Annotated in this window: 35 protein-coding genes and 1 pseudogene (1 of these 36 only partly in view); 25 read left to right on the forward strand and 11 right to left on the reverse strand. The window is 66.4% G+C overall.

What is annotated here, in order from left to right:
* The 20 genes in view from J8I82_RS21310 to J8I82_RS21405 are tightly spaced (at most 54 nt apart) and all read left to right on the forward strand, a layout consistent with a single transcriptional unit that may run on beyond the window.
* Window positions 1-1,260, forward strand: the 3' portion of a protein-coding gene (locus J8I82_RS21310; RefSeq protein ID WP_245179964.1) for a phage tail sheath subtilisin-like domain-containing protein. The gene continues 921 nt to the left of window position 1, outside the view; the window shows 1,260 of its 2,181 coding nt (coding positions 922-2,181); the start codon falls outside the window, past its left edge; it ends in the stop codon at window positions 1,258-1,260.
* 17 nt (window positions 1,261-1,277) lie between these two features.
* A complete protein-coding gene (locus J8I82_RS21315) occupies window positions 1,278-1,736 on the forward strand; it encodes a phage tail protein (RefSeq protein ID WP_209760872.1) in 459 nt (152 codons plus the stop codon).
* A gap of 4 nt (window positions 1,737-1,740) precedes the next feature.
* Window positions 1,741-3,348 (forward strand): hypothetical protein, encoded by a 1,608-nt coding sequence (locus J8I82_RS21320; protein ID WP_209760874.1) that lies wholly within the window; start codon window positions 1,741-1,743, stop codon window positions 3,346-3,348.
* Window positions 3,341-3,814, forward strand: a complete 474-nt coding sequence (locus J8I82_RS21325; protein ID WP_209760877.1) for a phage tail protein — start codon at window positions 3,341-3,343, stop codon at window positions 3,812-3,814. Before J8I82_RS21320 ends, J8I82_RS21325 begins: the two co-directional genes overlap by 8 nt.
* Before the next feature lie 11 nt (window positions 3,815-3,825).
* Complete coding sequence (locus tag J8I82_RS21330; protein WP_209760879.1) at window positions 3,826-4,548, forward strand: CIS tube protein; 723 nt, start codon at window positions 3,826-3,828, stop codon at window positions 4,546-4,548.
* Entirely contained in the window at window positions 4,545-4,709 is a 165-nt protein-coding gene (locus tag J8I82_RS21335) for a hypothetical protein (RefSeq protein WP_209760881.1), read from the forward strand. The genes J8I82_RS21330 and J8I82_RS21335 overlap by 4 nt, the downstream gene beginning before the upstream one ends.
* Window positions 4,696-5,751 carry a phage late control D family protein gene (locus J8I82_RS21340; protein WP_209760883.1) on the forward strand — a complete coding sequence of 352 codons (1,056 nt, stop codon included), beginning with the start codon at window positions 4,696-4,698 and terminating at the stop codon, window positions 5,749-5,751. Before J8I82_RS21335 ends, J8I82_RS21340 begins: the two co-directional genes overlap by 14 nt.
* Window positions 5,748-6,389, forward strand: coding sequence for a phage baseplate assembly protein V (locus tag J8I82_RS21345; protein WP_209760885.1), 642 nt, complete (start codon window positions 5,748-5,750; stop codon window positions 6,387-6,389). Before J8I82_RS21340 ends, J8I82_RS21345 begins: the two co-directional genes overlap by 4 nt.
* Complete coding sequence (locus J8I82_RS21350; protein ID WP_209760887.1) at window positions 6,383-8,044, forward strand: hypothetical protein; 1,662 nt, start codon at window positions 6,383-6,385, stop codon at window positions 8,042-8,044. Before J8I82_RS21345 ends, J8I82_RS21350 begins: the two co-directional genes overlap by 7 nt.
* A 3-nt stretch (window positions 8,045-8,047) precedes the next feature.
* Entirely contained in the window at window positions 8,048-8,437 is a 390-nt protein-coding gene (locus J8I82_RS21355) for a GPW/gp25 family protein (protein WP_209760889.1), read from the forward strand.
* A gap of 13 nt (window positions 8,438-8,450) precedes the next feature.
* Window positions 8,451-10,658, forward strand: a complete 2,208-nt coding sequence (locus J8I82_RS21360) for a putative baseplate assembly protein (protein ID WP_209760891.1) — start codon at window positions 8,451-8,453, stop codon at window positions 10,656-10,658.
* An 11-nt stretch (window positions 10,659-10,669) separates the two neighbouring features.
* Complete coding sequence (locus J8I82_RS21365) at window positions 10,670-13,120, forward strand: hypothetical protein (RefSeq protein WP_209760893.1); 2,451 nt, start codon at window positions 10,670-10,672, stop codon at window positions 13,118-13,120.
* Between the two features lie 32 nt (window positions 13,121-13,152).
* Window positions 13,153-14,091, forward strand: coding sequence for a hypothetical protein (locus J8I82_RS21370; RefSeq protein WP_209760896.1), 939 nt, complete (start codon window positions 13,153-13,155; stop codon window positions 14,089-14,091).
* A gap of 9 nt (window positions 14,092-14,100) precedes the next feature.
* On the forward strand, window positions 14,101-16,647 hold the full coding sequence (locus J8I82_RS21375; RefSeq protein ID WP_209760898.1) for a coiled-coil domain-containing protein: 2,547 nt from the start codon (window positions 14,101-14,103) through the stop codon (window positions 16,645-16,647).
* Window positions 16,648-16,665: 18 nt separating this feature from the next.
* Window positions 16,666-18,366 (forward strand): hypothetical protein, encoded by a 1,701-nt coding sequence (locus tag J8I82_RS21380; protein WP_209760900.1) that lies wholly within the window; start codon window positions 16,666-16,668, stop codon window positions 18,364-18,366.
* Entirely contained in the window at window positions 18,363-20,243 is a 1,881-nt protein-coding gene (locus J8I82_RS21385) for a hypothetical protein (RefSeq protein ID WP_209760902.1), read from the forward strand. The genes J8I82_RS21380 and J8I82_RS21385 overlap by 4 nt, the downstream gene beginning before the upstream one ends.
* Before the next feature lie 54 nt (window positions 20,244-20,297).
* Window positions 20,298-21,908, forward strand: coding sequence for a serine/threonine-protein kinase (locus J8I82_RS21390; RefSeq protein ID WP_209760904.1), 1,611 nt, complete (start codon window positions 20,298-20,300; stop codon window positions 21,906-21,908).
* Window positions 21,905-23,962 (forward strand): ATP-binding protein, encoded by a 2,058-nt coding sequence (locus J8I82_RS21395; protein ID WP_209760906.1) that lies wholly within the window; start codon window positions 21,905-21,907, stop codon window positions 23,960-23,962. Before J8I82_RS21390 ends, J8I82_RS21395 begins: the two co-directional genes overlap by 4 nt.
* Window positions 23,959-26,253: an eCIS core domain-containing protein gene (locus J8I82_RS21400; protein ID WP_209760908.1), complete on the forward strand. Its 2,295-nt coding sequence runs from the start codon at window positions 23,959-23,961 to the stop codon at window positions 26,251-26,253. The genes J8I82_RS21395 and J8I82_RS21400 overlap by 4 nt, the downstream gene beginning before the upstream one ends.
* Window positions 26,234-29,641 (forward strand): eCIS core domain-containing protein, encoded by a 3,408-nt coding sequence (locus tag J8I82_RS21405; protein ID WP_209760911.1) that lies wholly within the window; start codon window positions 26,234-26,236, stop codon window positions 29,639-29,641. The genes J8I82_RS21400 and J8I82_RS21405 overlap by 20 nt, the downstream gene beginning before the upstream one ends.
* Before the next feature lie 120 nt (window positions 29,642-29,761).
* Here J8I82_RS21405 and J8I82_RS21410 read toward each other — a convergent pair whose 3' ends face one another.
* On the reverse strand, window positions 29,762-29,971 hold the full coding sequence (locus J8I82_RS21410; protein WP_209760913.1) for a DUF2188 domain-containing protein: 210 nt from the start codon (window positions 29,969-29,971) through the stop codon (window positions 29,762-29,764).
* 223 nt (window positions 29,972-30,194) lie between these two features.
* Between J8I82_RS21410 and J8I82_RS21415 the strand changes: the two genes are divergently transcribed.
* Window positions 30,195-30,569 carry a hypothetical protein gene (locus J8I82_RS21415; protein WP_209760915.1) on the forward strand — a complete coding sequence of 125 codons (375 nt, stop codon included), beginning with the start codon at window positions 30,195-30,197 and terminating at the stop codon, window positions 30,567-30,569.
* A gap of 222 nt (window positions 30,570-30,791) precedes the next feature.
* On the opposite strand, the gene J8I82_RS21420 is transcribed toward J8I82_RS21415, so the two are convergent.
* From J8I82_RS21420 to J8I82_RS21430, 3 genes are read right to left on the reverse strand one after another with little or no spacing between them, the layout of a single operon-like run.
* Window positions 30,792-32,240 carry a short-chain fatty acid transporter gene (locus J8I82_RS21420; protein ID WP_209760948.1) on the reverse strand — a complete coding sequence of 483 codons (1,449 nt, stop codon included), beginning with the start codon at window positions 32,238-32,240 and terminating at the stop codon, window positions 30,792-30,794.
* A 23-nt stretch (window positions 32,241-32,263) separates the two neighbouring features.
* Entirely contained in the window at window positions 32,264-33,208 is a 945-nt protein-coding gene (gene lhpI, locus J8I82_RS21425) for a bifunctional Delta(1)-pyrroline-2-carboxylate/Delta(1)-piperideine-2-carboxylate reductase (RefSeq protein WP_209760918.1), read from the reverse strand.
* Window positions 33,202-36,669 (reverse strand): molybdopterin-dependent oxidoreductase, encoded by a 3,468-nt coding sequence (locus tag J8I82_RS21430; RefSeq protein WP_336620906.1) that lies wholly within the window; start codon window positions 36,667-36,669, stop codon window positions 33,202-33,204. The genes lhpI and J8I82_RS21430 overlap by 7 nt, the downstream gene beginning before the upstream one ends.
* 97 nt (window positions 36,670-36,766) lie before the next feature.
* Here J8I82_RS21430 and J8I82_RS21435 point away from each other — a divergent pair, with 97 nt between their 5' ends.
* Window positions 36,767-37,675 (forward strand): LysR family transcriptional regulator, encoded by a 909-nt coding sequence (locus J8I82_RS21435; protein ID WP_209760920.1) that lies wholly within the window; start codon window positions 36,767-36,769, stop codon window positions 37,673-37,675.
* A gap of 965 nt (window positions 37,676-38,640) precedes the next feature.
* Here J8I82_RS21435 and J8I82_RS21440 read toward each other — a convergent pair.
* Both J8I82_RS21440 and J8I82_RS21445 read right to left on the reverse strand, forming a co-directional pair.
* Window positions 38,641-39,207 (reverse strand): hypothetical protein, encoded by a 567-nt coding sequence (locus J8I82_RS21440; protein ID WP_209760922.1) that lies wholly within the window; start codon window positions 39,205-39,207, stop codon window positions 38,641-38,643.
* A 142-nt stretch (window positions 39,208-39,349) separates the two neighbouring features.
* Window positions 39,350-39,871 (reverse strand): annotated as a pseudogene (locus J8I82_RS21445) (zinc-binding metallopeptidase family protein); the annotation flags it as partial.
* A 33-nt stretch (window positions 39,872-39,904) separates the two neighbouring features.
* On the opposite strand from J8I82_RS21445, the gene J8I82_RS21450 reads away from it, so the two are divergent.
* Entirely contained in the window at window positions 39,905-40,126 is a 222-nt protein-coding gene (locus tag J8I82_RS21450) for an SDR family oxidoreductase (RefSeq protein WP_245179965.1), read from the forward strand.
* Between the two features lie 59 nt (window positions 40,127-40,185).
* Here J8I82_RS21450 and J8I82_RS21455 read toward each other — a convergent pair whose 3' ends face one another.
* A complete protein-coding gene (locus J8I82_RS21455) occupies window positions 40,186-41,127 on the reverse strand; it encodes a LysR family transcriptional regulator (protein WP_209760924.1) in 942 nt (313 codons plus the stop codon).
* A 154-nt stretch (window positions 41,128-41,281) separates the two neighbouring features.
* On the opposite strand from J8I82_RS21455, the gene J8I82_RS21460 reads away from it, so the two are divergent.
* Window positions 41,282-42,802, forward strand: coding sequence for a CoA-acylating methylmalonate-semialdehyde dehydrogenase (locus J8I82_RS21460; RefSeq protein WP_209760927.1), 1,521 nt, complete (start codon window positions 41,282-41,284; stop codon window positions 42,800-42,802).
* A 393-nt stretch (window positions 42,803-43,195) separates the two neighbouring features.
* Here the strand turns inward: J8I82_RS21460 and J8I82_RS21465 are convergent, their stop codons facing one another.
* The 3 genes from J8I82_RS21465 to J8I82_RS21475 all read right to left on the reverse strand — a co-directional run bounded on the left by J8I82_RS21465 (window position 43,196) and on the right by J8I82_RS21475 (window position 46,200).
* Window positions 43,196-43,444, reverse strand: coding sequence for a hypothetical protein (locus J8I82_RS21465; RefSeq protein WP_209760929.1), 249 nt, complete (start codon window positions 43,442-43,444; stop codon window positions 43,196-43,198).
* Between the two features lie 856 nt (window positions 43,445-44,300).
* Window positions 44,301-44,477, reverse strand: coding sequence for a hypothetical protein (locus tag J8I82_RS21470; RefSeq protein WP_209760930.1), 177 nt, complete (start codon window positions 44,475-44,477; stop codon window positions 44,301-44,303).
* Window positions 44,478-44,535: 58 nt separating this feature from the next.
* Window positions 44,536-46,200, reverse strand: a complete 1,665-nt coding sequence (locus J8I82_RS21475) for an ABC-F family ATP-binding cassette domain-containing protein (RefSeq protein WP_209760931.1) — start codon at window positions 46,198-46,200, stop codon at window positions 44,536-44,538.
* 357 nt (window positions 46,201-46,557) lie between these two features.
* Here J8I82_RS21475 and J8I82_RS21480 point away from each other — a divergent pair, with 357 nt between their 5' ends.
* Window positions 46,558-46,761 (forward strand): cold-shock protein, encoded by a 204-nt coding sequence (locus J8I82_RS21480; protein WP_115666647.1) that lies wholly within the window; start codon window positions 46,558-46,560, stop codon window positions 46,759-46,761.
* Window positions 46,762-46,869: 108 nt separating this feature from the next.
* Here J8I82_RS21480 and rpoD read toward each other — a convergent pair whose 3' ends face one another.
* Window positions 46,870-48,900, reverse strand: coding sequence for an RNA polymerase sigma factor RpoD (gene rpoD, locus J8I82_RS21485; RefSeq protein ID WP_209760932.1), 2,031 nt, complete (start codon window positions 48,898-48,900; stop codon window positions 46,870-46,872).
* Window positions 48,901-49,554 lie beyond the last annotated feature (654 nt).

The raw sequence follows: 49,554 nt of genomic DNA on the forward strand, positions 1-49,554 counted from the left end.
GTGGCCAATCCCATCACGCTGCCGCTCGCGGCATTGGCTGCCGAGCCCGGTGCGGCCCGCTCGATCATCGTGCTGCGCACTTTCGACATTGACGTGCGTAACGGCGGCAAGGACGGGGAGGTGATCCGGACCTACGCCGGTATCACGACGGCGCCGACCGGCACGTCGAGCCTTGCGGCCAACCTGCCGGCGAATCCCGACCGGCGCGCCGAGGCGCTGAGTTCGCCGATCGCCTGCGTCGTCGACGAGGATGCCACGGGCGACGAGATCCAGACCGCGCTGATCGCCATGTGCGATACGGCGGCGCTGAATCCGGGTGCAGCATCGCTCGACGAGCCGCGCTACCTGATAGCGCTGACGGGTGGCGCCGACGGCGCCGAACTCACCGCCGCCGACTATGCCGGCGAGACCGACGAGGTCAAGGGCAGCACAGGCCTGAAGGCGCTCGAAGGCGTCGAGGACGTGTCGATCGTGATAACGCCGGCCGCTGCTGAAGCCGACGAGGACGTGCACACTGCGGTCGTGCTGGAGGTGCAGAAGCATTGCCGGCGCATGCGCTACCGCGTTGGCGTCGTGGATTCGCGCCTGGGCCAGAGCATCGGCGAGCTGCGCGCCTTCGCCGGCCAGTTCGACGATTCGCGGCTCGCGCTGTACCACCCGTGGGTGGTGATTCCGGACCCGACCGGGGTGCGACGCCAGATTTCGGTGCCGCCGGCGGGCTTTATCGCCGGAGTGTATGCGCGCACCGACGTAGATCGTGGCGTGCACAAGGCGCCTGCTAACGAGATCGTGATGGGAGCGCTGCGCTTCGAGCAGCAGATCAATGCGTTCCAGCAAGAGCTGCTGAACCCCAATGGCATCAATTGCCTGCGCTCCTTCGCGGGTCGTGGTCATCGCGTGTGGGGCGGGCGGACGCTTTCGAGCGATCCGGAGTGGAAGTACGTGAATGTACGGCGCTACTTCCTGTACCTCGAGCGCTCGATCGAGAAGTCGACGCAGTGGGCGGTATTCGAGCCGAATGGCGAAGCGCTGTGGGCCAACATCCGCAGCTCAGTCGAGGACTTCCTGTTCAATGAATGGCGCAACCGGCGGCTGCTGGGCGGCACGCCGAAGGAAGCCTATTTCGTGCGCTGCGACCGCTCGACGATGACGCAGAACGACATCGACAACGGCCGGATGGTGTGCATTGTCGGTGTCGCGGCGCTGAAGCCCGCCGAATTCGTGATCTTCCGCATCGGCCAGAAGACCGCCGACGCCTGAGTCAAGGAGAGACAGTCATGGCCGTTTTTCGCGAAACTCCGTATTCGGCGTTCAACTTCCTGGTCGATCTTGAACCCGGGCAGGGCAGCGAGGTGCAGGCGGGCTTTTCCGAGGTGTCGGGGCTGAACGCCGAGGTCACGGTCGCCGAGTACCGCGCCGGCAACGACCGCGTGAACTATGTGCGCAAGGTGCCGGGCATCCACAAGGCGGGCGACGTGACACTGAAGCGCGGCGTGATCGGCGCGCAGAACCTCTACGAGTGGCTGGAGAAGGGCCGCACCGGCAAGATCTCGGAAGCCAAGCGTGACATCGTCGTGAAGCTGCAGTCGGAGGACCGCACCGATACTGTGGTGAGCTGGAAGTTGCGCGGCGCAATGCCGATCAAGTGGACAGGACCGACACTGACCGCGAAGGGCGGCGGCGACGTCGCGATCGAAGAGCTGGTGCTCTCGGTCGAGACGATTGAGCAGGAGTAGGCACGTGCTGATCGCCGACAAGCGCATCGAACTCGACGCTCGTCCCGCGCAGCGGCGGCGGGCGCCGGTCGAGGTCGTGATGATCGGCCATTGCCCGTCGGTGGACGGCAGTGCCGAGTGGAAGCGGCTTGCGCGCGATGTTGCGGCGCTCGCCGAGATTGCAGCACTCGGTTTCACCGCGGAAGCCGAGCGGCTGCGGACGCTCGACGAGGGCGAGAAAGAGTCCGAGCCGGGCGATGGCGCGTTGCTTGCGCTCTACCGCCTGCCGATCCCGATCCGCTCGCTGGGGTACTTCCAGGCGCTGTTCCCGCAGGCCTTCGACACCGACTGTGGCTACCGCAGCGCCCTGGCCGGCCGCGCCGCGTGGCTGCCGGGGGCGGTGCAGGATTTTTTCTCCGGCGCCGAGACCGATTCCCGCGAAACGCGCACGCTGTGGATCATCCGCGTGCCTGAATCCGGTGGCATGCGCGCCTTCCTGCCGGGACCCTACGCGGACCTCATCGACACGTCGGCGCTGGGTGCCTTCGAGCGCGCGCTCCTGATCGCCCGCGCCGGCATCATCGCGCTGCCGGATCTCGAACGGCTGCTGGTGCCAGCCGCGCTGCCCGACGTCCCGCGCGTGCGGCTGCCGAACCCGGAGCCGGTGTTCCTGCCCTGCGGCACCGAGATCGACGACACGCACCGTGAGCGGCCCCGTTCGAACGAAGTCCCGCCTGACGACGACAGGCTTGCGCCGGTCGATATCGTGCCCCCGATCGCGCGCACCCTCGCACGGTTGCGCCCGGACATGCAGTGCCTGCTGGCGCTGCCTTTCGACCTGCAGCCGAGGGACGAACTGCCCGCGCCCGCGCGCGACTTCCTCGACCACCTTGCCAGTATCGCAGGCGAAGCCGGCAGCGAGGCCGAGGGCGGCGCGGCCGTGACGCCGCATAGCGAACTCGCCGGCAAACTGCGACACCTGCAGTTCGTATGGCCTTACCTGCGTGGCGCGGAACAGACGCTCGCGTCGCCCTGCGGGCTCATCGCCGGCGTGCAAGCCCGCGTGTCGCAGCGCCACGGCACATGGCGCTCGATCGCCGGACGGCCCTTGCGGGGCGCGCAGTTGCCGTGGCCGCCGGTGACGCAGCAGCAGGCCACGAGCCTGCGTGAATCGCCGGGCGTCACGGTGCTGCTGGTGCGCGCCGGAAAGCTGCAGGTGGATGACGAGGCGCTCGCCGCTCCCTGCCTGCCGGCGGCGGACCTTCACCGCATGGGCGCCAGGAGCCGCGCGCAGGACCATTGGCGCTCGGCCGAGGTGATGCGCTTCATGGGCTGGATCCGGCGCGAGCTGCAGGCGTTGGGCGAGCAACTCGTCTTCGACGTCGATCCGGGCGATCCACGCCCGGAACTCGCGTTGCGTGCCTTTTTCGGGCGGCTGCACGACGCGGGGGCGCTGCGCGGGGCCCGTGCCGAGGAGGCGTACCGCATCCACAAGTTGCCACCGGGCGAATCGACGCTCGCCTTCGAGATCGAGATCGCGCCGGCCTATCCGATCGACCGGCTGCGCATCACATTCCTGCACGATCGCCACGCCGCCGTGGCGGACACCCGCATCGAGGCTGTCGATGGCTGATTACGCCGATTCCCCGCGCGAGTTCATCCCCTTCCGCTTCCGCGTCGCGCTGTACGACGGCGAAGGCGGTGGGTTGCTGTGCCGCGGCGCCTTCAGCGAAGTATCGGGGCTGGAGACGACAATGGCGCCGAAGGCCCTGAAGGAGGGTGGGCGCAACTGGGGTGAGGTGCAGTTGTCGGGGCCGGCGACCTTCGCGCCGATTATCCTGAAACGCGGCATCACGGAGCTCGCGGACCTGTGGAACTGGTTCGACATGTGCACGCGCCAGTCGAACTACGCACTGCGCGTGTCTGGCCTGATCGAGGTCTGCCACCCCGAAAAGCCCGATCAGCCGCTGCTGCGCTGGCGGATCACGAACGCGCTGCCAACCAAGTTCAAGGGACCGGACCTCTCGTCGACCGCGAGCCAGGTCGCGATCGAGGAGCTGCAGCTCGTGCATGAAGGGCTGGAACTGGAACGCGGCTAGGGAGACAGACGATGCCCGCCATGCAAATTGCCCGCGCGAAGTTGATCCCGATGAACGGCGACCAGGTCGAGACCGACGAGTCGAAGCACATCGATGTGCAGTTCAACCCCGCGACGCTGCGCGTGACGCTGTCGAACACGCTGAAGGCCGACAACCGCGGGGGGAGCGGGCAGAGTGGGGCGGCGGCGCAATATGTCGACAAGAGCGAATCAACGTTGGCGGTGGAGCTCGTCTTCGACACCAGTATCGCGGCGCAGCTGGGCTCCGATATCCGCACGGACCGCGAGACGATGGCCGCGAACACCGACGTGCGCACGCTCACGAAGCGCATCGCCGAAGGCTTCATGAAGCCGCAGGACGCCGAATCGAATCGCCCGAAGGCGCCCAAGCGCTGCCGCTTCCAGTGGGGCAGCTTCCAGTTCACGGGCATGCTGTCGAGCTACTCCGAAACGCTCGACTTCTTCGCGCCCGAAGGCATTCCGCTGCGCGCGACGCTCGCGCTGACCTTCAAGGAAGACCGCTACCAGTTTGCGCTGGACCCCTCGGTGCAGGCCGCCGAGCGCGCGCGCCCGAGCTTCGCGCCTGGCGGCGAAGGCCAGAGCGCGGCGACCGCGACCCAGGCGGTCGGCCAGGATCCGCGCCAATGGCGCACGGTGGCCGACCTTAACCGCCTCGACAATCCGCGCTTCACACCGGCCATCGGCGTGATGATCCGGATCGGAGACTTCCAATGACCATCCTGATCGACGAAATTGTCGCCGAAGTCCGGCCCGAGCCGAACCCCGCACAGACCGCCGGCGCCGAGCCGCGCCCGCCCGAAGGGAAGCCTGGTGAAACCCTGCTCGATCTGCTCTCCGTAACCCGTGAGCGGGAGGCGCGTCTTGCCATCGACTGACCTCAATCTCGTCAGCGTCCGTCCGCGCGTGCGGGTCGATGGCAGCGACAATGCGGCGCTCGGCGAGGCGGCTGCCGCGCTGTCCGTGCATCTGCCGGCCAATGGCATGGCGAGTGCGGAATTGCGTGTGATCAACTGGCATCCGGGTGAGGGCGGTGGCGGGCAGCCGGACTTCGCCTTTCAGGCCCTTCGCCTGGGGAGCCGGATCGAGATCCGCCTTGGCGAAAGCGCCGACAACGCGGTGTTCGCAGGCGACGTCACGGCCTTCGAGGAGCGCTATGGCGATGGCGCGCCACAGCTCGTCATCCTCGCCGAGGACGCGCTGCACAAGCTTGCCCGCAGCCGCGCGAGCCGCGTGTTCGCGGACAAGGGGCTCGCTGATGTGGTGCGTGACATTGCCGGCAGTGCAGGACTGCAGGCCGACGTGAACGTCGAGGCGGGGATGGCGACCTGGCTGCAGCACAACGAGAGCCATCTCGCCTTCCTGTTGCGCGTGTTGGGCCCGCACGCGATTCCGCTGCGCATGCAGGATGGACGGCTGCGTGCTCGCCCGGAGGAGACCGACGCGAACCCGGTGCGTCTCGACCCCGCCGCCAACGCCCTGCGCATCCGTATCGTCGCGGACCTGAACCGTCAGCCGCGCGAAGCGCTTTCCGCCGGCTACAACCTCGATGCGGACAGTTCAGCCAGCGGCAGCCACTCGGCGCTCGCGCCGTCGCCGGCCGGGCGCACTGCCGCCGCGACGCTCGCCGAGCTAGGCTGGGACGGCCGCTCGCCGCGCCCGCACCCCTTTGCGCGCACGCAGGCCGAGGCCGAATCGTTGGCGAGAGGGGCCTTCCAGCTCAATGCGCAGCGCTTCCTGCACGGTGAAATCGTCTGCACCGGCACGCCCAGGCTCGGCGCCGGGCGCGAGGTCGAGCTCGCCGGTGTGTCGCCGCGGCTCGCCGGGCGCTACCGCGTCGCCGATTGCTGGCATCACTTCGACAATGCGCAGGGGCTGCAAACGCGGCTGCGCGTGGAACGGCCGGACTGGAATCCATGAGCGGACGCCACAGCCCAGGCCCCCTCCAGGAATTGCATCTCGGCGTCGTGCTCGACAACGCCGATCCGGGCAATCGCGGCCGCGTGAAGCTGCGCCTGCCCGCGACCGGCCTTGAGACCTGGGCGGCGGTGATGGTGCCGAGCGCCGGCAGCGGTTACGGCGTGAGCCTGCTGCCGCGGCAAGGCGAACAGGTTGTCGTCGCCTTCATCAGCCCCGATTTGCCGATCGTGTTGGGCGCGGTATGGAGCGGCAGCGACAGCCAGCCGGCGGACGGGCGCCCCGTGGAGGAGCGCTACTTCGTGCAAAGCCCCGTCGGCATCAAGGTGCTGCTCGACGATAACGAACCGAAAGTAAAGCTCGAGACACCGGCGGGCAACAGCCTGACGATCACCGACCAGGGTGGCGGCAGGATTACGATCGAGGAGGGCGGGGAGAAAGTCGAGATGTCCCCGGGCAGCATCAAGGTGACGACCAGCGGCGAAGTGAAGATCGAGGCGTCGCAGGTATCGGTGTCCGCCGCGATGGTCAAGGTCGAGGCTGCGATGAGCAGGTTTTCCGGGGTCGTGCAGTGCGACACGCTGATCAGCAGCTCGGTCGTGTCGTCGAGCTATACGCCGGGGGTCGGGAACATATGGTGACGCTCCCGACCGCGCTGCTCGCCGAAACGCCGCAGCGCGCGCGGCTTTTGATCGACCCGGTCGGCACGAAGGGCGCCCACGTGCCGCGCCTCGTGGCGCCGTACTTCGCCGGCGACGGTGACGGCCTGACGCTGCACCAATACTTCGATGAGGACTTCGTCGCGCGCTTCCTGAACGACGCGCAGGCTGGACGCCTAGTCGGAACGGCCGCGCAGCCCTGGTACCGCGACGATCGCTTCGGCCGCTTCACGAACGAACCGGCGCTGCGTCTGCCGATGCACCGCAGCTTCTACCTCGCGTGCTGCGAAGTGCAGTGCGCCGTGCCAGGCGCTACGGCTTTCGATCCGAAGAAGATCCGCTCGGCGGGGCTTGTGGTGCGCCGCGTGCCTGCCGACGGAACGCCCCAGCGCTGGATGATTGCCGGCGGCCAGCCGATCGGCTGGTGCGAAGGGAACATTCCCGGGCACGACCCCGACGACGTGCGGCGTCTCACCGCGCGGGGGCTTTTGCCGCAGCGCTTTCCCGAGCCGCCGTATTCGGGCGAGGAAGTCGTGCCGATGCGCCCGCTGCTGGTTCGCGTGCGCGACGCGAGCGGGGCGGAGCGCAACCGCACGCTGCTGTGGGGCTATCTGCCGTTCGGTGGCAGCGCCCGGGAGGTGCCGGGCGCGCCCTTGCCGCAGGCGAACGGCGCCGAAGTGGCGGATTTCGGCCTTGAACACGCGTGGCCGCTGGGTAGCCGCGACGCGCGGGCGTGGGCAGACGCGGACGGCCTGGTTACAGCGAACGGGATCGCGACGGTGGGGTTCGTCGAGCTGCTGCAGACGCTGGTTGCGCAATTTCGCGTCAACGAGGCTGGCGACGCCGACAACACGGGCCTGCGCACGCTGCTCGGCCAGTTGCGCTTCCATACGCTCGAATGGCGCATCGTGGATGACGAAGCCCTGCCTCAGCTCGTGCCGGTGTTTGGCGAGACCGTGCTCGACTGGATCACGCACAGCACGCCGGCGCTGGTCGAGCTCTTTGCGCGCATCGTGCGGCGCGAAGCGGTCGCCGGCACGGTGGCCTTGCCTGACGGCAAAGGCGGTTCGCGCGTCGACCGCCTCTTCATCGGCGAGCAGCAGGCCGCGGACTTGCGCAGCCTTGTGGTGCTGCGCACGGCGCGCGCACAGGTGCGCTTCGATGACGGCCTGCCTCTGCCGCGCTACGGCCAGACCGATGGCGACCGCTTCGTGGCCATGCCTTTCGTGCGCTGGGAGGACGACTGTGGCTGCGAGCGCGTCACGTGGGGGCCGCCGAGCCGCGTGTTCCGCGTCGCCTCGCCGCTCGACCCGGACGCGCAGCGCCCGACCACCGTCGTGCTGCCTTCACTCGACGATTTCAAACGCGGCGCGGCACGCGGTGTGGCGATGCTTGCACCGAAGTCGCTTGCCGACGTGCTGCGCAAGATCGCACCCGGCATCGATATGAAGGGCGACGGTCCCGGCAACCGCTCGGGCGCGTGCTGGAGCTTCAGCTTCAGCCTGCCGGCGATCACGTTGTGCGCGATGTTGATGCTGATGGTCGTGATCAACATGCTGAACCTCTTTCTCGGCTGGCTGCCGTGGGTCTTTCTCGCGCTGCCGCGGCTGTGCCTGAAGGCGCTGAAAGGGAAATAGACCATGGCAATACCGGAATCGCTGCTGACGAGCTTCCCGCTGCTGCCCGGCCTCGGCGGGGACGGGCGCCCCGCGTGGCGGCGCGGCAATTCGAGCGTGCGCGAGGTGATGCTCAACATCCTGCTGACGCGCCCCGGCGAGCGCTTGATGCGCCCCGAGTTCGGCGCCGGCATCCGCAATTTCATCCACCACCCCAACAACGAGACGACGCGCGCATTGATTGCCGACGCGGCACTGCGGGCGCTGACGCGATGGGAGCCGCGCGTGACGATCGAGGAGGTGCGCGTCGTGGCCGACCGCGAACGGCTGTCCCACGTGAACCTGTCGGTGCGCTACCGGCTGCTCGCCGACGGCCGGCAGGACTCGATCGAACTGGCACTGGACCTTGGCTGAGGGAGTCTGAAAGATGTCGCTGCCCGATACGCTTTTCAGCCAGTTTCCCGTTCCGGACCTCGATGACCGTCGTTTCGACGAACTCGTCAACGAACTGCAGGCGCGCCTCGCACGGCACGTGCCGGAGATGGCACCGCTCGCCCCCGGAGACCCGGTGCACGCGCTGGTCGATCTCTTCGCGTGGCTCACCGAGACCATCATCTACCGCGCGAACCAGATCCCGGACCGCCAGCGTCTCGCCTTCCTGAACCTGCTGCAGATTCCGCTGCGCCCGGCACGGCCCGCCTCGGGTATTGTCAGCATCGACGCAACGGGCCGTGCGTTGCCGCCGCTGATCGCGACCGAATCGCTGCTGAAGGCTGGCACGACAAGCTTCACCACGGCCGGCGAGGTCCAGCCGACGCCGCTTTCACTGCGCATCGTCGTGAAGCGCACGATGGACGAGGCCGCGCTGGCCGCGGAGGGCATCACGCTCGCGCAGTTGCAAGCGCAGTACGGCGTCGAGCCGGCAGCGTTCCGGCCGGTGACGCTGGTGCCCGGCCATGACGCGCTGACCACCGCTGCCGCGCTCGACGGGGCCTTCCACCTCGCACTGTGCCTTGCGAAGCCCGCGTTCGTCGCCCAGGCCGATCTCGTGCGCCGCGACCTTGCTGGCGTCGTGCTGAACGTGGGCGTGGCACCGCTGACCGAGCTCGAAGGCCTGCTAGCGACCGGCCTGCGGCCGCGCAAGCTCGACTGGGAGCTCGCGTGGTGGCCCGAGCCCGACACGGCGCCACAAGACGTGCGGTACCTGCCGCTCGAAGTGGTTGCCGACAGCTCGGCGGGCGGGCGCCGCACCGGTGTCGTACGCCTGCGCCTGCCGCGCGACCCGCGGATGCTGCGCGCCGCCACCGCGCTCGACCCGCAGTTCGCGGGCATGGGGGAGACGCCACCGGAAGCGCCCGCGGATCTTCGCCCCGGCCAACTGCTGTTCTGGCTGCGCCTGTCCTGCGCCGACGAGCCGGCGCTGACCCTGGGCTACCTCGGCATCAACGCCGTCGACGTGACCGGGCAGGGCATCGCGCGCGACATCGTGCTCGGCGCCGGCACCGGCCGTCCTGACCAGAGCTTTCCGCTCGCACATGCGGACGTCGACGCGGCGAGCGTCGCAGTCGATATCGAGCATCTAAGCCAGTTTCAGCCTTGGACGCAGGTCGCGCATTTCGCCGGCAGCGGGCCGGACGACACCGTTTTCGTGGTCGACGCGGCGAGCGGCAGCGTGCGTTTTGGCGACGGCATCCGCGGCAAGCGCCCGCCTGCCAACGCCCGTATCCGTGCGGCCTTCTATCGGTATGGCGGAGGCTCGGCGGGCAACCTGCCGGCCGACAGTATCAAGGAGCTCCACGGCCGCAGCGACCGCCTCGCGCTGCGTCACGAATGGCCGACGCGCGGCGGTGTCGACGGCGAGACGCTCGAACAGGCCGCGCGCCGCATCCCGGCCTTCCTGAGCCACCGCGACCGCGCCGTCACCGCCGACGACTTCGCCGTGCTCGCACGCGACAACCCGATCAATCCGGTCGCACGCGCCGAGGCGGTCGCCGGCTTCTTCCCCGGGGCGAGCCTGACGGCCGTGCGCCGCAACGTGCCAGGTGTTGTCGCCGTGTTCGTGATGCCGCCCGCGCCGCAAATGCTCGCCGCAGCGCCGCGCCCGAACGCGGGGCTCCTGGCCGATGTGTATGACTACCTGTCGGCCCGCTGCATGCTTGGCACGGAGCTCTATGTGCTGTCGCCGCAGTTCGTGCCGGTCGCTGTCGCGGTGTCGCTCGAAGTCGTCGATCCGGCGACCGAGCAGCAGGTGCATGCGGACGTCGAGCGTTCGCTGCTTCGCTACCTGTGGGCGCTGCCACCGGGCGGCCCGCGCGGTGCCGGCTGGCCGCGCGGTCGCGCCGTCGAGATCAACGAGCTGCGCACGCAGGCGGGTCGCGTCGAGGGCGTCGAGGCGGTCAACGCGTTGCGCCTTTTCTACCAGGACCAGCAGCAGAACCCGACCGTCTGGTTGGAACTCACCGGTGCGCAGGCACTGCCACTGCTGGACTACCAGTTGCCCGAGCTGATGGCGGTCGCCGTGCGGCCGGGCGAGGACCGGCCGCCGCCGCCGCGCGGCTTCGGGCCGGGCCGCCCGCCCGAAGACGACGCAGGCACCCGCGCCGTGCCCGTTCCGGTGATCCCGGATTTGTGCTGACGCCCCCGGCCATGAACAGCAACGGCACTCGCTTCCTGCTCCTCGACGGTGCGTCGGACTTCCGCAACGCGAGCCGGGAATGCAGCTGGGACGTCGAGCAGCGCGCCTTCACGCTGACCCGCCAGGATACGCCGCGCCTGCCGACGATGCCGCCCGCCCGCGCGCGCGAACTGCTCGCCGCGGCCACCCCCTTCGTACTCGACGACCACGGCCAGCTCGGACGCCTGTCAGACGACGGTACGCGTTTCGAATGCACCCTGACCTGGCCGCCGGCCGCCTGGCAGGCGGTGCTCGCCGCGCTCGACGACGCCGAGACCGGCGCGCCGGACCTCGAGGCGCTGGTGCTCGATCCGGTCGACGCGCCCGCGGGCCGCTTTACGGACCTGAATCTGGGCGGCAGCGGCCTGGTTGCGCTGCCCTGGACCGACGGCGGGGTGCAGAATGGCCTGACTGCCGTGCATCTGCGCCGCCGCTGGCAGACGCATTGCACGCTCACCTTCGCCGCCCAGCGCGCCTGGGTGGAGTCGACGACGGGCGCGGACCGCGTGTGGCTGCTGGGCGAAACGCGTCTGGGACTCGCCGTCGGCGCGCCGCTGCCCCAGCCCTACGTCGGTCGCCCCGAACGCTTCGAACCGCTGCAGGTGAACCCCGACCCGCTGCGCCTGCTGTGGGACATTGCACTGCCGCCGCACGGCGGGGTGATCGGCTTGGCTGCTGACGCCGAGCGTCTCGTCGTGCTCGCTGAACGGCCCGACAGTACGGCCGACGCGCCGCGCATGCAGGTCTTCAGCCGCCCGCTCGCCGCCGGCGCGGAGGAGGGGTTTCGGGTGCATCGCCTGCCGGACGGCCTGCCCCTCGCGACCGACATCGCCGCCACGGGCGATGGCCGTTACCTGCTGCTGATGCCCTTCGAAGAGGGGCAGTCGCGCGGCCTGCGGCGCGACTGCGCGCTGATCTCGTTACCGGAAAGGGCAGGGGACGCCGGCGCGGACGAAGATGCGGCCGAACTCGTCGCCGAACGCTGGCCGCGCCGCTCGGAAGCCGCCATTCCCGCTGCAGTACGCTTTGTCAGTCATCGCGACGGCCATCCCCGCACACTCACCGCCGACGGGCCGATTCGCCTGTATCGGCTCGCGCAGGCGCATTTCGCGACCGTCGGCACGGTCACGCTCACAGAGATCCTCGATTCGGCAATGCCCGATACGCTGTGGGACCGCATCTGCCTCGACGCCTGCATCCCGCCCGGCTGCCGCCTCGACATTGCCTTGCAGGCCGGCGACGACCATGACCATCTGCCCGACGAGTGGATCGCCCAGCCGCAGCCGGTACTCACGTTACGGGTCTCGGAACTCGCCTTTACGCCGGGACGCGCGCCGGCAGGCGAGGACCATGCGGGCCACGCGGGCCTGTACGAACTCCTGATCCAGCGCAGCAACGGCGCGGTGCGCGAGGTGCGCGGGCGTTACCTGCGACTGCGGATCACGATGCACGGCGACGGCCGCCACAGCCCGGCGATCTTTGCGTTGCGCGTGTGGTATCCGCGCTTCTCGTGGCAGACGCACTACCTGCCGGACCACTTCCAGCAGCAGGAACGCCCGCTGCCGCAGGAAGGTGCCGAGCCGATCTCCGCCAACGGCGCCGATTTCCGCGAACGCCTGCTCGCGAGTTTCGAGGGCCTGCTGACCCCGCTCGAAGACCGCATCGCCGTCTCCGAGATCCTGCTCGACCCGGCCGCGACGCCAGTCGAACGTCTGCCCTGGCTCGCCGGCATGCTCGGAACGACGCTGCCACGCCACTGGCCGGAGCCGCGCCGTCGTCGCTGGCTCGCCTCCCAAGGAGCGATGCAGCAGGCGCACGGCAGCTACCGCGGGTTCCTGCTCGCGCTCGACATCCTGACCGATGGCGCGGTCGCGCGCGGAGCGGTGATTCCGGTCGAACATTTCCGGCTTCGCCGCACGATGGCGACGATCCTCGGCATCGACATGGACGACCGCGACCATCCGCTGACGCTCGGCACGGGTCTCTCCGGCAACAGCATCGTCGGCGCCAGCCTGATCCTGTCTGACAGCCAGGCGCGCGAATTCCTTGCGCTCTTCGCGCCGGAAGTCGCCGAATCCACCGGAGAGACCGCCATCGTCGACCGCTTCTTTGACGAAGCCGCGCGGCGCATGACCGTGATCCTGCACGGCCCCGCGAAACACCTCGCCGCCGTCGTACGCGACGCGATGCCGTCCCTCGTACCGGCGACCGTGCAATGGGCGATCCGCACGAGCGACCACCCCTTCGTGCTGGGCCTGTCGCCACTGCTCGGCATCGACACCTGGCTGGAAACCCAGCCGCCGCCGGAACGCGTCGTGCTCGACCGCACCCGTCTCGGACGTGGCGACCTGCTGCACAACCCGGTCGCCCTCGATCCCGAGCACGCCGTGCCGATCGACGGGACCGCCAGTGACGCGCCGTAAGGGACAACCAAGGGACAACCAAGGAGAAGGGCATGAGCGAGCCCGACGACAACTGTGACGCAAGCCTCGCCGGTGACGGGCGGTTCGAGGAGGCGCTGAAACGCGTGAGCTACGAGCCCGGCATGTTGCTCGGGCTGGAGGCGACGCGCGCCGAGCAGGACTACCACCGCCGCCGCGCAACGCGCCACGGCTACTGGCTGCACGGCGCGGGCACCGTGGCGGGTCTTCGCGTGAGCCTGCGCGCGGAGGATCCCGGCAACGACACCGACGAAGTGCGCGTGCGCCTGGTCGTGAGTCCCGGCGTCGGCGTCGACGGCCTCGGCCGCGAGATCAGCGTCCCAGAACCCTACTGCGTCGATCTCGGCGCCTGGCTCACTGCGCAGCACGAGGACGAGGCATTGTGGGGCGCGCTGATTCGCGACGGCTATGCGGAACCTGACAACCTGCTGTGGCTCAAGGTCACGATGCGCTATCAGGACTGCAATAGCGGCCTGCAGCCTGTGCTCGCGAGCGAGGTCAACGCCGGCACCGACCCGGTCCAGCCCAGCCGTGTCGCGGACTGCGTGCTCTTCGAACTCGTCGCCGAACGCCCCGACGACGTCCCCGCCGAAGAGCACCTCTTCGCCGCCCATGCGCGGATAAGGCCTTACGCCGAGATCGAGGCGAGGCTCGGCGAGCGCGAACGCGCGCAGGTCGTGGCCGCGGCCGGCGCCGCACGCACCCAACTGGAACTCGGCGCACGGCTGCTGCATTCGCTCGGCGACGACAACCAGTCACTCGTCGCACGCCAGGCCTTCCTGACCGATCCCGCGCAGCTCGCACGCACGCTGCTCGCACGGATCGCGATCCGCCTGACGCCCCCGGCGCCCGAGCCAGGCCTCGTCGTCAATCCGCGCCGCATCGAGGTCGACAACCTCGCGCGCCCCTTCCTGTTCAATGCCGCCGCGCTCGCCCGGATGATCCGCGCGTAAGGAGCCGCCATGGCCAATATCCGCTTTACTCCACTCCGGCTGGGCACGACGAACGTGGCAGGCGAACGCATCTCCAGCATCGATCCGCTGCTGTCTCGCACGAACTACTTCGACGGGCAGCTCCTGAAGGCGGCCGATCTCAACCGCGACCAGATCTACCTCGACGAGCGCATGCTCGAACTCGGTCAGGTCTTCGGCGCCGGTATCGTGCGCGGACTCGACATCAGCCTGCAGGCCGCCCACATCCTGCAGGTCGAACCCGGCATCGCGATCGCGCCATCGGGCCGCGTGCTGCAGCTGAACGGCCAGCCGCTGACGATCGATCTCCTTAACCTCGGGCTCATCGCGACGCTCAACAACGGACGTGTCCGCAGCTACGCACGCGGCCTGTATGCGCTGGCGCTGAGCCATGCGACCGTTGTCGATGGCGTCGCCGAAGCCTTCCCCCAGGATCTGGCCACGCGACGCACACCGCACGTCGCCGCCTGGGCCGAAGGCGTCGAGCTGCGCCTGATGCCGCTGCCCCTGCCGCTGCCGCGCCAGGACGAGATTGCGGTGCGCGCCACACTCGCGCGGGAACTCCTCTCCGGTGGCGACCGACTCGCGCTGCCTTCGGATGACGCCGTCGCACTGGGCCTGATCGCGGTCGAACGCAGCCGCATCCTGTGGCTCGACCGCGGCCTCCTGCGCCGTCCGCAACGTGCGCTCAACACGCCGAACGCCGTTCAGCAGGACCTCGCCACGCACTACCATGAACTGATGCAGGCCGTGCTCGCCGCGCGCCAGAGCTCGGGCCTGCGCGGGGCCTTCGCCGCAAGCCAGTACTTCCGCGTGCTTCCGCCGTGGGGTGCGATCCCGCAAGACTCGATCGATCCGGTCGGCGGGCGACAGCAGTTCTTTCCGCAGGATTTCGAAGTCAGCATCGCGCCGGTGCGCCGCAATGAGCTCGCCGCGGTACTCGCGGACTCGGCCCACCTCGCGCCGATCGACCTCGAACGCGACGCCGACTGCGACATCATGGTGCTGGCGCCGATGAGCGACACCGCCTTCGCGCTGCGAGCGCGCCAGCTCGCAGCGCCAGCCGAGCTCGTGCCGCGAGGACTCGGGCGCCTCGCGCGTCTCGACCGCCTCGCGCTGCGCATCCGTCCGCTGCCCCCGATCCACCGCATTGACACCGATGCCGACGTGTGGCGCGCGATCTGGGCTGACCTCAATCCGGACGAGCTGATGTTCGTGCGCCGCCCGCCGCGCACCGCGGAGACCGGCGTCAGTGCCGTCGTGCTCGCGCTCGGCATGACGCTGCCGGCGCCAGGCGCCGCGCTGCCGCCCGATGCGGCGCAGCTGGAAGAACAGCTCGATGCCGCCCTCGAAGCCGCCGACGCTGCCGAGGAGGCGCGCGCCACGCTCGCTTCCGAAAGCGCGCGACAGAAAGTGCGCATCACCGAGCTCGAAAAGGCCGTCGCGCTGGGTGGCGACCAGCGTCTTGCCGATGCGCTGGCGGAGATCGAGCGGCTCAAGCTCGCCCTCGCCGCCGCGCAGGAGGAGGTCGAAAGCCTGCGCTCGGACGATCGCAACGCGAGCATACTCGCCAACGCGCTGGAGGCTTCGAGCAAGCGCATCGACGAACTGAAGGCCGACCTCGAAGCCGCCCGCGCCGAGATCGAACGGCTGCGCACCGCGAGCCCGGTGCTCGACGAAGACCTCAAGAAGCGTTTTGACGAACTGAGCGCGGCGCTGGACGCCGAGCGCGCGAAGTCGCTCGCTCTGGAGCAGGATATCGCGACGCGGACGACGCAACTCAACGAGGCGCAGTTGCGTATCACCAGGCTCGAAACCGAGCTGAAGGACGCGCAGGCAAAGCTCGATGCGGCGGGCGGCGCGCTCGGCACCAACGACACGGACCTGAGCGCCGCGCGCGAAGAACTTGCGAAACTTAAGGCCGAACTCGACGCGACACGCACGACGCTCGAGACGACCCGCACGGAAAGCGCCGAAGCCCGCACGAAGCTCGATGCGAGCCTCGCCCGCGAAGCCGCCGCGACGGGTTCGCTCGCCGACGCCCTTGGACGCATCGCGGCGCTGCAGGCCGCGGCCAACGCCAGCAGTGCCGAGATCACCGACCTGCGCAGCCGCGCCGACACCCTGGGCACCCAGCTCGACACCGCCAATACCACCATCGACCGACTCAGGACCGAAGCGGCCCAAAGCACCGACCTCGGTGCCGAGCTGACACTCGAACGGCTCGCCCGCGCGCGCGGTGCCGACGCGGCCGGCATCAAGGCGGCCGTCAACGCCGATGCATTGATCGGCGGCAACGAGGCGGCGCGCATCGCCGCGGTGCAGATCGTCGCGCTTGCCGACCGCCGTCTCGACCCCGCACTGTGGGCGAGCATGCTCGCGGTCGCGCGCGCCGATGTGACGGCATTCCGCAAGCTCCGCGACCGCCTCGCCGATCCCGCCGCGAACGTCGACCTGCCGAAGGTCTTCATCGAGGAGGGGCGGAATTTCGGGCTCACCGACCGCCACATCACGTTGTGGAAGCAGCTTGCCGGCTAAGCCGCACCGGAGCGCATCATGGCCCTAACATCCTTCCTGTCGCCGAGCCTGCTGGCCGCGCTGGCCCGGCGGCCGGCGCTGACGCTGTTGCCGCGCGTGCCGGTCGACATCCGACTGCATGAGCCCGAAAAGCACCCCAACGACCCCCGCCGCCTGAACCTTTTCGCCGGGCGCGCGCTGGGCGAGCGCGAATTCGAGCGCCTGCAGGCCTATGTCGATGACCGCGTCGCACCGCTCCTGGCAAGTCTCGCGCCCGGCATTGTCGAAGGGCTGCCCTGCGCCTTCTTTGGCAACGGCGCGGACACCCGCGTGCGTGTGCAGTCCGGCCTCGCGGTCGGTGGGGCAGGCCAGCTTGTGCGCCTCTTCTACCCGCTCGACCAGGCCTGGACCGATCTGGCTGCGCAGGCCGAGCGCGACCAGGACGCACCGCTGCGCGATGGCCTCTTTCTCGTGACGATCCGCAGCGCCGTCGAGCCGATCGACGACCCGACCGACATGGAGCCTTGCACACGCACCGAGCCCGACCCGCTGCGCGAGCGGCGCATCGAGACGGTGTGCCTGCTCGGCCTGCAGCGTATCTCCGGCAGTCCGCGGCTGATGGCAATGCCGCAGCCGCGCGCGGCCAACCGGATCGGCGCCCGCCTGCTGCGCGAGTCGCCGTTCCGCGCCGACAGTGGCGCCGTACCGCTGGGGCTCGTCAAGGTCGTCGGGAAACTGCCGGTGTGGTTCGACCCGCGCGCCGGGCGGCTCCTCGCCGAACCCGACGCCGCGGCGCACATGCTGCTCGCCCAAACCGTCGCCGCGCTCGAAGCCTGGCAGCACGACCACGCCGCGCCATTGCCGGATGTACCGACACAGACCCTGTCCGAGCTCCTTGGTCTCGACTACCTGCCCGCTGCCGGCCCGCTGCCCGCGGCACTTCTGCGCGACCCCGCCAGCAAGGCGCCTGGCCTCGCCTTCCTGCCGCGCGACCTCCAGGTCGAGCTCGCACCGGTCCCCGCCGACACGATCGAAGGCGTCGTTGCCGACGAACTCGCGCGTGGCAGCGTCGACCTGATTCACGGCCTCGGCGAACGCCTCCGCCTGCTTCTCGCGATCCCCGACCTCGACTACCGCCGCGACCTCTTCGACCTGCCGCAGCGCGACACCGCGCTTGAGGACGAACTCTTCCACCGCGGCCAGCGCGCCGCCCAGGCCTGGCAGGACTGGAAGCTGCAATGGCAGAAACTCTACAAGGACCTCACGCTGAAGGAGCTCGCCGCGTTGCGTGTTCCGTTGCCGCGCGTGATGGCGCCGCGCGACCCGGATCTCTACCGTGACGACCTCATCGCTGTCCGCCGCGCGGCGCTCGACCACCCTGACAGCCCGATGCCGGAACCCTACGCGAGCCACCTCGCGGACCGTCATCCGCCGCCGGCAGACTACGTGCCGGTTCAGGGCAGCGAGTTCCCCGACCTCGGTCTCTTCCGCCAGCGCGAAGACCTGCGCACCGGCATCCGCAGCCTCGAAGCCGCGCTCGACAAGAGTTTCCGCCTGCTCGACGAGGTCAATGACTACCTCGGCCTGCAGCGCCAGCAGCTCGATTCCCTGACGGTGTCTTTCAGCACGCTCGCGGGCGGCATCGCCGGCGACGGCCTCGGCGCAAAGCTCGTGCGCTGGACGACGAAAGCCAACTTCGCGCCCAAAGTCGCCACTGACAACCCGGAGAATCCGTCATGACCGACACCTTCGACCGGCTGGTGGCCGGCCAACGATTCGTCGAGGCGACACTCGTCGAGAACGCGCCGACAGAGCTCTCAGTCACCGTGAAGGACAACGCGACGATCTCTGCCGCGGCGCTGGCCGCGCTCGCCGGTTCGGCGCAGATCGCCGCCGAACCGAGCGAGCCGCTCACCGAGCCCGTCTTCAGCAAGGCCGCCGTCAGCGCGAAAGGCATGCTGTCGCACGTTGAAGTGATCCGCGACAGCTTCGTGAATGTGCGCCGCGACGTGCTCGACCTGCGTGCGCTCGCCAATTCGCGCCGCAACCAGGCGAAATCGCTGATCGACCGCGTGTGCGACTTCCTCGACGACTACCTGAAACCCGAGGAACTGCGCCGCATCGGCGCCATCGATGACGACAAGCAGGCTCCGGCCTTCCGCCTCTTCGTCGCGCCGGACCTGCACAATGCCGACGGCCTGCTGTTGCGCCCGAAGCTGGACCGCATGCTGGTGCGACCGGGCGACCCTGGCCCCGGTGGCGTCGCCCACAACGACGAATCGGCGCTCTTTTCCGCTGGCGCGGTGGTCGCCGACGACATCCGCCAGATCGAGGCACTGCGCGGCGCGCTGGTCACGCTGCGGCGCCGCCACCAGCAGGCGCTCGAAGACCTGCGTAGTCGCCTCGCGGCGCTCGAGGCTGATATCCCCCCCGAGATCGGGCAGCTCGGCGTGCGCGAGCGCGCCCGCGCCGAAACGCTCGACGACTACGCGGTCGCGCAGCGCCTGCTCGCGGAGCATTGGCGCGAGATCGAGGCCGCCTACGCCGAACGCCGTCGCGTCATTGAAAGCCACCGTGGGCTCTTCTACGTCAAGGTGCGCGAAACCCCGCTCGGCCGCACGCTGCCCGATCCGCTCGACCTGCGTCCGAGTTCGCCTGACGATCTCGTGCCCGGCTGCGCCAACCGCGACACCCCGCTGCCGGCCGCGCTCGCGCCCTTCATGCAGGCGGTATTCGACATTCCCGCCGGTGACTGGGCGAGCCTGCGCCCGCTGGGTCACTTGCTACCCGGTCGTGCGCTCCTCGCCGGCCTCGTCGACACGCGTCGCCAGATGCTCATGCAACGCGTGAACAAGATCGTCGCCGCCGACACCCCGGGGCTCTCCGGACTGCTGCAGCAGAACCATGCGCTGGTCCGCGAAGTCGCCGCGCGCCCCTTCAACGCCGCCGCACTCGGCGAGCTGCAGCGCCAGGGCAGTGCGATCCTCGCGCTCGGCGACCTGCTCGCGATCCCCGCGCCGCTGTTGCGCGACCCGGCGCGTGCGCTGCACCAGCGCCTGGACGCCGCAGCGGGCTGCCTGTTCGCGCGGCTGCGTACCATCGCGCCGTCGATCCGCCTCGGCTGGGCTGCCGACGCCGAAGCCGACCGCCTGCCGGTCGAAACCCCCGAACGCTGGCCCGGCCTCGCCCAGGCCGAGGAACGCGACTTCAACGGCGTGCGCACGCTCGTCGAACTCGTCGCGTGGTGGTTCCGCCAGATCGACACCGACGCGTCGGGTGTCGCGCGCACGGCCATGCGCAACCTCGTGCGCGCCTGCCTGCTGCTCGCCGCGAGCGACGACCCGCAGCAGCTCGTGCAAGGCCGCCTCAAGACCATCCCAGGCCGCTTCCGTATCGGCGAGGCGCTGCGGCTGACGCTCAATCGCGAAGCCGCTCCGGGCACGCTGCTGCAGCTCTTCGACGCCGGCCAGCGCGTCATCGCGACGCTGCGGGTCGACGACCACGACGAGCAGGGCACCATCGCCTCGGTCGCGAGCATCCTTGATCCGCAAGTCGAGCGCAATCCCGCCATCGTGCTCAACACCGCGCTGCTGATCACCGGACAAGACCGGGGCTGAGAAAATGGCGACTCGCGGCTTCGCCTCGCCTGAACCAACGGCCACGCTTACCCCATGAGCACCGGCGACATCCACGTCGGGCGGGTGGTGTTGCGTGGCGACGCCTCCGCCGTCGAACAGGCCCGCGCGACGTTTCCTGCGGCGCTGCCCCGCATGCATTGGCCCGATGTCGGCGACGAGATTGTCGTGGTCCGCTGCCTCGCGGTCGCGGGCGTTGCCGCCGAACTGCCGGGCCGCGCTGCCGTGGCCGCCGGCGAACTCGCCCGCAACGCCGCCGATCCCTGGAGTCCTGCGGCCGACCATGCCAATGTCGTGCGCTTTCGTAGCCGCCTCGACTACCGCGCCTGCCTCGTCCGCGACCTCCTCGCCGGCACCGCCGCAGGGCGCTGGCTGTGGCGCCACCGCGCGGCGCTTCTGGCGCAGCCGACCGCTGCCGCGTTGGCCGAACTCCTCGGCGAAGACACGCTCGCATTGGTGGCTCTCCTCGAACGGCCGGCGCTCGCAGCAGCGCTTCCGGCGCTTTGGCGCACGCTCGACGCCCCGGCCGCGCGCGAAGTGCTGCATGCGATCGCCGCCGCTACCGGCTGGGGCCGCGCGATCGCCATCGCGCTCGACCCGCTTGCCGATGGCGCAGAGCCGCTCCCGGACAGCGACGCGGCCGGGTGGCGCACCGCATCCGGCGCGCATCGTCCAGCCGCCCCGATTGCGCTGCGGCCGCCGCCGGGCCTGCCCAACGATCTGCCCCCGACCGAAGCGCGTGTCGTGCTGCAATCGGTGTTGGCGCTATGGATGAACTCGCCGGCCGCGCTTGGCCGCGACAGCGGCGGACGGTCGCTGCGCGAGGTCGCTCATGGCCTGGCCCGCACCACGCCCGACATCACGATGACAAGCGCCGACGCGAAGGAAGGGCAGGGGGGAGGCCCCGCGCTGGCTCGGCCCGCGCCGGACGTCGCGGCATCAAAGCCGATGCAAGGGCGCAGTGTCGGCTCAACGCCCCCCGCATCCGATCAAGGCGATGCTGCAGCCACGATCCCCGGCGCCACAAGACGTGCCGCGACCGGAACCACGCCGACCGGCGGCGCACCGGACGCGCTGCGGAGCCTCGCTCCCTCGCACCGCTCCGCGCCCCCGACTGTCTCCTGCAGCGCGGCTCCCGCCGTGCGATTCCCGGCAACGGGGGACCGTGATTTCCACACCCGCGGCGGCGGTCTTTTCTTCCTGCTCAACGTGCTGAACCTGCCGGACTTGTGCGACTGGCGCGCGATGCTCGATGAGCCCCAGGCTGGCTGGCGCGAACTCGTTCGCTTCGCCCGCAGCCTGGATTTTTCTCCCGACCCGCCGCTCGCGGGCTTCCTCGCGGATGCCTGCGCCCTCGCAGCGGATGACGACCCTGCCGCCGCGCTCGTCCTCCTGCCGGTGGATGCCGGCCAGGCTGCCATGCAGTGCGCGGCCTTGCGCCACTACGGCGAAGCCGCACTGCGCGCCGCGCTCGCCGAGCGCCCGGCGCGCGTTCTCGCGACATGCAGCCACGTCGACGTCCACTTGCGCCTCTCCGATGCGAATCTCGACATCCGCCGCACCGGCCTCGACCTGGACCCCGGCTGGCTGCCCTGGCTGGGGCGCGTGGTCCGATTCCATTACGACAGCGGAGGCTTCACGCCATGAACACGCACGCCACGCCCGCCACGCCCGCCACCACCGACGCCCGGCCAACTCCGCCCCTCGATGGCACGCGCTTGTCGCGCGCCTTTGTGCACGCCGGCATCGCGCATTTCGCGAAACTAAGCCTCGGCGCACCGTCGGCGGTGTTCGACGCCCTTGCGGCGAGCTACGTCGGCGATGATCTCGCCACGCTCCTCGACACCCCGCGCGACGACTGGCACGCCACCTGCCGCGCACTCGCCCGTGCCGCCCCCGAACTGCGTGGCCCGCTCGGGCGCCTGCTCGCCGACCTGCAACTACAGCTTCACGAATGGTTCGCGGTCGCACTCTGCGGCGAGAACGAGTCGAGCTACCTGCTGAATCTCGCGCTCGCGGAGTTGCAATCTCCCGGCGCGCTGCGCCCCGGCCTGCATCTCATCGCCGCGCTGAGCGAAGCGCTGTTCGGCACGCGGCTGGCGCCGCTCGAGCTGCCGAATCATCGCCTCGTGCGCGCCGGCATCCTCGACCTTGCCGGCGACGGCCCGATGCCCACGCGTAACCTCGCGATCGTGCCCGAGCTGTGGGCGCTGCTGTGCGGCGACACTAGCGCCTGGCGCGGCACCGCACCGCTGCCGGTTGGCGACGCGGTGCTGCCGACGGGCTTCTGCGACCAGCTCCCATCGCTTGCGGGTATGCTGCGCGGCGGGGTCACGCGCCACGTCGTGCTCCGCGGCGCCCGTGCCGCCGGTTTCGCCGCCGCCGCACGGCTCGCCGCCGCAGTCGGGCGTCCGCCGCTGCAGATGGAGGCCGGCACCTGGACGCACCGGCCGGCACTCGCCGCCGCCTGCCGCTACGCCGGTTGGCTGCCGGTGCTCGCGCTGGACCTCGGCCCCGGCGAGAGCCATGCACTGCCCACGCACCCGGCCCTCGCCGTCCCCCTCCTGATCGTCACCGGCCGCGACGGCGCGATCGAAGCCCCGGCGCTGATCGAGATTGACCTGCCGCCGCTCGCCCCACACGAACGCCGCAGCGCCTGGCGCGCCGCCATGGCAGCGAACGACGAGGCCCTGGGCGTTGGTGGGGCGTGCGATCCGGCATTGTGCGACGATTTCGCCGGCCACGCGCTCCTCGACGGCCCGACCGTGCATTCGCTCGCCGAGCGGGTGCGGCTCGATGCCCGCGTGCGCGGTGAGACGCCGGGCCTCGCTCACCTGCGCCGCGCGCGCGCCGGCTTCGGCAGCGAACGCCTGCGCCAGCTCGCCCAGCCCGTCGCCCGCGAGGTCGGCCCCGACGAACTCGTGCTGCCCGACGAGCTCCTCTCCCGCTTCGATGCGCTCGTCGCCCGTTGCCGCCAGCGCGAGCAACTATGCGATGGCCTCGGCGCGAGCCTCGCTGACCCCACGCCGGGCGTGCGGGCCTTGTTCTGCGGAGAAAGCGGCGCTGGCAAGACGCTCGCCGCCAGCCGGCTCGCGACACTGCTCGGTGCGCCGCTGTTTCGCGTTGACCTGTCGGCCGTGATGAACAAGTACATCGGCGAGTCCGAGAAGAACCTGGGCCGCCTCCTCGACGAGGCGGCAGCCCTCGACGTGATCCTCCTGCTCGACGAGGCCGACGCCCTCTTCGGACGCCGCGGGGAAGGCAAGGAAACCGGCGAACGCTACGCCAACATGCTCACGAACTTCCTGCTGACGCGTATCGAACAGCACCCAGGCATCGTTGTCCTGACGAGCAACAACCGTGGACGCATCGACAGTGCCTTCACGCGCCGCTTCGACGCGATCATCGAATTTCCGCCGCCGGGTGTCGCCGAGCGCCTGCGCATCTGGCAGTCTCACCTCGGCCAGCGTTCGCCCGACGCCGCCCTGTGCCGCCAGCTCGCGAGCTATTGCACGCTGCCCGGCGGGCATATACGCAATGCCGTGCTGCAGGCGGCAGCGCTCGACCCCGCAGCGGCCGACGACGGCCAGCCGACACGCCCCATCGCCGCCGAACCGCTGGTGGCCGCGCTGATCGAGGAATACCGCAAGATCGGACGCACGCCGCCGCCGCAACTGATGCACGCACGGGTGCCGCAATGAGCAGCCTCACCCCCGGCGCCACGCTGCGCCGCAAGGCCGCACCACCGCCCGCGGCAGCGCAGAAGGCCCCCGCCGCCATGCCGGAAAAGCCGGCTGGCCAAGAGCAAGCAGGCGACGCTGCGGGCGCGAACACCAGGCCCGAAGGAGCGGGGCCTGCAAAGCCGCCCGCTGGCACGCCGGGATACCTGCAGGCCAAGCTCGCCGTGAGTCATCCCCAGGACGCCGCCGAGCAGGAAGCCGATCAGGTCGCCGGCCAGGTGCGCCGCGCGATGCGTTCGCCGGCAGCCCCATCCACGCCTGCTGCGAAATGCCCCGCCTGCGCCGGCGCCGGGCCGCGCGGGAGTCTCGAACCCGCGATCACGCCGCCGAAGAAGGAGGTACTGTCGCCGAAGCTGATGCGCACCGCGGCCACCGAAGAAAAAACTCCGACGTCGTCCGGCACACCGTCGAAGGCCGGCGCCGAGAAGGCAGATGGTGGAGGGACCGGGGGCGCCGACGAACTCGCCGGCAAGGCGGCCCCCGCGAGGACCGAACAACGCATCGCCGCAACGCGAGGGCAGGGCGCTACGCTGCCGCCCGATCTGCGCGCACAACTCGAAGCCCAACTCGGCCGCGACCTCTCGGTGGTACGCATCCATACCGATGCAGAGGCCGACGCGATGTGCGTCGAGATGCATGCCCGCGCCTTCACGGTGGGCAACGATATCTATTTCTCCGCCGGCAGCTACGCCCCCGGCACCGACGCCGGCCTCGAACTTCTCGCCCACGAGCTTACCCACGTCGGCCAGCAGGCCGCAGGCGGCCCGCAGAGCGCGGCGCCCAAGCTGCAGCGCGACTTCTGGGACGACCTCTTCGGTGACGGCGGTGCCCCCGCCGATCCCATGGCCGGCTGCCGCAAGGAACTCGACGAATCCGAAAAATGGGCCGGGGCCGGCCCCTACCCAGCCGCACCGCAAGGCATCATCGGCGCGGCGGGATTTGGCGGCTTCGATGCCCAGTACCGCAGCGACCCGGCCGAAGGCGAGGGCGTGCTCGACCTCAAGCAGGGCGTCGCCGCCGAATTCAAGGACATGCTGGTGCAAAACGCCGGGGTCGTCGCCCCGCATCCGGACCTTCCGGCGACGCCGGAGATCACCGCGCTCGCCAACCGCATCAACGGGATCCCGGTCGCACTCGTACGCAACGCGCTGCTGTCGCGCTACCAATGGACGCCCGCGGAGCAGGGCCCCTGGCTCACCAACCTGAAGACGCTGATCGAATCCACATGGGGCGGCAAGCACAGCTTCTTCCTCAACAAGCCGCGCTGGACCTGGCTGGGCGCCGACGTGAAGGTGACGCTCGACATCGGACAACGCGCGAAAGCCGCCGGCGACCACATGACGGCGGAGATCTACAAGACGCCCCCCGGCGAGAGTCTGCGCAGCTTCGACATCTCGCACGAAGTCGGCCCGGGTAGCACCACCGACCCGCGCGACCAGACGATGCGGCTGGCGAGCACGACCACCGGGCCGAAGGAATACGACCTGCTGCGTGAATCGGTCGAGTTTGGCTTCAACTCGGATGCGCTGACGGGCACCTGGGTCGGGAAGCTCAACGCCTTCATCGCGCGCTTCAACGGCGCGGTCGGCAACGCCGCGCACCAGGAAGTGCGCGTCGAGATCGTCGGTCACACGAGCGCTTCCGGCGACGAAAAATACAACCTCGACCTTTCCGAGCGGCGCGCCAACGCCGTGCGCGACCATCTCGCCAGCAACGGCTTCGCGAACACCGCAACGCGTGTCACGATCACGCCGCGCGGCGAAACCGAGGCCGACCAGACGCAGCCGAGACTCGCCACCGACCAGCGCGCGGACCTTGTGGTTGACGGTCGCGAACGCATGATCACCGCCGCGCACGAATGGGGACATGCCTTCGGCGTCGATGACGAATACGTCACCGGCGGCACCAACATCGGCGATCCGGTCGACCACGACGCGATGACCAAGGCGATGACCGACGCCAACGGCGTCCATCTGCCCGGCGCGATCAAGGAACACAACGGCGGCATCATGTCCTTCGGCACCGAAGTCCGGCCGCAGCACTACTCGACCTTCCACTACGCGCTCACGACCATCACTGCCCAATCGCCATGGTCGCTGGGCCTGCACAAGCCGAAGTGGCAAGTTGCGATGGAATGCGGCGTCCCCTCGCCGAAAGGGGACTGGCCGACTCCGACCCCGAATCCGCCAACGCCCGGCACCCCGCCGACGAGCCCTGTGCCCGGCAGCGACAATGGAAGCGACGTCGCCTAAATTCGCGCGCCGGCCGAGCGAACGCCCGGCGCCCGAAACACCGCGTGCTGCCTCGCGCAACGCCGAAACGCGCGCACAAGGCAACTCGCCTGCCGCGACCCCCGCGCCGCCGCCGGCCTTGCCCGCCTATGCGCAACCGCCGGCACGCGTCAGTCAGCCCGGCGAAGGCATCGAGCGCGAAGCCGAACAGCACGCCAACGCCGTGGCTCCGCTCACCGTACCCGACCCCACGCCCACAAGCGCCCCGCGCACCGCGCCAGGCAGCGCCGCCGCGGGCGGGCCGTTACCTTCGTCAGCCACGTCGTCAGCCTCGTCGCTCGCTGCCGCCCCGGGTTCGCCTGCTGCCGCCGAAGCCGGCGCTTTCACATCGCCCGCGTCGCAACTACCTGCCTACGCCGCCGGCCGCGTCGACGCCCGCCGCGGCCGCGGCGAACCCATCCCCAAGGACGCCCGCGGTACCCTCGAAGGCCACTTCGGCCGCGATTTTGCGGACGTGCGCATCCATACCGATGCCGAAGCCGCCCGCCTGACCACCGGCCTCAATGCCCGCGCCTTCACCTCCGGCCGCGATGTTTACCTTGCTCCCGGCGCGTGGGCTCCCGACACCACCGCAGGCCTGCATCTGCTAGCCCACGAGCTCACGCATGTCGTGCAACAGGATGGCCAGGCCGCCGCGGTGCTCGCGCGCGCCGTCGACCCGAATCTCGACACCCGCTTCCACGAAACCGACCGCACGCCCGCGGCACTCACCGCCCTCGAACGCCTGGAGATCCCGGCCGTCAAGGCGCGCCACCTGCCGCTCTACAGCGGCCTCGCCTCGGCCGGCAACCTCAAACGCATCAAGGGCTACGGCCGCGACGGCGCCAACCAGCGCACCGTGTGGAACCAGCTCGAGGTCCCCGCCGACGCCGTCCGCACCAGGCTCGGCGAACGCAACATCCCGGTCCCCGCCGACGACAGCGGCCGCGTGCGCCTGAAGCCCCACCGCGGCGCACGCCTCACGTCCAAAAGGATTTCAGAGCTGCAGACGCTGCTCCGGATCCCCGCCTGGGACCGCAACGGCCGCGCGATTCCGCAGTTCCAGGTCGACCACATCGTCGAGCTGCAAGTCTCCGGCCAGATGGGCTCGGGCGTCGGCAACAGCGTGCAGAACATGGAGCTCCTCGACCAGCCGTCGAACAGCAGCTCCGGTGGCACGATCCGCAGCGGCATCTACAGAAAAGTCGACGCCTACCTCGACACCTTCGACCCCAAGCCCGACCGCGGCGCCGTGCTGCGCCAGCATGACGTTGTCTTCAGCAGTGCTGCCGCCACCGGCGCAGGCTCCGCCGCCGGTGCCTCCGCATGGTGGACAAAGACCGAGATCGAAGAAGCCGAACCGCTGCGTACCGCGAGCCCGCCAAATGCGACCGAAGATGGCGTCGCCCAGGGCACGGCCGGCGAATTCATCCTCACCTCCGGCCCTGGCGGCATCACCGTCGGTCGCTTTCGCCATAGCCCCGGCTCCGCACCCGCCATTGGCACGGCCCATGCGCGCGCGCTCGCCGGGCTGCGCATCACCGCGATCAACCTCAGCGACACCGCGGGCACCCCAAGCGGCCCTGTCGGCTCGCTTGCCGCCGAATGGGATCTCCCCGCCGACTGGCAGCCGGAGACCCCGGCCGTCACGATCTCGCTCTCCGGCGATGGCGAGTACCGTGGCTACCCCAGCGCGATGCCCGCGCTCAACGTCACCTACCGCCACCTGAGCCCGGTCAGCTTCACCAGCGTCTCCGCCGAGGACGGTGAAATCTCCGCCGATGGTGAACTCACCCCGTCGATCCCTATCCTGAATGCCCCGGTCACCGTGCGCCTGCGTGGCCGGGACCTCAGCTTCTCACTCGACTACGGGCCCGAGCAGATCAGCCTGCCGATCCCGCGCACGACCATCGACGACGCCTACGTCAGCGTCTTCTACTCGACCACCCGCGGGCTGGGCCTCGGCGGCCAAGTCTTTTTCTCGATCGAGGGTGCGGGCAGCGGCGAACTCGCCGCCTCCGTCTCGACTGCCGGCGGCGTCCAGTTCGAAGGCGGCTTCACCTTCGAGCGCTCCCTCTTTGATCGCGCCCGCGTCCGCGCATGGTGGCGCGGCGGCGCGCTCGGCGCCGAAGGCACGATCGGCATCGACACCCCCGACAAGATCCGCGGCATCAAGAGTGCCACCGCGACCGTCAGCGTCACCGAAGGCGCATGGAGCTTCACCGGCAGCGCGGAACTCTCGGTCCCCGGCGTCAAGGAAGCCGGCATTTCCATCAACCAGGGCGAGAACGGTCTCACGATCGCGGGCGACATCGCACTCGCCGCCAACCCCGCGATCCGCTCCGGCTCCATCCGTGTCGAATGCAAGAAAGACGAAGGCGACTGGAAAGTCTCTGCGACGGGCACCGCCCAACCCGCGATCCCGGGCGTCGACTCCGAACTCACCGTCACTTACGACGACGGCGCCTTCGACGCCCAGTTCAGCGGCGCCTTCGCTCGCGGCATGCTATCGGGCCAGGTCACCGTCGGCGCCACCAACCGCAGCATCGGCGAAGATGGCCGTCCCAGCGGCGACGCTGCCCCCGACGCGCCGATCATCGTCTACGGCAGCGGCTCCGCCACCATCCAGATCGCTCCCTGGCTGCAAGGCACCGCCGGCATCCGCCTCGACCCCAACGGCGAAATCACCGTCTCGGGCGAAATCGCGCTACCGAACCAGCTCGAGATCTTTTCCAGGCTCGAATACGACAAACGCCTCTTCGGACTCTCGACCCAGATCCCGATCATCCCCGGCATCGTTGCCGAAGTCGGTGGCAACCTCAGCGCCAACGCCAGCATCGGCCCCGGCGCCATCGACCAGCTCAGGATCGGCATCGAATACAACCCGTCGCACGAGGAAAATACCCATGTCACAGGGGACGCGCACCTCAACGTCCCCGCCCAGGCGGGCCTGCGCCTCGGCGCCCGCGCCGGCATCGGACTCGGCATCACCGGCGCCAGCGCCACTGGCGGGCTCGAAATCGGCGGCACCCTAGGGATCGCTGGCGCCGCCGAAGCCGGCATCCACATTGACTGGATGCCCTCCCAGGGTCTCGCCATCGACGCCGAAGCGGCCCTGCACGCCCAACCCACCTTCCGCTTCGACGTTTCCGGCTACGTAGCTGTCACCGCCCTCGGAGCCAGCCTGTACGATGAGCGCTTCGAACTCGCTGCCGTAGAGCTTGGCTCCGGCCTCGAGTTCGGCGTGCGATTCCCGATCACCTATCGCGAAGGAGAGCCTTTCGACGTGTCGCTGGACGATTTGGAATTCGAGGTGCCGGAGGTCGATCCGGCAGCGCTGGTTGACCAGCTTGGGGCTCAGATCTTTTGAACGCTGCTATCCCTCCCTCAGCGGAGAAGAAAGGCGCCGCCTGCCACTTGGTCAGCTGGGATTGGTCCAGATATCGGAGGTCGTAGATTGCATTCGAGGAGTTGGGCCGCCACGGGTGACTTACTCCGGCGCTATGTCTGCGCTACGTAGCCGGACATCGCCATCATGGCGATGAATATGCAAGTCGGCCTTTTCTCGTATAGCCAAGGACCAACCTGCAGCGATTGCCGCCTCCATCGTTCGAAATCTCTGGGGCGCCATGTTGAGGGTCGCAAGCTCCAGCGCCCAACCGTGTTCCGCAGGCAGAACGCGAATGATTCGCGCTTGCATAGTGATCCCCGAAAAAAAATGCCCGCTACGCGGAGCGGGCCACGCGAAAGCCGGATGGGTGAATGCACCCGGCAGAAGCGATATTGCCTACCTATGTTCTGACTGGCATATCCTCCTTCGTGGGGGCGTGGCATCAATGCATCATGTCTTGATGTTATCTCGTTGCTGGCTGCCCTGCGGGATGTGGTGGCTGCCTAGTGGCTCTCAGGGGCGAAACCACCCAGTGCCCAACGCCGACAATGATGCAAAAAGGATTGAAGCACCGTCCTGGTTATGGAGTTGTATCGTCGACCTTATCGGCATCCATGAACGCCAATATCTGGAAACTTGGCCGCATTGCCGCGCACATATCGGTGCGGTGATTGCGCCGTCTTCAGGTTACGGATTTCCGTTAATGCTTTGCGACGCTGGCAGGGCCGAACTGCGCGCCCGGCGATTTCATCACCTTTCTGTTCGGTCTTCACTTCAATTTACCCTGGCGTTAAACATCCGTAACACCCTAACTGCAATGCGACAAAATGCTCTTACATTGCTTTTTCCCGGAGTAGCGACGGCCTACCTCGACGAAACACTTTGTAGGGCTGTGCCGCTCCAATAAGCAAAATACGTTCCTCCGCGGTGACCGTGCTGAATCGGGCGGCCCCTGCGACTTTGGGGCAAGGTCAGTGCGCCCCCAGCGCGCGGGCGTCGCAAAAAACGGGGCGCTCTTCCTGACTTCGTTTTTGCGGCAACTAAGTCACCTGGAATGCGAGATGGCTTCCATCGATCTTGACCCACGATCTGACCTTGCTATGTACAACCTTCAAACGCTGGTGCCGCCTCAGGGCATTACCGGAGGATGGTAGGAAAGTGTCGCGGCGAAGGCCCATAACATGAACAGTACCAGCGGCGTATGCACCAGCAACTGGGTGAAGGTGAAGCCGACGACGTCCTTGGCCCGGATGCCGAGCACACCGAGCAACGGCAGCATCCAGAAAGGATTGATCAGGTTCGGCAGCGCTTCGGCGGCGTTGTAAACCTGTACCGCCCACCCAAGGTGGACTTTCAGCTCGTTGGCGGCCTGCATCACGTAAGGCGCCTCGATGATCCACTTGCCGCCGCCGGACGGCACGAAGAAGCCGAGCACAGCAGAATACACGCCCATGACCGCCGAGAACGACTCCGTGGTCGCCATCGAGACAAAGGCTGACGCCAGATGGTGCGACAGCGTGATGCCGTCGCCGCCGGTTGCCTTGGTCAGGATATAGGCGATGCCTCCGTACAGTGGAAACTGAATCAGGACGCCGGCTGTGGATGGCACTGACCTCGCGACGGCGCGCAGGAAGCGCTTCGGGCGCCAGTTCAGCAGCATGCCGAGCAGCAGGAACAGGAAGTTGTAGGTATTCAGATTCGAAATGGCGAGGATCGGGTCCTTTGCGGAAAACTCCTGGTAAAGCCAGCTCGCGCCCATCGCGACCAGAATCAACGTCAGGATCGGACTGTATTCCAACCATTCGCCCGGCCGGGATGGCCGCGCGACAACGTCATCGGCGTCGTTCAGGTCAACCCCCATATCAGCCGCGGTGCGGGCACGCGCTTCGGTCGGGGCCGAGAAGTACGCCACCGCCAGGGACACGACGATCAGCACGGCGGTCATCGCCATGGATTGCCAAAGAAAAATCGTATCGGAGAACGGGATAACCCCGGTTATATCCAATAGCGACTTGGGCAGGCTGGCGGGATTGGCCTGCAGTTGCGCGGCGGAGGAACTGAGACCGAGTGCCCAGGTTGCCCCCATGCCCAGGTAGGCTGCAGCGCTGGCTGCCCTGTAGTCGACACGGAACCCGCGCCGCCTGGCAATGGCGCGCACCAGCAAGCCACTAAAGATCAGGCTGATCGCCCAGTTGAGCAGCGACGTCGACAGGCTCACCATTGCCACGAAAGCGACGGCCCCGCGCGCAGTTCGCGGCAGGGCCGCCAGGCGTTCGATCAGCATGGCTGCCGGCGGCGACGCCGCTACCACGTAGCCGGCGATCGCGACCACGGCCATCTGCATGGTGAAAGGAATCAGGCTCCAGAACCCGTCGCCAAAGGCCTTCGCCACGGCTGGCGCTGGCGCGCCCACCATCATGGCGCCCAACGCCACCACCACCACGGCGATGGCCGCGAAAATGTACGAGTCGGGGAACCACCGCTCGGACCAGTCGGTCACCCGTATCGCCAGGCGTTCCAGCCCGCCTTGCTGCCGCTTTCCGGCATCCGCGAATGCCACGCTTGTCGTCTCTTTCATGCTGAACTCCTTGGCAGATCGTTCTAATGGTTCACCACAGCCTCGAAACACATGGCGGCCGCGGCCAGGTCTTCCAGCGCGGTCCCCACCGCCTTGAACACGGTGATCTCCTGCGCCGAGCGTCTGCCCGGATCCCGGGCCCGGCACAGGCCGGCCAGGTCGCTGCGGATGTCTTCGCGGGCCATCACGCCGTTGGCGATGGGCGACAGCAGGTCGCCGGCCTTGCCGATGGCCTCGTCCGTATCGACAAACACCGAGGTGCCGACAAAACACGTGTCATCGGCCTCCCGCATGGCAGGCGTAAAACCTCCGATCAGGTCGACGTGGGTGCCGGGACGGAGATATTCCCTCCGGATCAGCGGCTCGGTGGACAACGTTGCCGCGCTGACGATATCTACCGCACAGCTGTCGGCATCGAGCCGGTCGACCACATGGGAATCGAAGCCGTCGGCGCACAGGTGCGCGACCAGCCGATGGGCCTGGTCCGTATCGATATCCCATACGCCGACGCGCCGCATTTGGCGGACTGTGCGGTAGGCATACGGAAGCAGGCTGGCCACGCGGCCGGCGCCCAGCACCAGCATCGAACTGGCGTCTTTGCGGCTCAGGAACGAGGCAGCGAGCGCCGACGCCGCGGCTGTCCGCCGGGAAGTAATCTCATTGCCATCGATCAACGCCAGCGGCTTGCCTGTCTCCGCACGGTACAAGATGTAGGTAGAGTAAAGCCCCGGCAGTTTGCGCCGGTGGTTACCGGGATAGACGCACACGGTCTTGACGCCCATGTACCCGCTCGCCGCATTCCACGCCGGCATCAGCAACAGCGTGCCCGGCTCGTCCGGCGCAGCGGTGACCGTATGGTTGTGCCGCAACGGCACCTCGCAGCCAGATGCGAAGGCGTCCTTCAGGACTGTGACAAGGCGGTCGAACGGCAGGGACGCCCGCGTGGTGGGCGCATCGATGTTCAGCATGGCGATAGCTCTTCAAAGGAATGGAATGGCGATTCATGCGTCAATGACGAGGTCGCTTGTCGGCACCGCTGGCACGCCAGGCAAACGCCCGGGTCATCCGGCGCCTCGCCATGCAAGTGGTGTACGGACCCGGATACGATCCGCACAGCGCAGCTTTCGCACTGGCCGACGCGGCAGCCACTGGGCAGCCGAATGCCCCGCGCCTCGGCGAAGCCAAGCAGGGGGCCATGTTCGGAGCGCCACGCGAAAGTGGTGTCCGACTTGCGAAACCGGACCCGGAAGGCCTGCCCGTCCTCGATTTTCGGCGTCGCCGGCGAGCGGAAAATCTCCTTCTGGATATCGAAGCGCGGCAGACCCCTGGCGACCAGCCCGGCGGCAAACGCCATCATCATGGCCTCTGGCCCGCACATGTAGACCAGCGGACGCGAGGCCAGCAGCGCATGCGGCACGGCCGCCGCGGAGACGCGCCCTTGTACCTGGAAGTCGCTGCCGAGGATGTCGTCATCTGCGGGAGCGTCATAGAAATTGACGACCGTGAGCGCCGGGATCAGTCCTTCCAGTTCGCGTAGCCGGTCCCTGAAGGCGTGCGTGGTGCCGTTCTGGTTCGCATACAGCAGCAGTATTCGGGGCGCTTCCTGTTGATCGACAAGTGATTCCAGCAGGTTGATGAATGGCGTGATGCCGATCCCGCCGGCAAGAAGGACCAGCGGTCTTGCCGTACGCGTCGGCATGACGAATGTACCGGCGGGCGCGCGCAGTTCAATGGTGTCGCCGAGCGCCCGTTGCGTGTTGATGAAGGACGAGGCGACGCCGGACACCACCTCGCCGCTGGCGAGCCGGGTCCTCGCATGCCGCACGGCGATCGCATAGCTGCGGCGGTCCGTGACTGTCGCAGGTCCGGTCAGCGAATAGGAGCGGACCACCTCCTGCCGGCCGGTGCCAACAAAAAATCTGATGGTCGCGTGCTGGCCTGGCAGGTAGTCCGGCAGCCTGCCGCCGTCGACAGGCGCCATGTGCACCGCGGTCACATCGGTGGCTTCCTTGCGCAGCGCAACGATGCGAAACTGGCGATATCCCTCCCAGCGCCTGCAACGTATATCGAACGCAGGGTCGCGTTCCACGTTGCAGCGGCACGATCGCAGCGGTGAGGCGCCGCTGATCGGGTCCTGGCGGGTCGCATCGATCAGCGCGTTAAAGTTCGCGCTGTCCGTGCCAAGCGCGGCGGTCGGCTGCTGACCCATGGCATCGCACCCTTGCCACCAGCCATACTCGCCAACCAGCACGGCGGGATGTAGTCCCGGCTGGATGCGCGCGGTAAATCGCGCGCTGCCGTTCGGCGTCGACACTCTGACGGGATCTCCCGTGCGGATATCCCTGGCGGCGGCGATCTCGCCGGAAATGTCGAGCTGCGGCAGCATTGCCTTGCGACGCAAGGACGTCACGGTGCGTTGCTGGCTGTGGCAGTAGTAGCCGTTCTTTGCCGACGTCATCAGATAGGGAAACGATCCGCTCTCCTGTGCTGCGTCGCTCCATGCCGATGCCGGCAGGCCGGGCAGCGGTGCATAGTTATGTCGCAGCAGGCGCTCCGAGTAGAACTCGACCAGCCCGGTCGGCGTATTGAATGGCCGACCGTCTGTGCTGTTGGCGTACTTCATCTCCACATCCTCGACCGGAACGCGTACCCCTTCCGGAATCTGGCGCAGCCCAGCCACGGTCAGCCCCATCGGCGCCAGCATGTGGTTCCAGCCGGCTTCCAGGCTGCCGCCGAAGAAGGCTTCGCCGAGCCCGATGCGAGCCGCCAGTGCAAACACGATGTCGTTGTCCGAGCGCGCTTCGCCGCGCGGCGCGACCATGCGCTGGCGCAACTGCACGAGTTGCTCGGCAGCGGCGGACACTTCGAAGCCGATCCGCAGGCCCTCGCGTTCCCAGGGTGTGTTCACCGGCAGCAGGATGTCCGCGTACCTGGCGCTCGGGTTCTCGAACAGGTCGCAATGCACGTAGAACTCGAGTTCGCGCAGGGCAAGCTCTCCGTTGGCCACATCGGGCTGTGACAACAACGGATTGGTCCCGAACGCGATCAGCGATGTGACTGCATAAGGGGTCTTGCCCGTGATCGCGCGGTAGAGGTCCGGTGCGGTGATCCATCCTTGTGCAGGCGGACCGAGCGGGCGCGCATCCAGCCCAAGCGCCTTGCGCGCCTGCTCCGGCGCCAGCAGGTCGAACCGACTTACCGCGTTGAACGGCGGCTTGCGAAAAACACGGTTGCCGCCGCGGCGGTCAAAGCTGCCGGTCAGCGCATACAAACAGGCAATGGCGCGCTCCGTCTGCGTGGCGTTTTCATTCTGGCCGACGCCGGACCAGGCGTGATACGCGATGCGCCCGGCCGCGCCGATCAGGTTTGCCGCATGGCGGATATCGCCCTCCGCGATCCACGTCAACGCGGCAGCGCGCTCGACCGGATAGCGTGCGCATTCCGCCGCATACAAAGCGAAGGCCGGCTGGCACTGGAGGGGTTCCCCTTCGCCGTCGCCCATCAGTGGGATGGCAAAGGTACCGCGCAGCGCGATGTCCCTCGCGTCATCGAGGGTCTTGCCGGCCGGCACCGCCATGCGCTGGCGCGCGTCCCAGACCAGCAGGCTATCGGCATCCGCCAAGCCGATGTCGGCCCCGCGCAGGAAGGCCCCGTTGTCCTGGCGCACGAGCAACGGACCATTGGTCCAGCGCCTGACAAAATCGATATCGAAGGCGTTGGCTTCGATCAGCAGGTTGGCCAGCGCCATGGCCAGCGCGGCATCGCTGCCGGGCTTGACGCGCAGCCACTCGTCGGCGTCGTCGGCCAAGGCCGTCTGGCGCGGGTCTACCACGATGAGCTTGGCCCCAGCCGCCCGGCCAGCTCCGATCGCCTCTGCCTGCGCTAGCCAAGTATTGGTTGGGTTGTGGCCCCACAGCAGGATCAGTTCAGCATTGCGATAGTCCGCCGTCGGCATGCCGCAGCCGAAGGTGAATGCATGGGCGAAGTCCTTGTGCCAGTTACAGATCTCGGTGGCGTAGCAGATGTTCGGGCTGCCATAGAGGCGGACAAAGCGCTCGATCCAGTCGATGCTGTCCGACAGCGGTGTACCGCTGGGCGTCGTCACCGCGAACGCCACGGACTCGGCGCCGCTCGTGGCGCGGGTGCGCAGCAGGCGCGCGGCGATGTCGTCGAGCGCCTCGTCCCAGGAAATGCGCACCCAGCCCGGATCGTCTTCCCCTTTCGGGGTGGTCCTGCGCATGGGGTACAGGATCCGATCGGCGCTGTGCACCAGTTCCGGAGCGGCCTTTCCCTTCAGGCACATCGCCTTGCCGGTGGGGTGGTCGCTGTCGGGGCGGACCGCGACCAGCGTCTCACCGTCGACGACGTTGATGGTGCCGCAACGGGAACGGCACAACGTGCAAAACCCCTTCTTTTCAACTTCGCTCATCGCCAGATCCCAGCAACTTGTCTTCGAGCTGGATGCTAGCTAGCATGAAGCGTTATAGCTAATTCATAGTTTTGACATTGCAATATCGGAAAAATCGATGCTGCCAACACTCAAGCAGATACAACACTTCGTTGCCATCGCCGAGACCGGGCAGGTGTCGCGTGCCGCACAGCGCTGTCACGTTTCGCAGTCCTCGATGACGGCGTCCCTCAAGGCGCTGGAGGACGCAGTCGGCGCGCCGCTGTTCTCCCGGCACGCCGTGGGCGTGAAGCTGACAGCCGCGGGCATCCGTTTCCTGCGTCATGCGCAGCAGATCGACGTGGCCGTGCGCGAGGCAGTCACCGCGGCTGCGGTAACGCCCGCTACGCTGACCGGCGTCGTCCGCCTTGGGGTCACCGAGACGATTACGGCGTACGTCCTGCCTAAGCTATTGCCTGCGCTGGAACAAAAATTTCCCGGGCTGGAGCTGCAGATCCTGGAGCGACCGCGCGGCGATATCGAGGCGCATATCCAGGCCGGCAAGCTCGACTTGGCCTTGCTGCTGGTTTCCAACCTGCCCGAGATGGATCAGGTCGGATGCGAAACGCTGCTGCGCTCGGCGCGTCAGCTTTGGGGACATCCGGACCATCCGCTGATGCAGCAGGAAGAGATCAGCCTGTCCGACGTGGCGCGCCACGACTACATCCTGCTCGACATGGACGAGCATATCGCCACCGTGATCAAGTACTGGGGGCAGTACGGGCTCACGCCCTGCGTGCGGCTGCAAAGCTGTTCGATTGAGGCCGTGCGCAGCCTGGTGGCGTCGGGGCGCGGCGTGTCTATCCTGTCCGATCTCGTTTATCGGCCCTGGTCGCTGGAAGGGCAGCGCATCCTGCGTCGCAGCCTCTCTGACAGAGTGCCGTCCATGGATGTCGGATTGATCTGGCGGCTCGATGCTGGAGCGGACCCGCAGACGCAAAGTCTGAGGGAATTCTTGCGGGTTGCGTTGAGAGAGACGATCCGTTAGCGCCTTTACGGTCCTGCCCATCCACTGTGATGGTCAATAATCGCGATCAGATTCGCTTGCCCTCCGCCATCAAGCGCGCTTTCGGAACGAATACGCCAGGACCTCACTGGCCTGGCTCGCCGCCTCGGTTCTCCGCGGTGCAGGAGTTAAACACTGCCCGCACAACGGACAGGGGCGCAGCCCCGAGAAGTGCGTCGGCCTCCGCCTGGCAATCGCGCGTGGGGCCGACTGGCACGCCAGGCCGCTGGTCCGCGGCAGTCTTTCCGGGCTGGCTGCCGTCGGTCTTCGAGGCGCAAGCGCCCAGCACGGTCAGGGCCACAAGTACTTGCACGGATCTGAGACGCATCTTGCAAGGCACTCCATGAAGCTTCGAATAGCCCAGCGCGAGCGGGGCTTTCGGTTAGCACTATACGCCGGCAACTACCGATGTGACGCCCGCGCCCAGCGGGCCGAAGCGAACGACCTGAGTGGGCACCGTCAAAGTTGATGAGCAGGGACTCCACTCGACCAGGCATGAATTGCAAAGTGGTCGGCGGACAAAGCAAAGCGTCCCCGTCTTCGGGGGCCTACTTTAATAATGAGTTCGCGAGGTTATTCCGAACAAATATCGACATCAGGGACGCTCGGCAGGCTTGGAGTAGAAATGCCGGCGCTTTGCTGATGAATACCAGATCGACAGAAGAGGCTCCTTTACATGCACTACCATCCGAATGCAGATCCCGTGGCGCTTGCCGCTTGCCTTGCAGGAACGGCCCTAGTTGGATGGGCGCTTGCCGTTTTCGTACTGTGATACTTTGGGTTAGTAGGAAGTTCTTGAATGTATGTCGACTGGCGATGGGAGACTATCGCATCGGCAGCACCCACAGCAGCATCCTCTCCTCGCCGTTCGTCGAAGGCCACGGGTTTGCACCAGCATACAAAAACGGTGAGACTCTGCGATGCCGTCATCAACTGTCCCTGCAGGGTCAGCGTCCAATCCGCACATCGCCGCCCGCGATTTGATTCTCTGCATCGTTACTGGTTTCTCTGCGCTCCTCTGCATACTCCTGGCAGCCCTCAACGAAGGCCTGGGAGTCGCCGGTGCATTGGTCCGGATCAGAGATATCGTTGTCAGCTGCCCAGTAGTAGCCCGCTTCATGCCCTGAGCAGTCCTGGGTGCAGCGGGCGCCCAAAAATCGTTCATTGCTGACCTGGCCTTGCGTCGGGCGGGGAACCTGAGCTTCGAATCGGCGTTTCAACTCAACGACGGTGACGCCCTGGTCGGCCGCATTGGCGGGTAGAAACTGGTCCCGATATATTTCCCAGATAAGGACCTGTTCTTCTGGCGTGGCTTCATCAAAGCCAGCCTTGGCTTTGAATGCATTCCACTGGAGGAGGGTAGGAGAAGACGCCTCGGCGAATGACGCAAATGCCTGAGATGCCGCAGACGCGGCCGACGCTGGTACGTTCGAGCGTGCTTGATCAGCGGACCGCTGGTCACACGCCGCGAGGCAAAGCAGACTCGCGGCAATCAGCCCGCCCAAAAATGACATGATCAAGCAGCGAGAGAGGCACAAAGGCATTCGGCCGAAAAGGAATCGTGGGGGTACACCGATCAGGATACTTCCTCGAGAGATTGGAGTTGCTGCTAGCCGGTGCGCATCCCAGCACTTCAGCATTTCGGTGCCAAAATCCCCCTTGCGACACCATCTGCCAGGGATGGAAAAGCGTGCCGAGCGCATAGCACGCGACCCAGCACTGCGCGGTCGGCGTGATCCAGCTGACATCGCCGACGTCAGTGGAGCCGTAGAGCAGTTCGCTGTCGTTGGGGTCGAACGGCCGCAGGCCATCGAACAGCGCGGGCGGCTTGCCGCGCAATACGCTGGCCAGGGAGCGGCCGGCTTCGGCCACGCCGCAGTCGGGCAGCGTGGCATGGTGCTGCGACGCATCCTCCCGTTCACGGGCGCCGACCGGCAGGTTGCCGAGCTGCTGCATCTCGGCGTACATGACCCGGTTGAGCGCCGTGTTCTGCATCAGGTTGGAGCAGGCCTTGTCAAAGCGAATCTCGACTTCGCAGCCGGTCATCAGCGCGGCACCACGCGCGATATCGCACACGCGCGCGTAGAGTGCCGCGGCATCTTCGTTGCGTGCGGCGCGGATGAGGTAGAGGACCTCGGCGCGGGCCTGCACCACATTGGGCGACAGGCCGCCGCTATCGGCCTTGAGATCGTCCTTGAGCATGTAGATGCATTGGTTCAGGCAGGCGCCCGCGTAGCGGTCTGCGATGTCTCATCGGAGAGTCTGAAGTCGCTTGCCTCGCGGCATCCAAGCGTCCTTCTGGTGAAGGCCGATGTATCGGTCGAGGCTGAAGTGGAGACCCTCTTTAGCAAGATCGACGAGGAGTTCGAAGGGCTGGACGTCCTCGTCAACAATGCCGGTGTGGCAGGGCCAACAGGCGGTGCTGGTTGTTGACATTACCCAGGCTCTGAATTGACCGGATGAGCCGACTGGCTGGTGTCAGTCGGCAGCATTCAGGCACGGGGCGCAAAGCCCTTCGCGTACGCTTCCCGCAAGAACTCAACAAACACTTGGGACACCCGCGACGCGTGAGCTGCATAGGGCCGAATCGCGTACAGCCATTCTCCGAAAGCTCCCGTGGAGCGCCATTCGGGCAAGACCTCAATCAAGCGTCCGCTCTGAAGCGCAGATTGGGCGGTGAAATCCGGGAGCAGCGCAATGCCAAGGCCGGCAATCGCTGCGTCTCGTAGCGCCTCGCTGTTGTTCACGGCCAATTGCCCCGAGACGGGGACGGTTACAGGGTCCGAGCGTTTGGCATCGGCGGACACGAAGGTCCACGTAGGCGTGCCCTGTTTGCGCGGGTAATGCAGGCAGGCATGTTCGGTAAGTTCAAGTGGATTATTAGGCACTCGCTTCGAGCGCAGGTAGGAACGGCTTGCTGCGAGTACTGTTCGCGTGGACGCTAGCGTCCACGCAACATGCGTTTCCGGGGGAGCTGACGTATGACGAACAGCGAGGTCGAATCCCTCCTGCGCGAGTGGTCGGATTCTGTCAGACATATCCAGCTCAACCTGGATATCCGGATACTTCCGCAAAAAGAGAGGCAAGTGGGGAATCAACTGTTGCCGAGAGAACGCCACAGGCGCCGTAACACGCAGCAATCCCCGCGGTGCGCCCGCCAAGTCACGAACATTTGAAAAGCTCGTGGCGATTTGCTCGAACGCGCCCCGCGTCGACTCGACTAGCTCTCTCCCTGCTGCAGTAAGCGTCGCACTCCTCGTCGTACGCTGGACGAGCATGACGCCAGCAGACTTCTCCAAGTCCGAAATGTGTTGACTCATCGACGCCTTGCTCACACCCAACCGCGCGGCAGCTTTACTGAAGCTCCCTTGCTGGTCCAGCACTACAAGCCATCGCAAGTGCTGCCAAAGGTCCTCCACATTCCCTTGTTTCATAGTCGTCGCTCTCCAGCCTACATAGATTCATCTTTCGTATCTATAGCATGGTGGCAACTCAAAATCCTGAACAATATGTTTGGAAAAGGACGGCTACCCCGCCCGGTAGAGCGTTCATATACTGCCTTCACCGTAGACGCACAACGAACAGGAGATGCCAGTGACCGCGCCCTACAACGATTCTGCCGAAGTCATCCATTACGTTTCTGGTGAGCAGTACAGCGGCACCGGGACGCGCACCCAGGACGTGTTCAATCCTGCCACGGGCGCGGTGGCTCGCCAGGTCCGCCTTGGCACCGTGGAAGATGTGGATGCCGCTGTAGCTAGCGCGAAGGCTGCGTTTGCCAAGTGGGCCGACACCCCGCCGATTCGGCGCGCACGGGTCATGCTGAAGTTCCTCGAACTGATGAACCAGCACAAGGACGAGCTGGCAGCCATCATCACTGCCGAGCACGGCAAGGTTTTGAGCGACGCAGCTGGCGAAGTCAGCCGTGGCATCGACATTATTGAGTTCGCATGTGGGATTCCGCAACTGCTCAAGGGCGACTTCACCGACCAAGTCTCGACGGGCATGGACAACTGGACGCTGCGTCAGCCGCTAGGCGTAGTAGCAGGCATTACCCCGTTCAACTTCCCCTGCATGGTCCCGTGCTGGATGTTTCCGGTTGCCATCGCCGCCGGCAATTGCTTCATCCTGAAGCCCAGCGAGCGCGACCCTTCGGCTTCGCTGTTCATGGCGAAGCTGCTCAAGCAAGCAGGCCTGCCTGACGGCGTCTTCAACGTTATCCAAGGCGACAAGACGGTTGTGGACGCGCTGCTGCACCACAACGACGTCAAGGCGGTGAGCTTCGTTGGCTCGACCCCTATCGCCAACTACATCTACGAAACGGGCGCAAAGCTGGGTAAGCGCGTTCAAGCGCTCGGCGGTGCCAAGAACCACATGGTCGTGATGCCCGACGCGGATATCGACCAAGCTGTGGACGGCCTCATCGGCGCGGCCTATGGTTCGGCCGGTGAGCGTTGCATGGCAATCTCTGTCGCAGTGCTGGTCGGCGACGTGGCTGACAAGATTATCCCGAAGCTGCAAGCCCGTGCCCGCGAGCTCGTCATCAAGAATGGCATGGAAGCAGATGCCGAAATGGGTCCGGTTGTCACGAAGCAGGCCCTGGAACGCATCGAGAACTACATCGCTATCGGCGTCGAGGAAGGTGCGGAGCTGCTGGTCGACGGTCGGAACTACAAGGTCCCCGGCCATGAGCAAGGCTTCTTCACTGGCGGTACGTTGTTCGACAATGTGACCCCCGAAATGCGCATCTACAAGGAAGAAATCTTTGGTCCGGTGCTTGCCTGCGTGCGCGTCGACGATTTTGCTCAGGCCGTGAAGCTTGTCAATGACCATGAGTTCGGGAACGGCGTGGCGTGCTACACCCGCGATGGCCAGGTCGCACGCGAGTTCTCTCGTCGCATTGAAGTGGGTATGGTCGGCATCAATGTGCCTATTCCGGTTCCGATGGCATGGCATGGTTTCGGCGGCTGGAAGCGATCGCTGTTCGGCGACATGCACGCTTACGGTGAAGAGGGCGTCCGTTTCTACACCCGTCAGAAGAGCGTCATGCAACGCTGGCCGAATGACACGGCCCGCGGCGCGGAGTTCGCCATGCCCACCGCGAAGTAATAATCCAGTGCAGCTCGGTCAAAGGTAGTTAGCCGGCGCATCGAAGGGCTACCTCGATATTCAAAGCCCCAACCTGCATCCTTGCGGGTTGGGGCTTTCTGCATCATTTCGCCTGAGCCCGGCCGTCTTCAAAGCCGAGACCGTATCTATAGTCTCGCCCCTACTAAGGGTCGGACGACGGCCGGACTACCTGGTTTGTCCTGTGCTGTTGATGTTCACAAATCGACTGCAACGCTCGTGAGGTCGCTGACGAGGCTTTCCTTGGCAAGGCAGACGGCGCCGGAACTAGCTCGGCGTAACATAACGTCCGGACACCGAAAAATTGCCAGCGCGCTGGGGTGTTATGTTGGATGGCGAGGGACAGGGCAGAGGCCTGCCGTCGTCACTGGCACCTCAGTCGGCTTTCGACACGCAGGCGCTGGGAACCGGAGCGAGGTCGAAATGGGCCGCGGCATACATGGCATTGCACGCCCAGACCTCTTCTCCGTTCTTATGAAAGGTGACCCATTTTCCGTCGCTGACGCAGTGGGCGCCAGGGAACACTTCGTCATGGCCGTTTGGACCGTCCAGTGGGAAGGGTGCGTGCGGCGTGGCCCAGTAGTGGCCGCGCGGTAGGGGCGCGATCGTCTTTGGCATGCTCATCAGGCCCATTGTGGTGTTACGGAAGGCGCCGTCCGGCCTCGCTACGGCGAATCCAGTGCGGTGTCAATCCTGCAACGAGCGTAGCACAGTCGCGTAGCATCTTCGTGTAATCTCGCCACCAAATTACCTCCTGCTATCCGGTGCGATTTCCATGGCACGATACCTTCAATTTGTGGCCCGGGCCTTCTGCGTCGGCGCCATCATCGTGATCGTCGCCATTGTCTCCCGCCAAATATATCTGCGCAGTGCCGCAGAGACAGACGTAGCCGATGCGGATGAGGAACCTCCGACAATCATGTTGATCCACTGCGAGACAATGCACGATCGTCTGCAGCATGAGCACAGTTCGTCTGTGGAGGCCGACACGCGGCCGCGGGCGCGTTGTTGGGAGTCCTGAGTTCGATGCAGCCGACACTCAGCCGAGGTGATGCCGGCGGGGTGTTCGTTTCAGGATGGGCACAGGATTTGCGCTTGCTTCGCCCCCGCGTGACTACTTTCCCCTTAGCCTTCTTACAGGCAATGCCAGCAGATCCCCTGCTGGCGGTCCAGACGCCACCACGGGCCAGTGGTAGGGAGAAGACCCGAATCCAGGCGAACAAAGAAGAAAAGCCCGCTGCAAGGGCGGGCTGTAATCCCTTCGGTGAAAGGGAGGAGACGAGGGTGAGTATAAACCCTAATGCAGAAATTCTGCAGAGCATGGCAGGAGCCGTCGGGTAGTGCCAATCCGCTACTTTCATGATGATGAAAGTATAGATATGGCGATGCTAGCAAACGGTGCAATAGGCAAGATCTTGCCGTTGCCGCCGGTTGAATTCGCAACCCAAAGCGGCCGGTGAATATCTCAGGAAGCGCCCATTCAAAGATCGGAGGGGGCTAGTTTCAGACGTAGCTGCTTGGCCAAGGTCTTGGCAACGGGCGATTCCCGCACCGCGCCCCGCAGAAGTTTTTTATTGGATTCGGACAGCGAGCCCTCATGATCGATCTCGACGCCGAAGTTCGAATCAGTCTCGAGGCGCTCAATGGCGGCCTTCACGCCGAATCCTGTGGAGGTCACGCCTGCCCATTGTCCCACTATGTCAGGCGATGACCATCTACTCTGCGGCAGGCTGCTCGCGCATGCGACGGGCTTCGTCGCGCAGGAACTGCTGGTAATCGTCCAGATCGCCATCGAAGGGCTCGACGCCGCCCTTGGTGACCAGCCAGAACTCGTCACATACGGCGCGCAGCAGGGCGCGGTCGTGACTGACCAGCATCACTGTGCCTTCGAATTCGTTGAGCGCCATGCCTAGCGCTTCGCGTGTGGCCAGGTCAAGGTGGTTGGTAGGCTCGTCGAGCAGCAGCAGGTTGGGGCGCTGCCACACGATCATGCACAACACGAGCCGCGCCTTTTCGCCGCCGCTCATCGTGCTAACCGGCTGATGGACCATGTCGCCACTGAAGTTGAAGGTGCCGAGGAAGGTGCGAAGGGATTGTTCGGTTCCGCTCTGGCCAGGGGCGCGCATGTGAGCCGGCGTGTCCTTGGCAAGGCGAATCATGTGTTCCATCGGCGTATCGAGCGGGCGCAGCACGTCGAGTTCCTGCTGTGCGAAGTAGCCGATATTCAGGCCTTTGCCTTCGCTGATTTCGCCGGCAATCGGCGCCAGCGCGTGCGCCACCGTCTTCACCAACGTGGACTTGCCTTGGCCGTTCGCACCGAGAATGCCGATGCGCTGCCCGGCCAGCACGGAACGGTTGATGCCCCGCACAATGACCGTGGGCGGCGTGCCCGGCAGTGCGCCTGTCGGCGCCGGGTAGCCGAAGCTCGCGTCCAGCATCGACAACAGCGGATTCGGGACGTTGAGCGGCTCCTTGAACTCGAAGTTGAACTCTGCGTCGGCAAGCACCGGTGCGATCTTCTCCATGCGTTCGAGCGCCTTGACCCGGCTCTGCGCCTGCTTCGCCTTCGAGGCCTTGGCCTTGAAACGGTCGATGAATTTCTGCAGGTGGGCGATCTTGTCCGCCTGCTTGGCCATCGCGGCCTGCTGCAATACGAGCTGCTCAGCGCGCATGTCTTCAAACTTGCTGTAGTTGCCGCCATAACGCACGAGCTTGGCGTTGTCGACGTGCACCGTCACCTGCGTCACCGCATCGAGGAATTCGCGGTCGTGGCTGATCACTACCAGGGTTCCTTGATAGCGCTTGAGCCAGGCTTCCAGCCAGACCAGCGCGTCGAGGTCGAGGTGATTCGTCGGCTCGTCGAGCAGCAGCAGGTCGGACGGGCACATGAGCGCGCGCGCCAGTTGCAGTCGCATGCGCCAGCCGCCGGAGAAACTGTTGACCGGCTGACTAAGCTGCGCAGCACTGAAGCCAAGGCCCAGGATCAGCGCTTGGGCACGTGCGGGGGCATCGTGTGCACCGGCGTCGTGCAGGGCCATGTAGGCGTGCGCCATGCGCATGCCGTCGTCGTTGGCCTCGGCGGCGGCTACTTCGGCCTGCGCGGCCAATAGCACGGTATCACCCTCGACTACGAAGTCGGTCGCGCTCTGCTCGGTCTCCGGCATCTCCTGCGCGACCTGGCCCATCTTCCATGCAGCGGGAATCGAGAACTCGCCGCTGTCTTCGTGCAGCGTGCCGTTGAGCAGGCCGAAGAAGGAGGACTTGCCGGCGCCATTGCGGCCGACAAGTCCGATCTTTTCGCCGGGGTTGAAGGTGACGGACGCGCGGTCGAGTACGGCATTGACGCCACGACGCAGCGTGACATTACGGACGGAAATCATAGGGAGCTACTTCGGAGAGGATTGGCATGATAGCCGAACGGACGTGCAGGGCTGTCGCTTTTCTGGCCGCACGCGTGAGGAGCCGCTTGTGCTTTGCGGCGCCCACCGGCCGCGTTGCAGAAGAGGGCGAAGGTCCGACAACGTTGCACTTATCGCGTCGTCACCATGCCTAGATGCCCACGGGCTCACGGCAGCCCTTGCCGATGAATATGCCCATTCGGCACAGCGTCATACCACAGCGCAGCGGACTTCACGAAAGCCCGGATTGTCGGCGGCGCCTAAACCGTGATACAAGATAGTCACACGTCTGGCGCAGGCCGGCGGCGTCTAAATTTGGTCTTCTTTGGAATTCAGAACATGGCAACAGGTACCGTCAAGTGGTTTAACGATGCGAAGGGTTTTGGGTTCATCACGCCGGACGACGGCGGCGATGACCTGTTCGCGCACTTCTCCGAGGTTCAGGGAAGCGGCTTCAAATCGCTTCAGGAAGGTCAGAAGGTCAGTTTTGAAGTCAAGCAGGGCCCCAAGGGGAAGCAGGCAGCGAGCATCAAACCGCTGTAAATTTTCTGCTCTGTGAACGCGTCCTGTCAGGGCAGCGATCAGGCCTATGCGTAATCGCTAGCGGGTGCGGAGCAGGGCGTCGAAAGGGGCGCGCGCCTCCGCACTTGCTCAACGCTCGAGAAAGGGCCTCAACTTGTCAGCGCGACTGGGATGCATCAGTTTGCGCATCGCCTTGATCTCGATCTGACGGATCCGCTCGCGCGTCACGTCGAACTGCTTGCCGACCTCTTCAAGCGTGCGATCGGACGTCGTATCGAGCCCGAATCGCATCCGCAGGACCTTGGCCTCGCGCGGCGACAACCCGTCGAGTGCCTCATCGATCGCGGCGCGCATGTTCGCGTGAATCGCGGCCTCAGCTGGTGAACTCGCAGAGACATCCTCAATCATGTCGCCGAGCGTCGCGTCGGCGTCGTCGCCCACGGGGGTCTCGAGCGAGACCGGTTGCCTCGCGCTCCTGAGGATACTGCGCACTTTTTCCTCGGACATCTCCATGCGCTCGGCGAGGACGGCGGGATGCGCTTCCTGCCCCGTGTGTTGCAGGAATTCGCGCGAAATCCGGTTCAGCTTGTTGATCATCTCGATCATGTGGACCGGCACACGAATGGTCCGCGCCTGATCGGCAAGTGCACGCGTGACAGCCTGCCGCACCCACCAGGTGGCGTACGTCGAAAATTTCCAGCCGCGCCGGTATTCGAACTTGTCCACCGCCTTCATCAGGCCGATATTGCCTTCCTGGATCAGATCCAGGAACTGCATACCCCGGTTCACGTATTTTTTGGCAATTGAAATGACAAGCCGAAGATTCGCTTCGATCAGCTCTCGCTTGGCCTGCCGCATTTTTAACTCCGCGGCACTCATCTGGCGATGGATCCGCTTGAGCTGCTGGAGCGGCAACGAGACCCTGGCCTCGATGTCGATGAGTTTCTGTTGGGCGGCCTGAATGGCCGGCAGATGTCGCTTGAGCGCCGCGCCAGACTGCCGCGAAGTCGCCGCCATCTGGCTGGTCCATTTAAGGTCGGTCTCGTGGCCCGGGAACGACTCGACAAACGCCTCGCGCGGCATGCCGCAACGATCGACGGCGATCTCCAGGATGCTGCGCTCGATCGCACGAACCTCGGCAACCTGTTCGTGCACACTGGCACACAGGCGGTCGATAGTCTTGGCCGTAAAGCGGACCGGTGCCAGTTCGCGCTGGATCTCCGAGCGCAGTTTCGCAACGGCTGCAGAACGGGCTCTCCCAGCAATGGGTACATCCGGCAGCTGCTCGAACAGTGCCCGCACGCGCGCGAAAATCGCCAGACCGTCGAGCGTGAGTTGTTCGAGGCGGGCTGCGTTCGCTTTCTCCGGATCGCCGGCGTCCGTTTCAGCATCATCACCGTCCGGGTCATCGTCGGAGGCGTCTGCTTCCACTTGAGCTTCATCGGACTCTAGCGTTATTTCGCTTTCGTTCAAGTCGTCGCTGATGCCAGCGACCAGTTCGTCGATACGCAGTTCGCCGGCAACGATGCGGTCCACATCTGCAAGAATCGTGGACACGACTGACGGGCAGGCGGCGATCGCCTGAATCATGTCCTGCAGGCCGCCTTCAATGCGTTTGGCGATCTCAATTTCACCGGCGCGTGTCAGCAGTTCACTGGCGCCCATTTCGCGCATGTACAGTCGGACCGGATCAGTCGTGCGGCCGAATTCAGAATCCACCGTCGACAGTGCAGCTTCCGCTTCCTCATCCGCCTGATCGTCGGATGCCGCGGCAGGCCCGGCATTGCTCAACAGGAGTGTTTCCGCGTCGGGCGCCTGCTCATACACGGCCACTCCCATGTCGCTGAATGTGCTGACGATCATCTCCATCGCAGCAGTTTGCGTAAAGTTATCGGGCAGGTGATCGTTGATGTCCGCGTGGGTGAGATAACCGCGCTCGCGGCCAAGCGCGATCAGCGCGCGCATCTGGCGTTGACGCTCCTCGTCCTGGCGCGCCATGGACGCGATCTCCACCGGTGTTGCGACTGCTTGGATCTTTTCTTTTGGAGAGCGGCGGCCGGTCTTTGATGTGACCGGGATCGAGCGGGATGCTGAATCGTCGCGAACTGAATTTGCCAATACACTCTCCTCGACAGATTGGCCGACGATCGTCGCGGACATGACGGCTGGTTAAGCCCGTCGGGGTGCGAACGAAATCGTGGAATGACGCACGGACATTTGAGGCCGGAATGCCTCCCGGAGTCCAGTGTGCGCAGAATGGGGATTTTGAATAATACCATAGGTCGTTGTGCAGTGCAATATGCGATTGCCACTGGTTTGCCAACAGTCATCGGACTGATTCCCGTCGCTCATGCTGTCTGGCGCTTCCTCCGGTAGCCATGGCCTCGCGGCGGGCAACAAGTGATAAAAGAGGCTCTCCAAATTCCCCTTCCAAAAAGACTTGCAAGTTTGCCGTTCAGGCATTAGTATTCGCCCCCTTGCAAGGCACCGCGCAACGTGGGGGGAAAGACCTGCAAGGCCGTGGGGGGAAAGACCTGCAAGGCGTTACTCGCCAGAATAAAGATTTTTTCGAAAATGATTGATTGATCGAAGAAATTTCTTTATAGTCTCGCTCCTTCGCTGCTGACAAAGCAGCGACGCGATAAGCAAAGCAAATCGCGAAAGTTCTTTAACAAACAAACACCGATAAGTGTGGGCGCTTGATTAACGGATGCGAAAGACTTCGGTCTTTTAGCTTACAAGTTATACAGTGCTCGCACAGCAAAACGTGACTGGGTCTTCGGATCTGGTCAGTCAGTTTTCTGAGAGTGAGCG

The sequence above is a fragment of the Cupriavidus consociatus genome, from assembly GCF_017814975.1.
Classification (GTDB): domain Bacteria; phylum Pseudomonadota; class Gammaproteobacteria; order Burkholderiales; family Burkholderiaceae; genus Cupriavidus; species Cupriavidus consociatus.

Bases quoted from the DNA above. Each gene is read 5' to 3' on its own strand.
- J8I82_RS21360 (WP_209760891.1), top strand. From the start codon at position 8,451: ATGTCGCTGCCCGATACGCTTTTCAGCCAGTTTCCCGTTCCGGACCTC.
- J8I82_RS21365 (WP_209760893.1), top strand. From the start codon at position 10,670: ATGAACAGCAACGGCACTCGCTTCCTGCTCCTCGACGGTGCGTCGGAC.
- J8I82_RS21440 (WP_209760922.1), bottom strand. From the start codon at position 39,207: ATGTCATTTTTGGGCGGGCTGATTGCCGCGAGTCTGCTTTGCCTCGCG.
- J8I82_RS21330 (WP_209760879.1), top strand. From the start codon at position 3,826: ATGCCCGCCATGCAAATTGCCCGCGCGAAGTTGATCCCGATGAACGGC.
- J8I82_RS21315 (WP_209760872.1), top strand. From the start codon at position 1,278: ATGGCCGTTTTTCGCGAAACTCCGTATTCGGCGTTCAACTTCCTGGTC.
- J8I82_RS21455 (WP_209760924.1), bottom strand. From the start codon at position 41,127: ATGAAACAAGGGAATGTGGAGGACCTTTGGCAGCACTTGCGATGGCTT.
- J8I82_RS21475 (WP_209760931.1), bottom strand. From the start codon at position 46,200: ATGATTTCCGTCCGTAATGTCACGCTGCGTCGTGGCGTCAATGCCGTA.
- J8I82_RS21370 (WP_209760896.1), top strand. From the start codon at position 13,153: ATGAGCGAGCCCGACGACAACTGTGACGCAAGCCTCGCCGGTGACGGG.
- J8I82_RS21335 (WP_209760881.1), top strand. From the start codon at position 4,545: ATGACCATCCTGATCGACGAAATTGTCGCCGAAGTCCGGCCCGAGCCG.
- J8I82_RS21395 (WP_209760906.1), top strand. From the start codon at position 21,905: ATGAACACGCACGCCACGCCCGCCACGCCCGCCACCACCGACGCCCGG.
- J8I82_RS21390 (WP_209760904.1), top strand. From the start codon at position 20,298: ATGAGCACCGGCGACATCCACGTCGGGCGGGTGGTGTTGCGTGGCGAC.
- J8I82_RS21385 (WP_209760902.1), top strand. From the start codon at position 18,363: ATGACCGACACCTTCGACCGGCTGGTGGCCGGCCAACGATTCGTCGAG.
- J8I82_RS21465 (WP_209760929.1), bottom strand. From the start codon at position 43,444: ATGAGCATGCCAAAGACGATCGCGCCCCTACCGCGCGGCCACTACTGG.
- J8I82_RS21400 (WP_209760908.1), top strand. From the start codon at position 23,959: ATGAGCAGCCTCACCCCCGGCGCCACGCTGCGCCGCAAGGCCGCACCA.
- J8I82_RS21380 (WP_209760900.1), top strand. From the start codon at position 16,666: ATGGCCCTAACATCCTTCCTGTCGCCGAGCCTGCTGGCCGCGCTGGCC.
- J8I82_RS21480 (WP_115666647.1), top strand. From the start codon at position 46,558: ATGGCAACAGGTACCGTCAAGTGGTTTAACGATGCGAAGGGTTTTGGG.
- J8I82_RS21420 (WP_209760948.1), bottom strand. From the start codon at position 32,240: ATGAAAGAGACGACAAGCGTGGCATTCGCGGATGCCGGAAAGCGGCAG.
- J8I82_RS21325 (WP_209760877.1), top strand. From the start codon at position 3,341: ATGGCTGATTACGCCGATTCCCCGCGCGAGTTCATCCCCTTCCGCTTC.
- J8I82_RS21430 (WP_336620906.1), bottom strand. From the start codon at position 36,669: ATGAGCGAAGTTGAAAAGAAGGGGTTTTGCACGTTGTGCCGTTCCCGT.
- J8I82_RS21350 (WP_209760887.1), top strand. From the start codon at position 6,383: ATGGTGACGCTCCCGACCGCGCTGCTCGCCGAAACGCCGCAGCGCGCG.
- J8I82_RS21375 (WP_209760898.1), top strand. From the start codon at position 14,101: ATGGCCAATATCCGCTTTACTCCACTCCGGCTGGGCACGACGAACGTG.
- J8I82_RS21405 (WP_209760911.1), top strand. From the start codon at position 26,234: ATGGAAGCGACGTCGCCTAAATTCGCGCGCCGGCCGAGCGAACGCCCG.
- rpoD (WP_209760932.1), bottom strand. From the start codon at position 48,900: ATGTCCGCGACGATCGTCGGCCAATCTGTCGAGGAGAGTGTATTGGCA.
- J8I82_RS21460 (WP_209760927.1), top strand. From the start codon at position 41,282: ATGCCAGTGACCGCGCCCTACAACGATTCTGCCGAAGTCATCCATTAC.
- J8I82_RS21355 (WP_209760889.1), top strand. From the start codon at position 8,048: ATGGCAATACCGGAATCGCTGCTGACGAGCTTCCCGCTGCTGCCCGGC.
- lhpI (WP_209760918.1), bottom strand. From the start codon at position 33,208: ATGCTGAACATCGATGCGCCCACCACGCGGGCGTCCCTGCCGTTCGAC.
- J8I82_RS21435 (WP_209760920.1), top strand. From the start codon at position 36,767: ATGCTGCCAACACTCAAGCAGATACAACACTTCGTTGCCATCGCCGAG.
- J8I82_RS21345 (WP_209760885.1), top strand. From the start codon at position 5,748: ATGAGCGGACGCCACAGCCCAGGCCCCCTCCAGGAATTGCATCTCGGC.
- J8I82_RS21410 (WP_209760913.1), bottom strand. From the start codon at position 29,971: ATGCAAGCGCGAATCATTCGCGTTCTGCCTGCGGAACACGGTTGGGCG.